49 protein-coding genes (1 of these 49 only partly in view) are annotated in these 56,667 nt (G+C 68.9%); 31 read left to right on the top strand and 18 right to left on the bottom strand.

The features are described 5' to 3' along the window. Window positions 1–193 (bottom strand): TetR family transcriptional regulator (locus tag LWW96_RS01180; protein ID WP_291483890.1); only part of this gene is annotated, 193 nt, incomplete at its 3' end. A gap of 116 nt (window positions 194–309) precedes the next feature. On the opposite strand from LWW96_RS01180, the gene LWW96_RS01185 reads away from it, so the two are divergent. The 5 genes from LWW96_RS01185 to LWW96_RS01205 all read left to right on the top strand — a co-directional run bounded on the left by LWW96_RS01185 (window position 310) and on the right by LWW96_RS01205 (window position 4,794). Then, complete coding sequence (locus tag LWW96_RS01185; RefSeq protein ID WP_291483836.1) at window positions 310–738, top strand: VOC family protein; 429 nt, start codon at window positions 310–312, stop codon at window positions 736–738. A gap of 8 nt (window positions 739–746) precedes the next feature. Next, window positions 747–1,436 carry a glutathione S-transferase family protein gene (locus LWW96_RS01190; RefSeq protein WP_291483837.1) on the top strand — a complete coding sequence of 230 codons (690 nt, stop codon included), beginning with the start codon at window positions 747–749 and terminating at the stop codon, window positions 1,434–1,436. A gap of 47 nt (window positions 1,437–1,483) precedes the next feature. After that, the gene (locus LWW96_RS01195) at window positions 1,484–1,966 is read left to right on the top strand and encodes a DUF1579 domain-containing protein (protein WP_291483838.1); all 483 of its coding nucleotides are present in this window, start codon (window positions 1,484–1,486) and stop codon (window positions 1,964–1,966) included. A 78-nt stretch (window positions 1,967–2,044) separates the two neighbouring features. Beyond that, window positions 2,045–3,493 (top strand): MFS transporter, encoded by a 1,449-nt coding sequence (locus LWW96_RS01200; RefSeq protein ID WP_291483839.1) that lies wholly within the window; start codon window positions 2,045–2,047, stop codon window positions 3,491–3,493. Window positions 3,494–3,705: 212 nt separating this feature from the next. Continuing rightward, window positions 3,706–4,794: a pirin family protein gene (locus LWW96_RS01205; RefSeq protein ID WP_291483840.1), complete on the top strand. Its 1,089-nt coding sequence runs from the start codon at window positions 3,706–3,708 to the stop codon at window positions 4,792–4,794. Between the two features lie 19 nt (window positions 4,795–4,813). On the opposite strand, the gene LWW96_RS01210 is transcribed toward LWW96_RS01205, so the two are convergent. Beyond that, on the bottom strand, window positions 4,814–5,371 hold the full coding sequence (locus LWW96_RS01210; RefSeq protein ID WP_291483841.1) for a response regulator: 558 nt from the start codon (window positions 5,369–5,371) through the stop codon (window positions 4,814–4,816). 321 nt (window positions 5,372–5,692) lie between these two features. On the opposite strand from LWW96_RS01210, the gene LWW96_RS01215 reads away from it, so the two are divergent. Then, window positions 5,693–6,166: a peptidylprolyl isomerase gene (locus LWW96_RS01215; protein ID WP_291483842.1), complete on the top strand. Its 474-nt coding sequence runs from the start codon at window positions 5,693–5,695 to the stop codon at window positions 6,164–6,166. A 79-nt stretch (window positions 6,167–6,245) separates the two neighbouring features. On the opposite strand, the gene LWW96_RS01220 is transcribed toward LWW96_RS01215, so the two are convergent. After that, the gene (locus tag LWW96_RS01220; protein WP_291483843.1) at window positions 6,246–7,379 is read right to left on the bottom strand and encodes a thiolase family protein; all 1,134 of its coding nucleotides are present in this window, start codon (window positions 7,377–7,379) and stop codon (window positions 6,246–6,248) included. Between the two features lie 46 nt (window positions 7,380–7,425). After that, a complete protein-coding gene (locus tag LWW96_RS01225; protein ID WP_291483844.1) occupies window positions 7,426–8,262 on the bottom strand; it encodes an SDR family oxidoreductase in 837 nt (278 codons plus the stop codon). Window positions 8,263–8,380: 118 nt separating this feature from the next. On the opposite strand from LWW96_RS01225, the gene LWW96_RS01230 reads away from it, so the two are divergent. Continuing rightward, window positions 8,381–8,977, top strand: a complete 597-nt coding sequence (locus LWW96_RS01230; RefSeq protein ID WP_291483845.1) for a TetR/AcrR family transcriptional regulator — start codon at window positions 8,381–8,383, stop codon at window positions 8,975–8,977. A gap of 102 nt (window positions 8,978–9,079) precedes the next feature. Here LWW96_RS01230 and LWW96_RS01235 read toward each other — a convergent pair whose 3' ends face one another. Beyond that, a complete protein-coding gene (locus LWW96_RS01235; protein WP_291483846.1) occupies window positions 9,080–9,391 on the bottom strand; it encodes a hypothetical protein in 312 nt (103 codons plus the stop codon). A gap of 115 nt (window positions 9,392–9,506) precedes the next feature. Beyond that, on the bottom strand, window positions 9,507–10,430 hold the full coding sequence (locus LWW96_RS01240) for a LysR substrate-binding domain-containing protein (RefSeq protein ID WP_291483847.1): 924 nt from the start codon (window positions 10,428–10,430) through the stop codon (window positions 9,507–9,509). A 121-nt stretch (window positions 10,431–10,551) separates the two neighbouring features. On the opposite strand from LWW96_RS01240, the gene LWW96_RS01245 reads away from it, so the two are divergent. After that, on the top strand, window positions 10,552–11,208 hold the full coding sequence (locus LWW96_RS01245) for a glutathione S-transferase family protein (protein WP_291483848.1): 657 nt from the start codon (window positions 10,552–10,554) through the stop codon (window positions 11,206–11,208). Further along, on the top strand, window positions 11,205–12,233 hold the full coding sequence (locus LWW96_RS01250) for a pyridoxamine 5'-phosphate oxidase family protein (RefSeq protein WP_291483849.1): 1,029 nt from the start codon (window positions 11,205–11,207) through the stop codon (window positions 12,231–12,233). The genes LWW96_RS01245 and LWW96_RS01250 overlap by 4 nt, the downstream gene beginning before the upstream one ends. Here LWW96_RS01250 and LWW96_RS01255 read toward each other — a convergent pair. Together LWW96_RS01255 and LWW96_RS01260 are read right to left on the bottom strand one after the other, a co-directional pair. Further along, window positions 12,181–13,074 (bottom strand): TIGR03915 family putative DNA repair protein, encoded by an 894-nt coding sequence (locus LWW96_RS01255; RefSeq protein WP_291483850.1) that lies wholly within the window; start codon window positions 13,072–13,074, stop codon window positions 12,181–12,183. The two genes, LWW96_RS01250 and LWW96_RS01255, sit on opposite strands and share 53 nt — an antisense overlap. A gap of 4 nt (window positions 13,075–13,078) precedes the next feature. After that, on the bottom strand, window positions 13,079–14,356 hold the full coding sequence (locus tag LWW96_RS01260) for a putative DNA modification/repair radical SAM protein (protein WP_291483851.1): 1,278 nt from the start codon (window positions 14,354–14,356) through the stop codon (window positions 13,079–13,081). A gap of 181 nt (window positions 14,357–14,537) precedes the next feature. On the opposite strand from LWW96_RS01260, the gene dinG reads away from it, so the two are divergent. The 5 genes from dinG (at window position 14,538) to LWW96_RS01285 (ending at window position 18,826) form a co-directional block, all read left to right on the top strand. Continuing rightward, window positions 14,538–16,697 (top strand): ATP-dependent DNA helicase DinG, encoded by a 2,160-nt coding sequence (dinG, locus tag LWW96_RS01265; protein ID WP_291483852.1) that lies wholly within the window; start codon window positions 14,538–14,540, stop codon window positions 16,695–16,697. 63 nt (window positions 16,698–16,760) lie between these two features. Further along, a complete protein-coding gene (locus LWW96_RS01270) occupies window positions 16,761–17,120 on the top strand; it encodes a zinc ribbon domain-containing protein YjdM (RefSeq protein ID WP_291483853.1) in 360 nt (119 codons plus the stop codon). A 170-nt stretch (window positions 17,121–17,290) separates the two neighbouring features. Beyond that, a complete protein-coding gene (locus tag LWW96_RS01275) occupies window positions 17,291–17,791 on the top strand; it encodes a pyridoxamine 5'-phosphate oxidase family protein (RefSeq protein ID WP_291483854.1) in 501 nt (166 codons plus the stop codon). A gap of 48 nt (window positions 17,792–17,839) precedes the next feature. Next, window positions 17,840–18,094: a hypothetical protein gene (locus LWW96_RS01280; protein ID WP_291483855.1), complete on the top strand. Its 255-nt coding sequence runs from the start codon at window positions 17,840–17,842 to the stop codon at window positions 18,092–18,094. Between the two features lie 120 nt (window positions 18,095–18,214). Then, window positions 18,215–18,826, top strand: a complete 612-nt coding sequence (locus LWW96_RS01285) for a 3'-5' exonuclease (protein ID WP_291483856.1) — start codon at window positions 18,215–18,217, stop codon at window positions 18,824–18,826. Window positions 18,827–18,901: 75 nt separating this feature from the next. Here LWW96_RS01285 and LWW96_RS01290 read toward each other — a convergent pair whose 3' ends face one another. Next, the gene (locus LWW96_RS01290; RefSeq protein ID WP_291483857.1) at window positions 18,902–19,204 is read right to left on the bottom strand and encodes a TfoX/Sxy family protein; all 303 of its coding nucleotides are present in this window, start codon (window positions 19,202–19,204) and stop codon (window positions 18,902–18,904) included. Window positions 19,205–19,372: 168 nt separating this feature from the next. On the opposite strand from LWW96_RS01290, the gene LWW96_RS01295 reads away from it, so the two are divergent. Together LWW96_RS01295 and LWW96_RS01300 are read left to right on the top strand one after the other, a co-directional pair. Further along, on the top strand, window positions 19,373–19,624 hold the full coding sequence (locus LWW96_RS01295; RefSeq protein WP_291483858.1) for a DUF3297 family protein: 252 nt from the start codon (window positions 19,373–19,375) through the stop codon (window positions 19,622–19,624). Between the two features lie 34 nt (window positions 19,625–19,658). Continuing rightward, on the top strand, window positions 19,659–20,150 hold the full coding sequence (locus tag LWW96_RS01300; protein WP_291483859.1) for a ribonuclease HI family protein: 492 nt from the start codon (window positions 19,659–19,661) through the stop codon (window positions 20,148–20,150). A gap of 6 nt (window positions 20,151–20,156) precedes the next feature. Here the strand turns inward: LWW96_RS01300 and LWW96_RS01305 are convergent, their stop codons facing one another. The 3 genes from LWW96_RS01305 to LWW96_RS01315 all read right to left on the bottom strand — a co-directional run bounded on the left by LWW96_RS01305 (window position 20,157) and on the right by LWW96_RS01315 (window position 22,425). Then, entirely contained in the window at window positions 20,157–21,452 is a 1,296-nt protein-coding gene (locus tag LWW96_RS01305; protein WP_291483860.1) for an RNA polymerase sigma factor, read from the bottom strand. Between the two features lie 5 nt (window positions 21,453–21,457). Then, window positions 21,458–21,868 carry a glyoxalase/bleomycin resistance/extradiol dioxygenase family protein gene (locus tag LWW96_RS01310; protein ID WP_291483861.1) on the bottom strand — a complete coding sequence of 137 codons (411 nt, stop codon included), beginning with the start codon at window positions 21,866–21,868 and terminating at the stop codon, window positions 21,458–21,460. Between the two features lie 143 nt (window positions 21,869–22,011). Beyond that, complete coding sequence (locus tag LWW96_RS01315) at window positions 22,012–22,425, bottom strand: YciI family protein (RefSeq protein ID WP_291483862.1); 414 nt, start codon at window positions 22,423–22,425, stop codon at window positions 22,012–22,014. Between the two features lie 253 nt (window positions 22,426–22,678). Here LWW96_RS01315 and LWW96_RS01320 point away from each other — a divergent pair, with 253 nt between their 5' ends. From LWW96_RS01320 to LWW96_RS01335, 4 genes are all read left to right on the top strand, one after another. Then, on the top strand, window positions 22,679–24,649 hold the full coding sequence (locus LWW96_RS01320) for a WG repeat-containing protein (RefSeq protein ID WP_291483863.1): 1,971 nt from the start codon (window positions 22,679–22,681) through the stop codon (window positions 24,647–24,649). A gap of 183 nt (window positions 24,650–24,832) precedes the next feature. Then, window positions 24,833–26,902, top strand: coding sequence for a TonB-dependent receptor (locus LWW96_RS01325; protein ID WP_291483864.1), 2,070 nt, complete (start codon window positions 24,833–24,835; stop codon window positions 26,900–26,902). A gap of 8 nt (window positions 26,903–26,910) precedes the next feature. Then, the gene (locus tag LWW96_RS01330; RefSeq protein ID WP_291483865.1) at window positions 26,911–27,456 is read left to right on the top strand and encodes a YfiR family protein; all 546 of its coding nucleotides are present in this window, start codon (window positions 26,911–26,913) and stop codon (window positions 27,454–27,456) included. After that, window positions 27,453–29,414 (top strand): EAL domain-containing protein, encoded by a 1,962-nt coding sequence (locus tag LWW96_RS01335; protein WP_291483866.1) that lies wholly within the window; start codon window positions 27,453–27,455, stop codon window positions 29,412–29,414. Before LWW96_RS01330 ends, LWW96_RS01335 begins: the two co-directional genes overlap by 4 nt. On the opposite strand, the gene LWW96_RS01340 is transcribed toward LWW96_RS01335, so the two are convergent. After that, window positions 29,402–29,761, bottom strand: a complete 360-nt coding sequence (locus LWW96_RS01340) for a YciI family protein (protein ID WP_291483867.1) — start codon at window positions 29,759–29,761, stop codon at window positions 29,402–29,404. The genes LWW96_RS01335 and LWW96_RS01340 overlap by 13 nt on opposite strands. Before the next feature lie 473 nt (window positions 29,762–30,234). On the opposite strand from LWW96_RS01340, the gene leuA reads away from it, so the two are divergent. From leuA to LWW96_RS01380, 8 genes are all read left to right on the top strand, one after another. Then, window positions 30,235–31,926, top strand: a complete 1,692-nt coding sequence (gene leuA, locus LWW96_RS01345) for a 2-isopropylmalate synthase (RefSeq protein ID WP_291483868.1) — start codon at window positions 30,235–30,237, stop codon at window positions 31,924–31,926. Window positions 31,927–32,029: 103 nt separating this feature from the next. Further along, window positions 32,030–33,592, top strand: coding sequence for a class I SAM-dependent DNA methyltransferase (locus LWW96_RS01350; RefSeq protein WP_291483869.1), 1,563 nt, complete (start codon window positions 32,030–32,032; stop codon window positions 33,590–33,592). A 2-nt stretch (window positions 33,593–33,594) separates the two neighbouring features. Beyond that, complete coding sequence (locus LWW96_RS01355; RefSeq protein WP_291483891.1) at window positions 33,595–35,325, top strand: restriction endonuclease subunit S; 1,731 nt, start codon at window positions 33,595–33,597, stop codon at window positions 35,323–35,325. A 22-nt stretch (window positions 35,326–35,347) separates the two neighbouring features. Then, on the top strand, window positions 35,348–37,003 hold the full coding sequence (locus LWW96_RS01360; protein WP_291483870.1) for an ATP-binding protein: 1,656 nt from the start codon (window positions 35,348–35,350) through the stop codon (window positions 37,001–37,003). Between the two features lie 170 nt (window positions 37,004–37,173). Beyond that, window positions 37,174–40,638 (top strand): DEAD/DEAH box helicase family protein, encoded by a 3,465-nt coding sequence (locus tag LWW96_RS01365; RefSeq protein ID WP_291483871.1) that lies wholly within the window; start codon window positions 37,174–37,176, stop codon window positions 40,636–40,638. Window positions 40,639–40,720: 82 nt separating this feature from the next. Beyond that, window positions 40,721–41,227: a C40 family peptidase gene (locus LWW96_RS01370; RefSeq protein WP_291483872.1), complete on the top strand. Its 507-nt coding sequence runs from the start codon at window positions 40,721–40,723 to the stop codon at window positions 41,225–41,227. Window positions 41,228–41,402: 175 nt separating this feature from the next. Then, window positions 41,403–42,503, top strand: coding sequence for a 3-deoxy-7-phosphoheptulonate synthase (locus LWW96_RS01375; RefSeq protein WP_291483873.1), 1,101 nt, complete (start codon window positions 41,403–41,405; stop codon window positions 42,501–42,503). A gap of 562 nt (window positions 42,504–43,065) precedes the next feature. Continuing rightward, on the top strand, window positions 43,066–47,943 hold the full coding sequence (locus LWW96_RS01380; RefSeq protein WP_291483892.1) for an EAL domain-containing protein: 4,878 nt from the start codon (window positions 43,066–43,068) through the stop codon (window positions 47,941–47,943). Window positions 47,944–48,947: 1,004 nt separating this feature from the next. On the opposite strand, the gene LWW96_RS01385 is transcribed toward LWW96_RS01380, so the two are convergent. Further along, window positions 48,948–49,547, bottom strand: coding sequence for a Spy/CpxP family protein refolding chaperone (locus LWW96_RS01385; RefSeq protein ID WP_291483874.1), 600 nt, complete (start codon window positions 49,545–49,547; stop codon window positions 48,948–48,950). Between the two features lie 305 nt (window positions 49,548–49,852). On the opposite strand from LWW96_RS01385, the gene LWW96_RS01390 reads away from it, so the two are divergent. Next, window positions 49,853–50,893, top strand: coding sequence for a recombination-associated protein RdgC (locus LWW96_RS01390; protein WP_291483875.1), 1,041 nt, complete (start codon window positions 49,853–49,855; stop codon window positions 50,891–50,893). Between the two features lie 83 nt (window positions 50,894–50,976). Then, window positions 50,977–51,996 carry an acyltransferase gene (locus LWW96_RS01395; RefSeq protein WP_291483876.1) on the top strand — a complete coding sequence of 340 codons (1,020 nt, stop codon included), beginning with the start codon at window positions 50,977–50,979 and terminating at the stop codon, window positions 51,994–51,996. A gap of 54 nt (window positions 51,997–52,050) precedes the next feature. On the opposite strand, the gene LWW96_RS01400 is transcribed toward LWW96_RS01395, so the two are convergent. Both LWW96_RS01400 and LWW96_RS01405 read right to left on the bottom strand, forming a co-directional pair. Then, a complete protein-coding gene (locus LWW96_RS01400) occupies window positions 52,051–53,934 on the bottom strand; it encodes a beta-galactosidase (RefSeq protein WP_291483877.1) in 1,884 nt (627 codons plus the stop codon). A gap of 165 nt (window positions 53,935–54,099) precedes the next feature. After that, window positions 54,100–54,837, bottom strand: a complete 738-nt coding sequence (locus LWW96_RS01405; RefSeq protein WP_291483878.1) for a gamma-glutamylcyclotransferase — start codon at window positions 54,835–54,837, stop codon at window positions 54,100–54,102. A gap of 223 nt (window positions 54,838–55,060) precedes the next feature. On the opposite strand from LWW96_RS01405, the gene LWW96_RS01410 reads away from it, so the two are divergent. Then, a complete protein-coding gene (locus LWW96_RS01410; RefSeq protein ID WP_291483879.1) occupies window positions 55,061–55,876 on the top strand; it encodes a TetR/AcrR family transcriptional regulator in 816 nt (271 codons plus the stop codon). Window positions 55,877–55,957: 81 nt separating this feature from the next. On the opposite strand, the gene cueR is transcribed toward LWW96_RS01410, so the two are convergent. Next, window positions 55,958–56,437 (bottom strand): Cu(I)-responsive transcriptional regulator, encoded by a 480-nt coding sequence (cueR, locus tag LWW96_RS01415; RefSeq protein WP_291483880.1) that lies wholly within the window; start codon window positions 56,435–56,437, stop codon window positions 55,958–55,960. Window positions 56,438–56,468: 31 nt separating this feature from the next. Then, window positions 56,469–56,667 carry the 3' portion of a cation transporter gene (locus LWW96_RS01420; protein WP_291483881.1) on the bottom strand. The gene runs 14 nt beyond the window's last position, so the window shows 199 of its 213 coding nt (coding positions 15–213); its start codon lies beyond the right edge, outside the window — the gene reads right to left on this strand; it ends in the stop codon at window positions 56,469–56,471.

A 56,667-nucleotide genomic window follows, 5' to 3' on the forward strand; every position in this document is an offset into this window, starting at 1 on the left:
AGTGGCGGTAGGCCGCGTTGGGCGCCACGCCGGCGCGGCGGGTGGCCTCGCGCAGCACCACGGCATCGGGGCCCCCCTGGCGCGCCAGCTCGATGCCCGCGTCCAGCAGGGCGCGGCGCAGGTCGCCGTGGCGGTAGGTGCTGCGCGGGGCGCGGCGGGGCTGTGCGGGGGTGTTGCCGGTGGTTACGCTCATTTTCTTGTTCTGGATGTGGACACTGTCCATTATCTTTGCTATGGTTTGTGGACGGTGTACACAATTGTGCGCCGCTTTCTTTTTTCGAGCCCCGCCAACCCTTTCCAGGAGACACCATGAAAGTCCAGCCGTACCTGATGTTTGAAGGCCGCTGCGATGAAGCGCTGGAGTTCTACCGCCGCGCCCTGGGCGCCGAAGTGACCCTGCGCATGCGCTACCAGGACAACCCCGAGCCGGCCGGCGCGCCGGGCTGCGCCGACGGCAGCGGCCCGGGGCCGCGGCCGGACATGGTCATGCACGCCGAGTTCACGGTAGGTGCGACGACGCTGATGGCATCGGACGGCATGGGCTCGGGCCGGTGCAACTTCCAGGGCATCTCGCTGGCGCTGAGCCCGGCCAGCGCAGACGAGGCGCGGCGCTATTTCGATGCGCTGGCCGAGGGCGGCACGGTGCAGATGCCGCTTTCCAAGACCTTCTTTTCCCAAGCCTTTGGCATGGTGGCCGACCGCTTTGGCGTGCCGTGGATGGTGGTGGCGCCCGAATGAATGCCCCGATGAACCCCTCAACGAAACCCGGCGCGGCCACGCTCGCGCTCTACGGCCACCCCTTCTCGTCCTACACCCAGAAGGTGCTGACCGCGCTGTACGAGAACGGGACGTCGTTTGAGTTGCTCAATCTCGACCCCGCGGAACCCGTCAGCCATTCCGCCGACTGGTTGCGCCGCTGGCCCCTGGCCAAGTTTCCGGTGCTCGTCGATGGCGACCGCACCGTGGTGGAAAGCAGCATCGTGATCGAGCACCTGCAACTCGCCCACCCGGGGCCGGTGGCGTTGATTCCGCACGACCCTGCCGCGGCGCTGGAGGTGCGGTTCATGGACCGCTTCTTCGACCTGCATGTGATGGCGCCCGTGCAGCACGCGGTGAACGCCGCGCTGACCGGCGATGCCGACCGCCGCGCCGAAGGCGTGGCCTGGGCCACCGACAAGCTGGAAAAGGCCTATGCCTGGCTGGAGCGCGCCTGGGGCGGCCGCACCTGGGCCACGGGTGAGCCGTTCACCATGGCCGATTGCGCCGCGGCGCCCGCGCTGTTCTATGCCGACTGGACGCACCCCATCGCCGCCACGTACCCGCAGCTGCGCGCCTACCGCGCGCGGCTGCTGGCCCGCCCGTCGTTTGCGCAGGCGGTGGAGGGCGGGCGCCCTTACCGCCACTACTTCCCGCTCGGGGCGCCCGACCGCGACTGAGCGGCCGGGCGGCCCATCCGCCCACCCCCCCACCCAAGGAGACTGCCATGATGAACCCCGAACCCCATGCCATGCACCGCTGGCTGCAGCAGCTGCTGGGCGACTGGACCAGCACCTCCGGCTGCGACCCGCAGCCCGGACAGCCGGCCGAACAATCCGTGGGCGCCGAGCACGGCCGCGCCTTGGGCGACCTGTGGGTGGTTCTGGAAGGCACGGGCACCCTGCCCGACGGCGGAGAGGCCCGCATGCAGATGACCCTGGGCTACGACCCGGAGCAGGAGGTGTTCCTGGGCACCTGGGTGGGTTCGATGATGACCCACCTGTGGGTGTACCGCGGCACGCTGGATGCCGACCAGAAGGTGCTCACGCTGGAAACCGAAGGCCCGAGCTTCCAGGGCGACGGCAAGACCGCGCGCTACCGCGACGTGATCACCCTCGTGGGGCCGGACGAGCGCACCCTGACGTCCTTCAGCCAGCAGCCGGACGGCCGCTGGAACCAGATCATGCAGGCCACGTACCGCAGGGCCTGAGCGCCGCCGCCCGCCCCGCACCGCCCATCCACCCACCGTCGGCCGCTTGCCGCCTTTGCCTTGTTCTTCGCCACGCCCATGACCCGTCCCATTGAAGGCCGCGCCCGCTGGCCCGCGCTCATCCTGCTGTGCCTGGGGGAGCTGATGATCGTGCTCGACACCACCATCGTGAACGTGGCCCTGCCCAGCATCCGCGCCGACCTGGGGTTCACCGAGACCTCGCTGGTCTGGGTGGTCAACGCCTACATGCTCACCTTTGGCGGGTGCCTGCTGCTGGGCGGGCGGCTGGGCGACCTGTACGGCCACCGGCGGCTGTTCCTGGCGGGCATCACGCTGTTCACCCTGGCGTCGCTGGCCTGCGGTCTGGCCCACACGCAAGGCCTGCTGGTGGCCGCGCGCGCCGTGCAGGGCGTGGGCGGGGCGGTGGTGTCGGCCGTGGCGCTGTCGCTGATCATGAACCTGTTCACCGAGCCCGGCGAGCGCGCGCGGGCCATGGGCGTGTACGGCTTTGTCTGCGCCGGCGGCGGCAGCATCGGCGTGCTGCTGGGCGGGCTGCTGACCAGCCTGCTGACCTGGCACTGGATCTTCCTGGTCAACATCCCCGTGGGGGCGGCCATCTACGCCGCGTGCCTGGTGCTGCTGCCGGGCGGCAGCGGGCAGCGCCCGGCCCGGGGCGGCGCGCGGCTGGACGTGGCGGGCGCCGTCACCGTCACCGCGGCGCTGATGCTGGCGGTGTACGCCATCGTGGGGGGCAACGCGGCGGGCTGGACGTCGCCGCAGTCGCTCTCGCTGCTGGGCGCCTCGGCGGCGCTGCTGGCGGCGTTCGGGGTCATCGAGTCGCGCGTGGCGGCGCCGCTGGTGCCGCTGGCCCTGCTGCGGCTGCGCAACCTCGCCATCTCCAACGTGGTGGGCGTGCTGTGGGCCGCCGGCATGTTCGCGTGGTTCTTCCTGTCGGCCCTGTACCTGCAGCGGGTGCTGGGCTTTGACGCCCTGCAGGTGGGCCTGGCCTTCTTGCCGTCCAACCTGATCATGGCGGGCTGCTCGCTGGGGCTGTCGGCCTGGGTGGTGCTGCGCTTCGGCATCCGCAGCACGCTGGGCTGGGGCCTGGTGCTGGCCACCGTGGGGCTGGCGCTGTTTGCGCTGGCGCCGGTCGAAGGCCGCTTTGCGCCGCATGTGCTGCCCGGCATGGTGCTGCTGGGCGTGGGCGCGGGCATTGCGCTGAACCCGCTGCTGCTGGCCGCCATGGGCGACGTCAAGCCCGAGGACTCGGGCCTGGCCTCGGGCGTGGTCAACACCGCGTTCATGATGGGCGGCGCCCTGGGCCTGGCCATACTCGCCAGCCTGGCCGACGCGCGCACGCAAGCGCTGCACGCCGCAGGCATGCCTGCACCGGCAGCCCTGCACGGCGGCTACCAGCTGGCCTTCTGGGTGGCGGCGGCGGGGTCGCAGGCGGCAGCGGTGCTGGGCGGGCTGGTGCTGCGGCCCGCAGCGCCCCCGGCCGCGGGCGTGCAGGGCGCGCACGCCTGAGGCACGCCGGATTAACTATCTTTTTGATAGCTGCTAGCGCTTGCTGCCAAAGCGCTGCAGGCTGATTTGGCTTGAAATTTCGGTGCACCGCGCGACTGTCCTGCCGGCTGCACCGCACTGTTCCACCCAGCGCACTTCCGTTCCTGCCCGGTTGGCCCCATATTGGCAGGGTTGCCGCCCGTCCGGGGCGGCGCGCAACCCAGGAGCCTTTCATGCCCTCGTCCCCTTCCACCGCTGCCCCCCTGCTGCCCATCCTGCGCGCGCAGCTGCTGGGCCCGCAGTGGCCCACGATGGACCCGTTTCTCTTTTGTGCCCACCACGACGATGCCTACCCCGCCGGCAACGGCGCCTTTGCGCCCGCCGTGCCGGTGGAGGACCGCCAGATCGGCAGCGACTTCAGCGGCAAGGACGGCTGGAGCATGTACCACGGCGACCCCGTGCCCGGCTTTCCGGGCCACCCGCACCGCGGCTTTGAAACCGTGACGCTGGTGCGCAAGGGGCTGATCGACCACTCGGACTCGCTGGGCGCGGCCGCGCGCTTTGGCGGCGGCGACGTGCAGTGGGTCACGGCGGGCAAGGGCATCGTGCACTCCGAGATGTTCCCGCTGCTCAACGCCGACGCGCCCAACCCGCTGGAGCTCTTCCAGATCTGGCTGAACCTGCCCGCCAAGAGCAAGATGGTGGAGCCCCACTTCACCATGCTGTGGAACGAGCGCATCCCGCGCCGGGTGCACACCGACGCGGCCGGCCGCAAGACCACGGTGACGGTGGTGGCCGGCGCGCTGCCGGGCGCGGCCGATCCGCTGCCGCCGCCGCCCGAGTCCTGGGCCTCGCAGCCCGAGGGCGACGTGGCCATCTGGACGCTGCACCTGGAGCCCGGCGCGGAGTGGACGCTGCCCGCCGCAAAGGGTGCGAAGAATGCGAAGGGTGACGAAGGCACGCAGCGCATGCTGTACTTCTTCGTGGGCGACCGCCTGCGCGTGGGCCCGCAGGAGGTGGACCGCCACGCCGCGCTGCACGTGCGCGCCGGGCAGGACTGGCTGCTCACGAACACCGGCAACACCGCCGTGGAATGCCTGGTGCTGCAAGGCCGCCCCATCGCCGAGCCCGTGGCGCAGTACGGCCCCTTCGTGATGAACACGCAGGCCGAGATCATGCAGGCCATGAACGACTACCGCCGCACCCAGTTCGGCGGCTGGCCCTGGCCGGTGCAGGACCCGGTGCACGGCGCCACGCCGCGCCGCTTTGCGCGCTACCCCGGCCAGGACGCGGAAGAGCGCCCGGAGGCGGCCGCGGCCTGACGGCGCGGGGCCCGGGGCGCTACGGCACCGCCGGCGTCAGCGCCGGTGCCGCGGCATCGCCCCGGCGCCGCGGGATCAGCTCCCCGTCGAGCATCGTCTCGATGCGCGCAAAGATCTCGTGGCGCGAGAACGGCTTCTTCATGAAGTCGTCGGCGCCGATGCGGTTGGCATAGAACTGCTCGGTGGCGTGCTCGTTGCCGCTGACCATGATCACGGGAATGTGCTGCCAGGCGGGTGTCTTGCGGATCACCCGCAGGGCGTTGAAGCCGTTCATGCCCGGCAGGACGATGTCCAGGAAGATCAGCTCCGGCGGCGGCTCCTGCGCCAGCTGGGCCAGGCCCTGTTCGGCGTCCAGGGCCTCGCGGGTTTCGTAGCCCGCCGAGCGCAGCGTCTTGCGCAGCACGGCCACCACGGTCGGCGAGTCGTCAATGATGAGCACGCGGGTGCCCCGGCGTGCGTTGACCCGCTTGCGCCGCCGCCGCTCCACGGGCGCGGCGGGCGGCACAAGCGCAGTGGCGGCCTGGGGTGCGCCCGTCGGCTTGCGCACGCTGCTCAAAAGCCGGTCAAAAATGCTCATGGTGCTGGTTCGTTTCTTGGGGGTTGAGCGCCGGGGCAGGGGCCCGGCCTGCGCGAAAGCATCCCAAAATCGCCCTGCCAAGTCGCGCGGTCAGCTCAACAAAGTGCAAAGTATTCCAGATTCGGCCGCCAGCCCTGCCGCCGGGCGGCCAGGCGCATGGGCGCGGGGACCATGAAACCCTCTTCGCCGACGGCGGGACCTGCGGCCTGCGGAGCAGGGATGCTCTGCGGCTCGTGGACAATGCGCGCTGACCGCCCGCCCGCCGGCATGGCCGCGCGGCCGGCGCCACTTCTCTCCGTGTCTGAAAGCCCAAGGACCTCCATGGCCACCATCACCAAAGATTCTGCCGTCACCCTCACCTACAAGGTCACCACGCCCCAGGGCAAGCCGCTGGACGCGGGCTCCCTGGCCTACCTGCACGGCGGGTATAACAACATTTTTCCCAAGGTCGAAGCCGCCCTGGAAGGCCAGTCCCTGGGCTACAGCACCACGCTGCAGCTGGCGGTGGAAGACGCCTTCGGCGCGCGCGACGAAAGCCTGGTGCGCACCATCCCCAAGAGCGAGTTCCCGCCCGGCGTGAAGGTCGGCGGCCAGCTGCAGGGCGTGGGCAACGACGGCCAGCCGGCCGTGTTCAACGTGGTCAAGATCAAGGGCCCTGAGGTGCACCTGGACGGCAACCACCCACTGGCCGGGCAGGCCCTGGTCTTCAGCTGCAAGGTGACGGACGTGCGGCCGGCCAGCGCCGAAGAGATCGCGCACCGGCACGTGCACGGCGCGCACGGCCACCACCACTGAGGCGGCAGCCTCGGGCGCCACGCGCGCCCCGCGCAGCCCCCGCGCGCCGGGCGCTGCGGCGTGCCGCCCCCGGATGCGGCTACAGCGCCTCCAGCACCGTCGCAATCCCCTGCCCGCCGCCAATGCACTGCGTGGCCAGCGCGTAGCGGCCCTTCTCGCGCTGCAGCAGCGTGGCCGCCTTGCCCGTGATGCGGGCCCCCGTGGCGCCCAGCGGGTGGCCGATGGCCAGGCCGCCGCCGTCCAGGTTGATCGTCTCCCCGGAGAGGCCCAGCTCGCGGATGCAGGCGAGTGCCTGGGAGCTGAACGCCTCGTTGATCTCCACCACATCCAGGTCCGCCGCCGACAGGCCCGCGCGCGCCAGCGCCTTGCGCGTGGCGGGCACCGGCCCCATGCCCATGTACGCAGGGTCCACGCCGGCCGTGGCCATGGCGCGAATGCGCGCGTGGGGCGCCAGGCCGTGGCGGGCCGCATAGGCCTCGGTGCTCACCAGCACCGCGACCGCGCCATCGGTGAGCGGCGACGAGGTGCCCGCGGTTACCACGCCATCCTCGCGGAAGGCTGGGCGCAGCGCGGCCAGGGCCTCGGCGTGGGTACCGGGCCGGATGCAGCCGTCCTGCGCCACCTGCTCGCCGCTTTCCAGGGGCACGGGCACGATCTCGGCCTGCAGCCGGCCCGCCTCGCGCGCCGCGGCGGCCTTGCGGTGCGATGCCACGGCCAGCGCCTCCTGCTCCCCGCGGGACACCTGGTAGCGCCGCGCCACGTTCTCGGCCGTCTCGCCCATGCTGATGTAGGCGTCGCTGTGCTCGTACAGGGTGGGGTGGGCCGAAAAGTTGAAGCCGCCCTGCGGCACCATCGTCATGGACTCCACGCCGATGCACAGGTACGCCTCGCCCAGCCCGGCCTCGATCTGTGCGGCAGCGATGTGGATGGCCGACATGGAGGAGCCGCAAAAGCGGTTCACCGTCATGCCGCCCACTTCGTGCGGCAGACCGGCCAGCAGCGCGACGATGCGCGCGATGTTGTTGCCCTGCGCGGCCTCCGGGTAGGCGCAGCCGGCGATCACGTCCTCCAGCGTGGCCGGGTCGATGCCCGTGCGCTGCAGCAGCCCGGTGACGGCATGCGCCGCCAGGGTGTCGGGGCGCACGCCGGCCAGCGCGCCCTTGCGGGCAAAGTGGAAGGGCGTGCGGGCGTAGGCAGTGATCAGGGCTTGCATGGAACGGGTCTCCTGGAACGTGGTGGATAGGGGGATCAGGCGGTGCTCAAGCCGCTGCGGCAGCGGGCGCCTGCGTGTAGCGCGTGGCGGGCTGCTGCAGCGACAGGAAGGGGCCGAGCGCGCGGCGCGCGTCCTCCAGCGCATTCCATTCGTGCACCGCTTCCAGCGAAGGAATGGTCACGGCCTCGCCCTGGTCCAGCCCGGCCAGGGCGGCATCCACCAGCGCGTCCACGTCCATCAGCATCGCTTGCGGCAGGTGGTGCAAGGGGGTGCCGGAGCGGTCCCAGATCTCGGTGCGCGTGGCACCCGGCATCACGGCCTGCACGCGCACGCCCTGCGGGCCCAGCTCCTGCTGCAGCGACCGCGTGAGGTTCAGAACATATGCCTTGGTGCCGCTGTAGGTGCCGCTGAACATCTCGGGCACCAGCGCCAGCACCGAGGCGATGTTGACCAGCGTGCCCGCCTTGCGCGCCGCAAAGGCCTGGGCCGCAGCGGCGGCCAGCCGTGTGGGCGCCAGCACGTTCAGGGCAATCATGCGCTCCACGGCGTCGATGTCGGCCGCTGCCAGCGTGCCGCTCACGGCCATGCCAGCGTTGTTCACCAGCAGGGTGATGCGTGTGTCGGCCCGCAGGCGCTGCTCCACCCGGGCCAGATCGGCGCGAACGGTCAGATCGGCCTGCAGCACCTCGGCCTGTACGCCGGCCTCGCGCTGCAGCCGCTCGGCCAGGGCCGACAGGCGGGCTGCGTCGCGGGCCACCAGCACCAGGTCGTAGCCGCGGCGCGCGAGCCGGTCGGCATACACGGCGCCGATGCCCGACGAAGCGCCGGTGATGAGGGCAGTGCCCAGCGAGGGGCGGGCGGAAGGGCGGGCGGCGGCATTCATGGGACAGGCTCCTGCGGAAGTTTTAGATGATGGTCGTCACGTTTAAATTATATGACGACCATCATTTAAAATGTCAAGCCAGCGTGTTCTGGGCACGGCGCCCGCAGGGAGATCGGCAATGAAAGTCAGCAAGGAGCAAATGGCGGAAAACCGCGAGCGCATCCTCGATGCGGCCGCGCAGTTGTTCCGCGAGAAAGGGTTTGACGGCATCGGCGTGGCCGACCTCATGAAGAGCGCCGGGCTCACGCACGGCGGCTTCTATGGGCACTTTGCGTCCAAGGACGAACTGATGGCCCAGGCCAGCGCGCGGGCGCTGCAGCGGTTGCAGTCCGCGTGGGCGGCCCTTGCGCGCGAGGCCGCGGCCCAGGGGCAGGAGCCGCTGGCAGCCATTGAAGCGGCCTACCTCTCCCCGCGCCACCGCGACGCGCCGGGCCAGGGCTGCCTGCTGGCCGCGCTGGGCAGCGATACGGCCCGCCAGGGGCCGGCCGTGCGCCGCGCCGTCACGGAAGGGGTGCGCGCCCAGCTGGACGGCCTGGCCGGGCTGGTGCCCGGCCGCACCAAGGCCGCCAAGCGCCAACGCGCACTGGCCGACTACGCCAGCCTAGTGGGTGCGATGGTGCTGGCCCGTGCGGTGGACGACCCAGCGCTGTCGGACGAGATCCTCCACGCCGCAGCGGCGGCGCTGCGCCTGCCCGCTGTGCCGTCCGCGCGTTGAGGCGGCAGGCCACTGCCATGCGGCCGCACGGGCCGTGCTTCGGCCTGCCGCCAAAAGCAAAAAAGCCCGCGATGCGGGCTTTTTTGGAGGCTGCTGAAGCGCTTACTTGGCGGCTTCAGGAGCAGGGGCCGGGGCAGCCTTTTCTGCCTTCTTCTCGGCGGTGGCGTGGGCCTTCTTGGCCTTGTGCTTCTTCACGACCTTCTTCTCAGCGGGCGCGGATGCTGCGGCAGCCGGAGTGGCCGGCGTAGCGGGCGTTGCCTTCACTGCGGACTTGGCGTCTTCCTTGACGGGCGGTGCCGCGGGGGTCGCAGCCGCTGCCGGCGTGGCGGGCGTTGCAGGTGCAGCAGCCGGTGCCTGGGCAAACGAGGCCACGGCGAAGAAACCAGCAAAAAGGGCAGCGATGAGCTTGTTCATGAGAGGCATCCTTTCCATTCGGATCAACCGCCCGGCAACGCGCCGGACTTGAACCTACAACGGCCCGCGCGGCAGGGCCGATGACACGCTCGTTGAACGCGTTGGCAACCAGGTGTTACAGGCGCCGCGCTGCGCTGAGCCCCCGCCCCTGCAGCACCGGCTCCTGGGCCAGCCGCTCGCGCGCAAACGCCACGAAGGCCCGCACTTTGGCCGGTGCGCGCCGGCCGGCGGGGTACACGACGTGCACCGGCACGGGCGGCGGCTCGTGGTCGGCCAGCACGATGCGCAGCCGGCCTGCGCGCAGGCCCGCGGCCGCCTGGTAGGCCAGGCAGCGCGTGAGGCCCAGGCCGGCCTCGGCGGCGGCGATGTCCACCTCGTTGCTGTTGCTGATCCAGGCGATCTGCGGCTGGCCCACCGTCCCGTCGCGGAACTTCCAGGGCGCCGGGGCCTGCGCGTCAAAGGCAAAGCCGATGGCCCGGTGGGCGGCCAGGTCCGCCGGGTGCCGGGGCCGGCCGTGCTGCGCCAGGTAGGCGGGCGACGCCACCACCAGCCGGCGCAACGCCCCCACCTGCACGGCCGTGAGCCCCGAGTCCGGCAGGTGCGCGATGCGGACGGCGACATCCATGCCCTCTTCCAGCAGGTGCACCAGGCGGTTGACGAACAGCGTGCGGACCTGCACGCGCGGCTGTGCCTGCACGAAGTCGCGCACGATGGGCGCCACGTGCTGGATGCCGAACATCTGCGGTGCCGTGAGGGACAGCTGGCCTTGTGCCTCGGCCTGCGCTCCCCGGGCGGCCTGCTCCGCTTCGTGCAGGTCGTTCAGCAGCGGACGGCAGTCGGCCAGGAAGCGCTCGCCGGCCTCGGTCAGGCGCACCACGCGCGTGCTGCGCTGGAACAAAAGCACGCCAAGGCGAGCCTCCAGCGCCGCGATGCCACGCGTGGCCGCCGCGGCGGAGCAGCCCAGGCGCCGCGCGGCCGCGGCAAAGCCGCCCGCGTCGGCCACCGCCACAAAGCAGCGCAGGGTATCGAGGTGGTCCATTGTTGCAACTAGCGAAATTGTGAAAGACACACTATCGCCATTCCCACCACGCGGCGCAATAGCTAACGTTCGGGCTTCTGCTTCTTGTCTTGCTTGCGCACCGCTTAAAAAGGATTCGCCCATGACCTACCGCCCGGCTCCCACCACCCCGCTCACGCTGCACCGCACGGCCATTTCGGGCCACTGCCACCGCGTGGAACTGCTGCTGTCCCTGCTGGGCCTGCCGTACCGGCGGGTGGACGTGAACCTGCTGCGGGGCGAGCACCACTTGCCCGCGCACCGCGCGCTGAACCCGCTGGGGCAGGTGCCCGTGCTGGTGGACGGCGATGTGGTGCTGAGCGACAGCAACGCCATCCTGGTCTACCTGGTGCAGCGCTACGCGCCCGGCAGTGCCTGGATGCCGCAAGACCCGCTCGGCCAGGCGCAGCTGCAGCGCTGGTTCAGCCTGGCCGCCGGGCTGCTGGCCACGGGCATTGCCGGCCCCCGCTTTGCCACGCTGACGGGCAAGCCCATCAACGAGGCGGCACAGGCCCAGGGGCGGCGGCTGCTGGACTGCATGGAAACCGCGCTGCAGGGGCGCGACTGGCTGCTGGGCGGCGCCGCGCCCAGCCTGGCCGATGTGGCCCTGGTCAGCTACACCTCGCAGGCCCACTTGGCAGGCCTGCCGCTGGCCCCCCCCTACCCCGGCATCGCCGCCTGGGTGGCACGCTTGCAGGCGCTGCCCGGCTACGTGCCGCTGCAGGACCACCTGGATCCCCAGCCTGCGGAGGCCGCATGACCGCCCGGCCCGCGGAGGGCAGCGAGGCGGCTTCGCCCAGTGCCTGGCACCCCGGCGAGCAGGCACTGCAGGCCCGTGCCGGCGTGCGCGAGCGCATGGCCGCCGTGGGCGAGGTGGTGGTGCGCGACCACACGCCCGACCCGCACCGCGAGCTGTTTGAAAAGCTGCCCACGCTGCTGCTGGGCGCGCTGGATGCGAGCGGCCAGCCGTGGGCCACCCTGCTGGCGGGCCCGCCCGGCTTTGTGCACACGCCCCACGCGCGGCAGATGGACATCGCGGCCGCCATGGACCCGGCCGACCCCGCGCTGGCAGCCCTGGCTGCGCACGGCCCCGGCGCCCCCGTGGGCGTGCTGGGGCTGGAGCCGCACACGCGCCGCCGCAACCGCATGAACGGCCGGGTGGTGCGGTGGGACGCGCAGCCGGGCCTGTCGATTGCCGTGGCGCAGAGCTTTGGCAACTGCCCCAAGTACATCCAGGCGCGTGTGCCCGGCTTGCGGGCTGCCGTCACGCCGCCGCAGCCCGCGCAGCCGCTGGGCCCGTCGCTGGATGCGGACGCGCTGGCATTGATCGCGCGCAGCGACACCCTGTTCATCGCCAGTGCCTCGGCCGCGCGGCCCGGGTTGCGGCGGGGGGAGGGCGTGGACATCTCGCACCGGGGCGGAGAGCCCGGCTTTGTGCAGGCGAGACACACCGCCGAGGGCCTGGAGCTGTGGCTGCCCGACTACCCTGGCAACCTGTTCTTCAACACCCTGGGCAATCTGGCCCAGCACCCGCTGGCCGGGCTCTTGTGGGTGGACTACGACGACGGCGGCTTGCTGCACGTGGCCGCGCGCGCCGAGCTGCGGTGGGGCGAGGCCGAGCGTGCGCCCTGGCCCGGCGCACAGCGCGTGCTGCGGCTGCAGGTGCTCTGCGGCGTGTGGCGTGCGCAGGCGCTGCCCTGGCGATGGACGGCGGCGCAGCCCGCGCCGCAGTTCAGCGCGATGCGCGGGGCCGCTGCGGCTGACCCTGCGGCACCGGGCGCTTGAGGGGCGCAATCGCCTTGCGCGGCGTGGTGGGCTCGGCCGCCACCATCTGCGCGCTGCGCTCGTGCGCCGTCTGCGCCAGTTCGGTAATGAGCGCGGCCTCGGGCAGGTTGTGCCAGTAGCGCGTGGGCATCTCCTTTTTCATCATCGAGAGCTTGAGCCGTGCGGGGTTGAAGATGTGGCGGTAGTAGGTGAGCCACAGCGCCTCGCCCGCATCGGGCGGGGGCGCATCGCTGCGCTGCGCGCCCGGGCCGGTGTGCAGCTGCTGGCCGTCCCAGCGCACGCTGGCGTCGGGCGTGAGGAGGGCCCAGCGCATCTGCGTGAAGCGGCGGACGAAGAAGCCTGCGTTGGCCACGGCGATGTAGTGGTCGGGCTCGAACCAGGCCATGTGCAGGGTCTCGCCATCAGGCTCCACCACGGGCCGAAAGCGCACAAAGGCGTGCATCTTGTGCATGTCGCGCCGCACGGCGCGCACCATGTGGTGGGCCTGCAGGCTGTCGGCGTCCAGCGGGTCGCGCCGCGCGGCGTCGGCCTCGCGGCCGCCTTGGGCCATGCGCCACAGCAGGCGGTACATCAGCGCAAAGCGGGCCGGGTCGCGGTGCAGGATGAGCTGCTCGCACAGGCGCACAAAGTCGGGCGGCACGCGCAGTGGCGGCGCATCGGCAGCCGGGCAGGGAAGGGTTTCGCCAGCGGGCTCGGGCGCAAACAGATCGTTGGCCGCATCGGCGCGGCAGCGCCAGTCCACGGCCTGCGGGGGCACGTCGGCTTGCACCAGGGCGCGCGCGGCGGTGCGAAAGCCGGGCCAATCGGTGGGGTGGTCCAGCGTGATGGTGTGGCGCTGCATGGCGTCAGAACAAACTGCGCTGCACCGGCGGCGGCGGCGCGAGTTGCGCGGCCAGGTCCGCCGCGTCCAGCGCACGGCCAGGGCGGTAGTCGGCTGCTTCCACAAACGGCAGCACTTTCTTGAGCGGCACATGCAGCCGCGTCAAGTCCGCGTGCCGCAGGCGGCGCACGCGGCGGGCGGCCAGCAGGCGGTCTACCGTCTGCACGCCAAAGCCGGGCACGCGCAGCAGCAGCTCGCGCGGGGCGGTGTTCAGGTTGACGGGAAAGCGCTCGCGGTGCGCCAGCGCCCAGGCCAGCTTGGGGTCCACGTCCAGCGCCAGCATGCCGACTTGAGAGGGCAGCACGATCTCGTCGTGGGTGAAGCCGTAAAAGCGCATCAGCCAGTCGGCCTGGTACAGCCGGTGCTCGCGCACGATGGGCGGCGCGGCCAGCGGCAGGGCGCGCGCCGCGTCGGGGATGGGGCTGAAGGCCGAGTAGTACACGCGCCGCAGCCGGTGCACGCCATACAGCCGCGCGCTGGTGGCGAGGATGGTGCGGTCGTCCGTGGCATCGGCCCCCACGATCATCTGCGTGCTTTGCCCGCCGGGCGCGAACAGCGGCGCGCTGGCCCGGCGCGTGGTGCGCGATTGCGGCAGCGAGACGACGGCCTGCGCGGCCTGCTCCTTGCGGGCGGCGCGCGATTCGCCGATGTGCACCGCCATGCGGGCCATGGAGCGGTCGATGGCGGCACTGTTTTTCTCCGGCGCCAGGGCCGTCAGGCTCTCGGCCGTGGGCAGCTCGATGTTGATGGACAGGCGGTCCGCATAGCGGCCGGCGCGCTGCAGCAGCTCGGGCGACGCGTCGGGAATGGTCTTGAGGTGGATGTAGCCGCGAAAGTCGTGCGCCTCGCGCAGCACGCGGGCCACCTCCACCACCTGCTCCATGGTGTAGTCGGGGCTCTGGATGATGCCGCTGGACAGGAACAGCCCCTCGATGCAGTTGCGGCGGTAGAAGTCCAGCGTGAGCTGCACCACCTCATCGACCGTGAAGCGCGCGCGGGGCACGTTGCTGGTCACGCGGTTCACGCAGTACAGGCAGTCGTACTGGCAGAAATTGGTGAGCAGAATCTTGAGCAGCGAAATGCAGCGCCCGTCCGGCGCATAGCTGTGGCAGATGCCCATGCCCTCGGTCGAGCCCATGCCGCGCCCGCCCACCGAATCGCGCGAGACGCTGCCCGAGGACGCACACGAGGCGTCGTACTTGGCCGCGTCGGCCAGAATGGCCAGTTTGGACTGCAGCAACACGGCGTACCTTCTTCAGCGAGCGCCCGACCGCGGCGGCTGGGGTTGAAAAAACTGTGTTTTCATACAGTCATTATCCGGCAAAGACCGGCCTTGCGGGACCCCGGCCTGCAGGCCCGCGTTAACATCTGGGTTTTCATCCAGCCCCGGTGCGCCGCCGCCGAAGCCCCCCACCGATTCCCGTATGTCTCCCCAGGAATGGGCCGCGCAGGCCCTGCAAGCATTTGATGCGGTCGTGCAAGCCACCGACGGGTTTCGCAGCCGCGCCGGGCAGCGGCGGATGGCCGAACAGGTGGCGCACACCTTCAGCAACGCCACCCTGGGCAAGGTGGACGAAGACGACGGCGGCGATGCACCCACGCGCTCGATTGCCGTCATCCAGGCGGGCACGGGCGTGGGCAAGTCGCTGGCGTACTGTGCGCCGGCCATCGCCCTGGCGCTGGCGCGCGGCACGCGGGTGCTGATCTCCACCGCCACGGTGGCGCTGCAAGAGCAGCTGGTGCACAAGGACCTGCCGGCGCTCGCCGCGCGCATGCCGCAACCTTTCAAATTCGCGCTGGCCAAGGGGCGCGGACGCTATGTGTGCAAGCTCAAGCTCGACCGCCTGGCGGGCACGGGCGAGGCCGATGCAGCCGACGACGACCTGTTTGCCGAGGAAGAGGCCGCCGAGCGCGCCAAGCGCCCGCGGCAAGAGACCGAGGCGCGCATCCAGTTCTACGGCGCCATGGCGCAGACGCTGGCCCACGGCGCCTGGGACGGCGACCGCGACAGCCTGGAAACGCCGCCCGAGCCCGAGGTGTGGGGCCCCGTGGCGGCCGAAGGCGCGTCGTGCACCGGCAAACACTGCCCCGCCTTCAGCCAGTGCACCTACTACGACAAGCGCAAGGAGCTGGTGGGCGCGCAGGTGATCGTGGCCAACCACGATTTGCTGCTGTCGTCGCTGGGTGCGCGCGTGCTGCCCGAGCTGGACAACTGCCTGCTGGTGCTGGACGAGGCCCACCACCTGCCGGCCACCGCGCTGCAGCAGTTCGCCTGCAGCATGGACCTGTCGCGCATCACCTGGATCGAGCGCCTGTCCAGCCGCGGCCTGCGCATCGGTGCGCTGCTGGAGGTGGAGGAGATTGCCGACATCCCCCGCCACGCGGCCCAGCTGCGCCAGACGCTGCAGGACCTGGCCCGCATCGTGATGGATGTGTATGGCGCGCAGCTCAAGAGCCAGCCCAGCGCCTGGGGCCCTGCGCGCGTGCGCGTGCCGCGCGGCGAGCTGCCGGAGCCGCTCATCGCGCCGCTGGGCCTGCTGGCCGCCAGCGCCGAGGGCTTTCTGGACGCCCTGCGCGCCATCAGCAAGGCGCTGCGCGCCGAGATGCGCGACAAGCCCGACGAGGCCAAGCGCCTGTCCACGCTGTACGCCCAGATCGGCATGCTGGCGCCGCGCCTGGAAGAGCTGCACGCCACCGCGCAACTGCTGCTGCAGGATGCGCCCGAGGGCGCCGTGCCCGCGTCCAAATGGTTCACGCTGGAGACGGACGGCGACTTCATCGTGGTGAAGGCGCACGCCAGCCCCATCCTGCCGGGCACGACGCTGCGCAACCACCTGTGGAGCGCGGTGCGCGGGGCAGTGCTGACCTCGGCCACGCTCACCAGCTGCGGCAGCTTCGATTTCTTCCTGCGCGAAACGGGCCTGCACGGCGACGATGCCGCCACCACGCTGGAGGTGGCCAGCCCGTTCGACTACGCCGCGCAGGGCACGCTGGTGGCCGCCGAGACGCGCGCCGACCCCAAGAACGCCGCGCAGTTCACCGCCGAGATGGTCGATGCGCTGCTGCACGACATCGCCCGCGTGGAATACGGCGCGCTGGTGCTGTTCACCTCGCGCGAACAGATGCGCCAGGCCGTGGACGCGCTGCCCACCGCCATGCGCAGCGTGGTGCTGGTGCAAAACGCGCTGCCCCGCACGCAGCTGCTCAAGCGGCACCGCGAGCGGGTGGACAACGGCGAGCCCTCGGTCATCTTCGGCATGCAGTCCTTCGGCGAGGGGCTGGACCTGCCCGGGCGCCTGTGCGAGTCGGTCTTCATCACCAAGCTGCCCTTTGCCCCGCCCGACGACCCCGTGGGCGAGGCCCGCGCCGAGTGGCTGCGCGCCGTGGGCCGCGACCCGTTCAGCGAGCTGGTGGTGCCCGCCACCGCCATCCGCCTGGCGCAATGGGTGGGCCGCGCCATCCGCACCGAGGAGGACCAGGCCCATGTGTACTGCTACGACAAGCGGCTCACGCGCACCAGCTACGGGCAGCGGCTGCTCAAAGGGCTGCCGCCGTTCGCGCTGCAGCAGCGGGCGGCCTTGTGACGCTTTTTTCCGTGTTTCCCCAAAACCATTCCAACAACGATCGATAGAAAGAAAGAGAACACCATGACCACCTCCACCCCTCCGGCATGTCCCCAGTGCGGCCTGGAAAACACCTACCCCGATGGGAGCAACTACGTCTGCCCCGACTGCGCGTTTGAATGGCCGCAGGTGGCCGAGGCAGAGCAGGCGGATGCCGATGCGGGCGACGGCATCGTGCGCGACGCGAATGGCAACCCGCTGGCCGACGGCGATGCGGTGATCCTGGTGAAGGACCTCAAGGTGAAGGGCTCTTCGTCCACCCTCAAGAAAGGCACCAAGATCAAGAGCATCCGCCTGGTGGACGGCGCGGACGGCCACAACGTGGACTGCAAGACCGACCTGGGCAGCATGCTGCTGAAGTCCGAGTTCCTGAAGAAGGCCTGAGCCAGGCGCCCCGGGGCCAGCCGCCGCGCGGCGCGGCCCTGTCAGACAAATGCCCACATCCAGCCGGGCAAGCTGCCGATGGTCCGCCCCTCGCGCAGCTTGCACAGTGGACCGATACGCCCGTGGCCGATCACGGGCCGGTTCCGATCCACCCACCTGCTGGAGACTCCATGGCACACGACACCCACGCCCACGAAACCTTGTGGAAACTCATCAAGGACATTCGCTTCGGGATGCTGACCCACCGCACGGCCACGGGCATGCTGCATGCCCATCCGCTCACCACGCAGAACCGCAGCATGGACGAGCAGGCCGAGCTGTATTTCTTCATTCCCAAGTCGGGCGAGCTGTACGAGCGCCTGCTGACCGACGGCGAGGTGAACGTGTCGTATGCCGACCCCGGCCAGGACAGCTACGTGTCGCTGTCGGGCCAGGTGCGCTTCGTGGACGACCCGGTGGAAAAGCAAGCCCTGTGGTCCACCGGGGCACAGGCGTGGTTCCCCGGCGGGCCCACCGACCCGGACGTGGTGCTGCTGGCGGTGCGCATCCGCCACGCGGAATTCTGGGACGTGAAGGCCAACAAGATGGTGCAGCTGTTCCAGATGGCCAAGGCCGCCGTCACGGGCGAGCCCCCGCGCCTGGGCGAGCACCAGAAAGTGACGCTGCCGTAACCACGCCCCCCACGGCCACAGGTCCCTGAAACCGCACAGGAGATTGCCATGAGCAAGACCCGTCACGACACCTCCCCCGAGGAGGCAACCCCCGGCGCCGCCGGTTCCGGCAAGGTCGCCAACGACCACAACAGCCCCGGCGACCAGCCGCCCACCCAGTTGCACCAGGGCCGCCGCACCCCGGAGAGCCGCCACGACCGCGATGCCCATATCGGCAGCGGCAACCAGGTGCAATCGCGCCGGGGCGCCCCCGGCAGCGGCACCGGGGGCACGCCCGGCGGCGGAGCGCGCGGCGCGGGCTGAGGCCCGCTGCAGCCGCCCGCTGCAGCCGCCCGCGCAGGAGCGCCGGGCAGGCCCCCGCACGGCGGGGCACAATGCGGGCAGCGCACCCGGCGCTGCCTTTGCTCTGTGCTCCCGCCTGCCATGCCCCCCATTGCCGTCATCGACTTTGAAACCACCGGCGTCTCGCCCGGCCAGGGCGCCCGCGCCACCGAAGTCGCAGTCGTGCTGCTGGAAAAAGGCCAGGTGGTGGACCGCTTCCAGAGCCTGATGAAAACCGGCGCGTGGATTCCCCCGTTCATCACCCAGCTCACCGGCATCACCAATGCCATGGTGGCGGCCGCGCCCGATGCGGCCGGCGTGATGGCCGAGGCGGCGCGGTTTGTGGGCGATGCGCCCATGGTGGCGCACAACGCCGCGTTCGACAGCAAGTTCTGGCAGGCCGAGCTGGCCCATGCCGGCCTGGCCGCGCCCCAGCCGTTTGCCTGCACGGTGCTGCTGTCGCGCCGCCTGTACCCGCAGGCGCCCAGCCACAAGCTGGGCACGCTGGTGGACTACCACGGCCTGCCGCGCACCGGCCAGGCCCACCGCGCGCTGGCGGACGCCGAAATGGCCGCCGCCCTGCTGGCGCGCATCCAGCACGACCTGCGCACCCACTGGCGCGTGGCCGAGCCCAGCCACGCACTGCTGCAAGCCGTGCAGCGCTGCGCCCGGCCGGCCGTGCCAGCGCTGCTGGCCCGGCACGCGGCAGCGTAAGGCACCAGCACCTGAATTGCTATAAATTTAATAGCTGCTTGCGCTTTATTCACAAGCGCTAGAGGCATTTTTCTTTCAAATTTCGGGCCGCATGCCACCGGCAGCGCTGTCGTCCAGCTGCATGAGCAGCGCCGTGCGCTCGTGCTGCGCCACCGCCTTCCAGTCGCGCCCGCTGAGGGCGCCCTCCAGCGCCCAGAGCAGGTTGAGGCTGGGCTTGCGCCCCGCCCGGCGCACGGCCAGGAAGGCCGGAACGGCGCCGAGCGCGCGCAGGTCGCCCGGCGTGCGAATCCCGGCGGCATGGAGCATGCGTTCGGACGCCGGCCCCAGATTGGGCAGGCTGCGCAAGGGGCTTTCGTCAAGGCGCGGGCTGGCGGACATGGACCGCATGGTGCCCCTGGCGCCGCCGGCCTGGCAAGCCCTGCACGAAGCGCGCGGGTGGGGCTGCGGCCGGCAACGCATGCGCCGGAGTGGAAAACCAGGCCGCAAAAGCCGGAGAATCGGCGCTTTCCTTTTTTTCAGCAGCGGCCCCGGGGCCGCGCATCTGCCATGAACGACGCCGCTACCACGCCTCCTCCCTTGCCCGACCGCCTGTCGGTGGACCCCCGCAGCCCGCACCACGTGGCGGCCGTGTTCCAGCACGACATCGGCATCCGCTTGAACGGCAAGGACCGCACCGATGTGGAGGAATACTGCCTGAGCGAAGGCTGGGTGAAGGTGCCCGCCGGCAAGACGGTGGACCGCAAGGGCCAGCCGCTGATGATCAAGCTCAAGGGCAAGGTCGAGGCTTTCTACAAGTGACATCCCGCCGAGCGGCTGCGCATCAGCGCCTGCCATGAACGAAAACAGCCCTGCGCCGGCCTGGGTCATCCATTGCGACGGCAGTGCCTGGCCCAACCCGGGGCGCATGGGACTGGGGGCGGTGGTAACGGGGCCTGATGGAGCGGTGCGGCACCAGGTTTCCGAAGCTACGACCTTCACCGGCTGCAACAACGAAGCCGAGTTGCGCGCACTGATGCACGCGCTGCAGTGGCTGGCGCAGCAAGGGCTGGCGGCATCGACGCCGGTGCAGGTGTTCAGCGACAGCAGCGTGCTGGTGGAGCAGCTGGGTGGCCGCCCGGCGGCGCCGCTGGCGCGGCTGGCCCCGTTGTTTGACGAGGCGCGCAGCTTGCTGCACGCATTCGACGACGTTCGCTTGCAGTGGATTCCGCGCCACCGCAACGGCGCCGCCGACACCCTGGCGCGCACCGCGCTGGGGCTGGCCCCCAAGGCGGCCACGCCGCCCAGCCAGCGCGACCGGAAGAAGCCAAAGAAAAAGCGGCGCTGACGGCTCTTAGCCGCACGCGCGGGCCATCAGCAGCGCTTTCTCCTGCGCGTTGCGGGTGAGGCTGGCTGCGCGCTTGAACTCCGCACGCGCCTCGTCCCCGCGGCCCAGCTTGGCCAGCAGGTCGCCGCGCACGCTGGGCAGCCAGTGGTAGTGGCGCAGGGACGGGTGCGAGGCCAGCGCGTCCACCAGGGCCAGCGCGGCCTGCGGACCTTCGGCCATGCCCACGGCCACCGCGCGGTTGAGCGCGACCACGGGCGAAGGCGCCACCTGCAGCAGCGCGTCGTACAGCGCCACGATGTGGTCCCAATCGGTGTCTTCGGCTTGCCGGGCACGGGCATGGCAGGCCGCGATGGCGCCCTGCAGCGCATACGGCCCCCAGGGCTTGCCCGCGCGCGCCAGCTGCTCGGCCTTGTCCAGCGCGGCCAGGCCGCGGCGCACCAGCAGGTGGTCCCAGCGTGCGCGGTCCTGGTCCATGAGCAGCACGGGCCGGCCCTGCGCATCGGTGCGCGCGGGCAGGCGCGAGGCCTGCAGCTCCAGCAGCGCCACCAGGCCCTGCACCTCGGGCTCGTCGGGCACCAGCGCGGCCAGCACGCGCTCCAGGCGCTGGGCCTCGCCGCACAGCGCGGGGCGCATCCAGTCGTCGCCGGCCGTGGCGGCATAGCCTTCGTTGAAGACGAGGTAGATCACCTCCAGCACCGACGCCAGGCGCGGCGCGCGCTCGGCGGCGCCGGGCACCTCGAAGGGCACATGCGCCGCGGCCAGGCTGCGCTTGGCGCGCACGATGCGCTGGGCCACGGTGGGCTCGGGCACCAGGAAGGCGCGCGCGATCTCGCCGGTGGTGAGGCCCCCCAGCAACCGCAGCGTGAGCGCCACGCGCGCCTCAGTGGGCAGCACGGGATGGCACGCGGTGAAGACCAGGCGCAGCAGATCGTCGCCGATGTCGTCCTGCTCGGCGTGCAGCAGGGTGTCCAGCACGTCGGGCGCGTACTGGGCTTCCAGCGCCTGCAGGTCCTGGCCCAGCGCTTCGTTCTGGCGCGCGTGCAGCGCCTGCTGGCGCAGGTGGTCGATGGCGCGGCGCTTGGCCGTGGTCATCAGCCAAGCGGCGGGGTTGGCGGGCAGGCCCGTGGCGGGCCAGTGCTCCAGCGCGGCGACCAGCGCGTCCTGTGCCAGCTCTTCGGCACGGCCCACGTCGCGCGTCATGCGCGCCACGCTGGCGATGATGCGCGCGGCCTCGATGCGCCACACCGACGCAATGGTGCGGTGCAGGGCGTCGCGGTCAGTCGCCGGAGGGGCCGGGTCCATGCGGCTCAACCGAGGGCCTTGCTGGCGTCCAGCATGTGCACGAACTCCCAGGTGTGGCCGTCCAGGTCGTCAAAGCTGCGCGAGTACATGAAGCCCAGGTCCTGCGCCGGGCGCGGCGTGGCAGCGCCCGCGGCCACGGCCCGGTCCACCAGCGTGTCCACCTCGTCACGGCTCTGGCAAGACAGGCACACCAGCACCTCGGACGTGGTGTGCGCATCGGCGATCGCCTTGCTGGTGAAGGTCTGGTAGAAGTCCCGCACCAGCAGCATCACGAACAGGTTCTCGCCCACCACCAGGCAGGCGCCCTGGTCGTTGGTGAACTGGGGGTTGAAGTGGTAGCCCAGGGCTTTGAAAAACGCCTGCGCGCGCGCCATGTCGGCAATGGGCAGGTTGACGAAGATCTGTGCGTGGTGCATGGGGAAACTCCTTGGAAGCGTGACGGTAAGGGGAACAGAGCCGCTTGGCAAAGCGGGCGGGCAGAGCACCGCGCACCGGTGCGGGCTTTGGGCGCTGCCACGGCCTGCGGCATGGCGGGGCGTCCGGTGGTACCGGGCAGGACTCAGCCGCGCAGGGCTTCCAGGTCGCGGAACGCCTCCACGCCTTCCACCCCGGCAAAGTCTTCCATCTCGAACAGCTGGCGCACCTCGATCTCGGCCTCCAGCCCCCCGCCCCGCGGGTTGGGAAAGCGGCGCGTCCACTCCAGCGCCTCTTCGCGGGTGCGCACCTGGATCAGGGTGTAGCCGGCGATCAGCTCCTTGGTTTCGGTGAACGGGCCATCGATGACGCTGCGCCCGCCTGCGCCATAGCGCACCCGCCACCCCAGGGCCGTGCGCTGGAGACCGCTGGCGTCCAGCAGCACACCGGCCTGGGCCAGCTCCTCGTGGTAGCGCGCCATGGCGGCCATCAAGGGGGCGGTGGGCATGTCGCCGCGTTCGGATTCGGGGGTGGCTTTCACAATGATCATGAATCGCATGGGGTTCTCCTGGGGTCGAACAAACAAGGGGGGTGAAGGAACGAGCACGAAAATTTCCTCGGCCTTCCTCTCCACGACGAACCGCCCCCGGCCCAATCGACAAGCCGGCAAAAAAATCAGGGTAAATCCCCAGAAAAATGCGCCGCGCCCTGTCCGAAGGGCCGGATGTGGGCGATTTGGCAACGCCGTGCAAATCGTTACCGGCGCGGGCGGGCACCGTGGCTAGCATGCCGCCGGGAGTTTCCCCACGACCATGCACCGCGACCGTTCCACTGCCTCCGCCCCCTGGCTGGCCAGCTTGCCCCTGGACCCGGCGTGCCGGGACGTCGCGCTGCTCATCGTCCACCGGGGCCGGGCCGCGGCGCCCGCCGAAGGCCTGTGCGAGGTTCACGGCTTTGAAGCCGACGGTGCGGGCGGCTGGATCGCCCCCGCCCGCGCGGCCTATGGCGGGTGGGGCTACATCGGCGGCGACGGCCGGTGGCGGGTGCCGCCCGTGCTGCAGCAGGCCCGCGGGTTTGGCACCGACGGCGAAGGTCTGGCCGCGTTTTGCGACGGCGGGCGCTGGGGTTTCATGGACCGGGCCGGGCAGGTGGTGCTGGCGCCCCGGTTTGAGGACGTGCACCCGTTCCGCCAGGGCGTGGCGCCGGTGCAGTTGCCTGGGGAGGGCTGGCGCCTGGTGGACCGCCGGGGCCAGCCCCTCGGCAGCGGCGCCACGTTTGCGGCGCTGGGCCCGCTGGGCCCGCACGGACTGGCGCGCGCCACGGTCGCAGCGAGGGAGGGCGGGCCACCCACCCACGGGTTTGTGGACCAGCAGGGGCGGTGGGCCATCGCCCCCGGCTTGCGCAGCGCGCAGCCGTTCGGGGCGGTGGCCGCCACGGCCGCGTCGCGGGACGGCGTGCTCCACGGCCTGATCGATCTGGCGGGCCGCTGGGTGCTGGCGCCGCGCTACGCCCGCCTGGACGCGTTCAACGCCGACGGGCTGGCCTTCTTCGCCGAGCCGGACGCGGGGGAGGACCAGGGCTGCGGCTATGTGGATGCCGAAGGCCGGGTGGTGGTGCGCGGCGGTCGCAGCCTCTCGCACCATATGGCCTGCGGGGTGGTGGCAGACAGGGCGGCCCCCGGCACACGGTTTTGGACGGCGCGCGGCCAGCCGCTGGCGGGGGCCGCGTGGAGCTTTGGCACGGACTTCTCTGCCGACCGCGGCTTTGCCGTGGTGCGGGCGGCCGCAGCGCCGACCTGGGGCCTGCTGCACCCGGACGGCCGGTTCGTGCCAGCGCCCGCGCAGTTGCTGGAGCCGCTGACCGACGGCGCGGGCCACCTGCCGCCGCCGCTGGCGGGCACGCCGCTGGTGCCGTTCATCACACGCGACGGGCAGTTGGCCTGGGTCGACGGCGAAGGGGACGAGGTCTGGCGCGCCCACTACGACGGCCAGCAAGCCGCACTGCTGGATGCCGCGGGGGCCGTGCTGTGGCGCAGCGGCGTGCGGGACCTGTGCTGGCCGCCCCGGCCGTTTTTTCGTCCGCCGCTGGCGGACCATCTGGAAGGGCTGCAGTCGCTGGATGGCATCGTGCCGCTGGCCCAGCGGCTGCTGGCGCAGGCCGCCGCGCCCGGCCCGGAGCCCCACGCGCGCTGCCGCGTGCTGCACGCCGGCCTGAGCGCATCGCACCGCGGTCCGTATGCGTTCCTGGCCGCCGACCTGCAGGCCGCAGCGCACCAGGCCCAGGCGGCCCTGGCGCAGCGGCTGGCCGCGCGTTACGGCGCGCCGGTGGCGCCCGGTGCCACCGGCGCCGGCGAAGGGGCCGGCACGCTGGCCTGGGCCGTACCCGCCGCGGGCGCCTTATCTGCCTCCGCTGCCGCGCCTGCCCCGGCAGCGGCCCCGCGCGTCCAGTGGCTCACGCTGGAGCAACGGGCCGATCCGTGCGAGGGCGACGGCTCCGCCGGGTGGGCGCTGTGGCTGGCGGCCACGGCGGCCGGCGAAGCGCCGCCCCCCAGCCCCGAGGGCGCCACCCCGGTGCGGCCCCGCGCCCTGCGGCGGCTGGGCGCCCTGGCGGCGCTGGCAGGCCACGGGGCGGTCTCGGCCGCCGCGTGGCACACCGAGGGCGCATGGGCCGGGGCGGCCACGCTGCTGCTGGCGGGCCTCTCCGAGCTGTACTGGGCGTGGCAGTTCCTGGTTTCCGATCCGTGGAGCCCCGGGGTGGCGCTCACGGCGCTGCTGGCCCGCTGAACACTGGGCGCGGCGCTTCGCCAGCAGGCCGAGGCTGGGCCGGACGAGCGGCCCGGGCAGGGTTGGCCCTGTTGGCCCTGTTGGCCCTGTGGGCCGGATTGATACACTTTGTAAAGATTGCGGTGCGGCACCGGCCGCGCGCAACGCTTTACGACAGAACTTTCCCCGACGCCAGGGCCGCCCGTGCGAACGCTCCCCTTCCCCCTCCGTACCGCCGGCGCACGCGCCCCCGCCCTGCCAGTTTGCCGGGCCCTGCCGCGGGGGCACTGGCGGCGGCAGGCCGCCCTGGCGTGGCTGTGCGCCGCCGCCACGCACGCCAGCGCCCAGGCGGACATGGCCCAGCTGCCGCTGGAGCAGCTCATGCAGATGGAGGTCACCACCGCCAGCCGCTACGCGCAAACGGCCCTGGAGGCGCCAGCCGTGGTCAGCGTGGTCACTGCCGAAGACATCCGCCTCTTCGGCTACCGCACGCTGGCCGAGGTGCTGGGCAGCATGCGCGGGCTGTATGTCTCCTACGACCGCTCCTACCACTACCTGGGCAACCGCGGATTTGCCACGCCGGGGGACTACAACACGCGCGTGCTGCTACTGGTCAACGGCGTGCGCTTCAATGACAACCTCTACGACCAGGCGACCATCGGCACGGATTTCCCGCTGGACCTGGACCTGGTGGAGCGGGTGGAGTTCGTGCCCGGCCCCGGCTCGGCCGTGTACGGCGCCAATGCGTTCTTCGGCGTGATCAACGTCATCACCCGCGACGGCCGGCAGCTGCCCGGGCCGCAGGTGAGCGTGGAAGCCGGCAGCCATGGCAGGGCCAAAGGCCGGTTCTCGCTGGGCACGGTGGACGCCGCGGGCGGCGACTGGCTGCTGGCCCTCACGCGGTCCAGCAGCCGGGGCGCCGACCAGTACTACGCTGCGTACGACACGCCAGAGAGCAACCAAGGCATCGCGCAGCGCCTGGATTTCGACCGCAGCACCCAGCTGTTTGCCCGCATGCGGCGCGACGGCCTGAGCGTGACCCTGGCCCACGGGGAACGCACCAAGGGCACGCCCACCGCTGCGTTCTCCCAGGCGTTCAACGACCCCCGCTCGCGGTACATCGACACCACCACGCGGCTGGCCGCCGAGATCACGCGCGAGCTGCAGCCGTCGCTGTCCTTCACCGGGCGCCTGCACGCGGGGCGGTACCGGTTTGACGGCGACTACGTGTACGACTACCCGCCGCTGACGCTCAACCGCGACGTCGGCGCGGGCCAGTGGTGGGGCACGGAGCTGCAGTGGATCAGCACGGCGCTGGCGCGCCACAAGCTCGCCTGGGGCGTGGATTACCGGCGCGACACCGGCATTCGCCAGCTCAACTTCGACGTGGAGCCCGCGGCGCAGTACCTCGACAGCCGCCGCACCGGCAGCGCCGTGGGCCTGTACGTGCAGGATGAGTTTGCGCTGGCTCCCACCCTCACGCTGCACACCGGCCTGCGCTGGGGCAAGCAGTCGGGCAGCGCGGGCAGCGTGCACCCCCGGCTGGGGCTGGTGTACTGGTGGAACCCGTCCACCGTCCTCAAGCTGCTGCACGGCACCGCCTACCGCCCGCCCAACGCCTACGAACGGGATTACGCCGTGGACCTGCCGGGCGGCATTCTCACCACCCCCGGCCTGCGCCCGGAGAAGGTGCGCACCACCGAGATCGCGCTGGAACATTCGCCCACGGGCACCACGCGCATGCTGGTGACGGCGTTCCGCTCGCAGGTGACGGACCTGCTGTCGCTGGGCGATGCGGCGGCGCCGGACCGGCTGGTGTTCAGCAATGCGCGCGGGGTTCAGGTGCATGGGGTGGAAGCCGAGGTGGAGCAGCGCTGGCAGCACGGCGCCCGGCTGCGCCTGGCCTGGGGCTGGCAGCACGCGCGGGACGCGAACGCCAGCGCGCCACCCCTGACCAATGCCCCCCGGCAGCTGCTGAAGCTGCAGTGGTCCGACACCTTGCGCCTGGGCACAGCCGGCCCGCAAGCGCCCGCGCAGTACGCGGTGGAAGCCATTGGCGTGGCCGCGCGCGAGACGCTGTCCTACGCGCGCCTGCCGGGGTACATCGTCACCAACCTCGTCTACAGCCGGCGCATCGCGGACGTGGACCTGTCGCTGGGTGTGTACAACCTGTTCAACCGCCGGTATGCGGACCCGGCGTCCTACGAGATCCGCGAGGACGCGATCCGCCAGGACGGGCGCACCTACCGGCTCAAGCTCACTTACGCCTTCTGAGAATCCTGATGGCCCGCGCCCTGCGTTTGCCCAACCTGCTGTGGAGCAGCCTGTGGCTGCTGTGCTGCAGCGGCGGTGCGGCGCAGGCGGCCGGGCCGGTGGAGGAACCTGATCTCAAGGCGGCGTACGTCTTCAACTTCATCCAGTTCGTGGAGTGGCCCGACAGCGCGGCGGCGCCCGAGGGCGAGTGGCCCGTGTGCGTGTCGCCGTTCAGCCCGCTCAAGCGCGCGCTGGCCGCGCTGGAAGGCCGCCCCGTGCGCAAGGGCCGCGTCCTGCGGGTGCGCCTGCTGGAGCCCGGCGATCTGCGGCAGTGCCGCGTGCTCGTCCTGAACGGCCCGGAGACGGAGCCGGCGCTGCGCGCCCTGCGGGCGCTGCCCGCCGGGCACGGCATTCTGACCGTGGCCGACGAGGGCGTGGCGGACCACCCCGACATCGTGATTGCCCTGGGCCGCCAGGCCCAGCGCATCGTGTTCGCAGTGAACACCGACGCAGCCGGCCGGGCGGGGCTGACCGTCAGCTCGCGCCTGTTGCGCCTGGCCAAGGCGGCGCCATGAACCCGCAGCGCTCCGCCACCGCCACCCCCACGGTCCCCGAGGACGGGCCGGAGCCCCGGCAGGCGCCGCCACTGCTGCTGTCGTCGCGGCTGGTGGTCACCGGCATCCTCGCGGCGGGCCTGGCGTTGCTGACGGTGGTGCTGGCGCTCACCGGGCTGGACTACTGGAGCACCCGCCAGTCGATGCTGGAGGACAGCCGGGTGGAGGCCGCCATCGTGGCCGACAACCTCTCGGCCGCGGTGGTGTTCCGCGATGCGCGGGCGGCTGGCGAAATGCTGGCCGCGCTCAAGGCCGCCCCGCTGGTGCTGGGTGCGGGCGTGTACGACGCCGACGGCCTCCTGCTGGCCCACTACACCCGCGAGACGGGCCAGCGCTTTGCCCCCACGCTGGCGGACACCGGCCTGCAGCCGGCCAGCGAGCGCGCCGGCCTGCGCGTGCTGGAGATCGCCCGGCCGGTGGAGATGGCGGGCGTGGCGTCGGGCACGCTGTACTTCCGCAAGTCGATGCGCGCGGTGTACTCGCGCCTGCTGGTGCGCTTTGTCGGCGCATTGCTGATCGCCGGCTGCACCATGGCCATGGCAGTGGCCCTGGTGCTGCGCAGCCGCGCGGCCGTGCGCCATGCGGAAAACCGCCTGCACGCGCTGGCGCACACCGACGCGGTGACGGGCACGGGCAACCGGCATGCCTTCAACGAGCGCCTGGCCGCCGAGATTGCGCGCGCCCAGGCCCTGGGCACGCACCTGGCGCTGGTGTACATCGACCTGGACAATTTCAAGACCCTCAACGACACCTTCGGCCACGCCGCCGGCGACGGGCTGCTGCGCCAGGTGGCGCGGCGGCTGCAGTCGGCGCTGCGCACCAGCGATGCCCTCTCGCGCGTGGGCGGCGACGAGTTCGCCGTGGTGCTGCGGCTGGACATGGACGACGCCGGGCTGCACCGCTACGGGCAACGGATCGTGGGCACTTTTCGCGAACCCTTCCTGGAACTGGGCCAGCAGCTGACGATGACCTGCAGCGCGGGCATCGCCACCTTTCCCGCCGACGCCGCAGACATGGACAGCCTGGTCAGCAATGCAGACACCGCCATGTACCGCGCCAAGGAGATGGGCAAGAACCGCTGTGTGCGTTTTGAAGCGTCCATGAACCAGGCCGTGGTGCGGCGCCAGGCCATCGAGCAGGCGCTGCGCGGGGCCCTGCAGGAGGGCGAAGGGCTGTCGATGCACTACCAGCCGCTGTTTGCCGCGGCCGACCGCGCCCTGGTGGGGGCCGAGGCACTGCTGCGCTGGACGCACCCGGAGCTGGGCCAGGTCTCGCCGCTGGAGGCCGTGATGGCGGCCGAGGACTGCGGGCTGATCGTGCCGCTGGGCTACTGGGTGCTGCGCACCGCCTGCCGCGACGCCGTGCGGTTCCAGGCGCACGGCCCGCTGCGGGTGTCGGTCAACATCTCGGCCCGGCAGCTGGGCGACCCGCAGTTCCTGGAGCGGGTGATGGACATCCTGCGCGAAGAGCAGCTGCCCGCGCAGCAGCTGGAGATCGAACTCACCGAAACCGTGCTGATGGAGAACGTGGAGGCCGGCGCGCATGTCTTGCACCGCCTGAGCCAGCTGGGCATCCACCTGGCCATCGACGATTTCGGCACCGGCTATTCGTCCATGGGCTATCTGCGCCAGCTGCCCGTGCGGCGGCTGAAGATCGACCGCAGCTTCGTCAAGGACCTGCCCGCGCACGAGCACAGCCGCACCATCGTCACGGCCGTGGTGGCGCTGGCCCACGGGCTGGGGCTGCAGATCACGGCCGAAGGCGTGGAAACGCCAGAGCAGGCGGACTACCTGGTGCGCCAGGGGTGCGATGTGCTGCAAGGCTACCTGCTGGCGCGGCCCATGCCGGCCGCGCAGCTGCAAGCCCTGCTGGCGGGTGGCACCCCCGGCGCTGCGGCGGGCGCCCTTCAGGCGCCTTGATAGCAGGGCGCCACTTCGCGCACCTCCACCGTGGCCCACTCGGCGGCCGGGCATTCGCGGGCCAGGGCCACGGCCTCGTCGCGGGTGGCGCAGTCCACCAGGAAGAAGCCGCCCACCATCTCCTTGGTTTCGGCAAAGGGCCCGTCCACCATGCGGGCCGCGCCGTCGCGCACCTGCAAGCGCACGGCCTGCTCGGTGGACGCCAGCGACTCGGTGGCCAGCAGCAGGCCGCGCGCCTTGAGGCCGTCGCCAAACCGCAGCATGCGCGCATACGCCTCCTGCCCGCCGGCCAGGCCCCGCTCGGCCCGCTGGCCGGGGGGTTCCATGATGAGCAGCATGTAGGGCATCGGAGTCTCCTGAACGAAGCGAGGGCAGGGCGCGCTGGCCGGCTGAAGCGGCGCGAAAGCGGCCATGCTACCAGCGGCCATGCCCCTGCACCGCCACGTCATCGGGGCTTTTCATCGCTATATATTTCATAGCTGCTTGCGCTCATCCAGAAAGCGCTGGAGCCACTTTTCATTGAAATTCTTGCGCGCTGCAGCAAGCCTGTGCTATCTTTGCTCCCCTATGCAACGCAGCATGCTCCTATCCACCCTATCGCTAGGCCTAGTGCCTGGCCGGGGTCTGCCTGCGTTCGCCACCCTGGTTGCCTGACCCGTTCAGCGCAACCCCTGATCTCCCCCTGACCCCGGCCCGCGAACCAGCCTTTGCACACGCAAAGGGCTGCAGGGGATGTCACACGTCTTGTTTTTCATTTCGTTGTTGACCCGCGGTGCGCACCCCTGTTGCGCGCGCACTGCACCGTTCGTGGAGCCTTCTCATGATTGCCAAGCCCGCCACCAAGTACCAACCCATCGCCCCGGTCGCCTTGCCCGACCGCCAATGGCCCACCCGCAGCATCACCCGCGCGCCCGTGTGGCTCTCCACCGATTTGCGCGACGGCAACCAGGCGCTGTTCGAGCCGATGAACGGCGAGCGCAAGATGAAGCTCTTTGCCGAGCTGGTGCGCATCGGCTTCAAGGAGATCGAGGTCGGCTTCCCGGCCGCGTCGCAGACCGACTTTGACTTTGTGCGCCGCCTCATCGACGAGCACCTGATCCCCGACGACGTGACCATCATGGTCATGACCCAGTCGCGTGAAGACCTGATCGCGCGCACCGTGGAAGCCGTGAAGGGCGCGCCGCGCGCCATCGTGCACCTGTACAACGCCACCGCGCCCGCGTGGCGGCGCATCGTGTTCGGCATGAACGTGACGCAGGTGATGCAGCTCATCAGCCACCACGTGGGGTACCTCAAGCAGCTCACCGACGCACAGCCCGCCACGCAGTGGACCTTGCAGTACTCGCCCGAGACCTTCAGCGCCACCGAACTCAGCGTCTCACTCAAGGCCTGCCAGACGGCGATTGCCGCGTGGAGCGCCGGCCCCGGCCGCCCCATCATCATCAACCTGCCCACCACGGTGGAGAACGCCACGCCCAACGTGTTTGCCGACCAGATCGAGTGGATGGACCGGCACCTCAGCCCGCGCGAGCACATCGTGCTCTCGGTGCACCCGCACAATGACCGCGGCACCGGCGTAGCGGCGGCAGAACTGGCCATGATGGCCGGTGCCGACCGCGTGGAAGGCTGCCTTTTCGGCAACGGCGAGCGCTGCGGCAACGTGGACATCGTGACCCTGGCGCTCAACATGTACACGCAGGGCGTGCACCCGAACCTCGACTTCTCGGACATCACCTCGGTCGCGCGCATTGCTGAGGAATGCACCGCGCTGCCCGTGCACCCGCGCCACCCGTATGCGGGCGACCTGGTGTTCACCGCGTTCTCGGGCTCGCACCAGGACGCGATCAAGAAGGGCTTTGCCGCGCAGGACCCGAACGCACTGTGGGAAGTGCCTTATTTGCCCATCGACCCGGCGGACCTGGGCCGCACCTACGACAGCGTGATCCGCGTGAACAGCCAGTCGGGCAAAGGCGGCATCGCCTTCTTGCTGGAGCGCGAACACGGCGTGGTGATGCCGCGCCGCATGCAGGTCGAATTCAGCGCCGTGGTGCAGCGCCAGACCGACACGAGCGAGGGCGAGATGACGGGCGACGCGCTGTGGGCACTGTTCCAGACCACCTACCTGCGCGCCCCCGCGCACGCCGCCATCACCTGCCACAGCCACCGCATCGACGACGACGGCCAGGGCATCGAGCTGGACGTGACCATCGACGGCACGCGCCAGACCTTGCGCGGCCAGGGCAACGGCCCCATCGCCGCCACGGTGGACGCGCTGGGCCTGCCGCTGCGCGTGGACCACTATGAAGAGCGCGCCACCGGCACCGGCGCCCACGCCCAGGCACTGGCCATCGTGGAAGCCGCGATGGACGGCGTGGCCGGCGCCACCTTCGGCGCAGGAAGCAGCCACAACATCGTGACGGCCTCGGTGCAAGCCATCGTGAGCGTGGCAAACCGGCTGATGGCACGGCGAGGCAGAGCGCAGACATCAAAAACCATAGCTGCCAGCGCTTGATGGCTAATCGCTAGAGGCCGATTTGGCTATGAATCCAAGGTGACGCACTCTGGCGTGGCAGACTCGCTGTTTTCCCCTCAAGAACGCAGCGAACTGCCACCCCATGCTCACTGGTGAACTCCGCAACAAGGTCGATCAAGTCTGGAACGCCTTCTGGTCCGGCGGCATCGCCAACCCCATTGAAGTCATAGAGCAGATCACCTACCTGCTTTTTCTGCGCGCGCTCGACAGCGACCAGACCCGCGAAGACAACAAGGCCCTGCGCCTCAAGACCCAGCCCGTGCACCTGATCCCCGCGGGCACCGATGCGCAAGGCCGCGCGCACGACGCCATGCGCTGGTCCCGCTTCAAGAACATGGCCCCGGCCGAGATGTTCGACGTGCTCAGCAACCAGGTCTTCCCCTTTCTGCGCGGCCTGCAAGCCTCGGGCGGCCCGGCGGCGGAGTCGGCCTTTGCGCACCACATGCGCGATGCCCGCTTCACCATCCCCACGCCCGGCCTGCTAGCCAAGGTGGTGGACTTGCTCGACACCATTCCGCTCGACGACCGCGATACCAAGGGCGACCTGTACGAATACATGCTCGGCAAGATCGCCTCTGCCGGGCACAACGGCCAGTTCCGCACCCCGCGCCACATCATCGACTTGATGGTGGCCCTGACGGCCCCCACACCGCAAGACACCATTTGCGACCCGGCCAGCGGCACCTGCGGTTTCTTGGTCGCCGCGGGCGAATACCTGCGCCGCACCTACCCCGACATGCTGCGCGTGCCCGCGCAAAACAAGCACTTCCACAGCGGCATGTTCCACGGCTACGACTTCGACAACACCATGCTGCGCATCGGCAGCATGAACATGGTGCTGCACGGCGTGGAACACCCCGCCATCGAATACCGCGACTCCCTCGCCGAAGGCGCGGCGGGCGACGCCGAGGCCTACAGCCTCATCCTGGCCAACCCGCCCTTTGCCGGCAGCCTGGACTACGAAAACACCGCCAAGGATTTGCAGCAAACCGTCAAAACCAAAAAGACCGAGCTGCTCTTTCTGGCCCTGTTTCTGCGCCTGCTCAAAACCGGCGGGCGGGCGGCGGTGATCGTGCCCGACGGCGTGCTCTTTGGCAGCAGCAAGGCCCACAAGGAACTGCGCCGCAAGCTGGTGGAAGAGCAAAAGCTCGACGCCGTCATCAGCCTGCCCGGCGGCGTGTTCAAACCCTACGCGGGCGTCAGCACCGCCATCCTGCTCTTCACCAAAACCATGAGCGGCGGCACCGACCACGTGTGGTTCTACGACATGCAGGCCGACGGCTGGAGCCTGGACGACAAACGCCAGCCCCTGCTGGACGCAAGCCGTTTGGGCCTGCGGCCCAGCGCAGACAAGCACGAGCCGCTATCAGAAGCAGAGCACGCCAAAAACAACCTGCCCGATGTGCTCACCCGCTGGGCGCAGCGCAACGGCACCGAACGCGAGCGCCCCCGCACCGCGCAAAGCTTTTGCGTGCCCAAGGCCGACATTGAGGCCAATGGGTACGACCTGAGCATCAACCGCTATAAGGAAGTGGTGCATGAGCAGGTGCAGCACCGGGCGCCAGGGGAGATCTTGGCGGAGCTCCGGGCGCTGGAGGATGAGATTGCGCGGAGGATGGAGGTGTTGGAGGGGATGTTGAAGTGAGTGTGCCCCTTGTAAAAGTCAGCGACGTTTGCGAACAAATCCGTGGCGTCAGCTATTCAGGTGACGACGCCATGGCTGTTCCTGAGTCTGGCTATTTGGCCGTTCTACGTGCAAACAACATCACAGACGAGGGCTTGTCATTCGACGACCTGACGTACGTTCCAGAAGCACGCATTTCAGCGAAGCAACTCGTAATTGCAGGCGACGTAGTTATCGCCGCGTCAAGTGGGAGCCTGAGTGTTGTCGGAAAAGCTGCGCCTGCAATGCAAAACCTCAATATGGGTTTCGGTGCTTTTTGTAAGGTCCTACGCCCGAACAGCAAGGTCGATCACGCTTACTTCGCTCACTTTTTCAAAACGAGAAGCTACCGGCAAAAGGTTTCGTCTTTGGCCGCTGGTGCGAATATCAACAATTTGAGAAATGAGCATTTGGACGATCTGCCGTTTCCCCTGCCCCCGCTGGAAGACCAACGCCGCATCGCCGCCATCCTCGACCAAGCCGAAACCATCCGAACCCAACGCCGCACCGCCCTGTCCCTGCTCGACAGCCTCACCCAGTCCCTCTTTCTCGATATGTTTGGGGACCCGGTGGCGAATCCGAAGGGCTGGCCGACGGAATCGCTGACCGATCTTTGCCACTGCTACAGCGGAGGCACACCATCAAAAGCAAAGAGAGAGTATTGGGAAGGTGAGCTACCTTGGTTCAGTGCCAAGGATATGAAGGCCGAAGATTTGTTTGACTCGGAAGATCACATCTCAGGGCAGGTGCCCGAAACGACAACTTTGAAGCTGTTGCCCAAAGACACTGTTGCGATAGTGGTGCGGGGAATGATCCTCGCTCATACGTTTCCGGTTTGCGTTTTACGGATACCAGCGACGATCAATCAAGACCTGAAAGCGCTCTTGCCCAAACAACCCGTCAACAGTCAGTTCTTGGCAGCATGCTTGCGCAGTCAGTCAGGATTCGTTCTTGAGAAGGTTTCCGAAGCGGGTCATGGGACAAAGCGATTGGATACCCAAGGCCTACAGAGCATCCGAATCCCAAGACCTGGTGATGCGTTAGAACAAACCTTTGCCACCCGCATCGCCTCCATCGAAGCCCTTAAAGCCACCCACCGACGCGCCCTGGCCGCGCTGGATGCTCTGTTCGCCTCGCTGCAGCAGCGGGCCTTCAGTGGTGAGTTGACTCTGGCTGCCCCACGCTCTCCAGCCCAAAGCCTTGAGCATTTGCAGCAATTGGAAGCGTCCATCGGCCTAGAAGCATTGATCTTTATTGCCAAGCGCATGCCCGATGGCGATCTCTACAACTCCCTCAAGGCCATCTACTTTGCGGACAGGCACCATCTGGAGCACCACGGGCGCCAGATTTACAACGAGACCTATTGCGCACTACCCCATGGCCCGGTCCCTCAGTCGGCTTACGACGCCACGCGGGTGCTCATTGGCGAACGGATGTTCAGCGACTTTGACGACGACGCCATGCGTGCCGCCCTGCGCCGCAATGACAAGAAACTCACGGTCCTGCGTGATGCCGATTTCAGCAAGCTCAGCCGGTCGGTGGTGGAGAGCCTGGAATGGGCCATCCGTTACTGCAGCGACATGAAGTTCGGGCAGACCAAGACGGCATCCCACGACAGCGCCTACGAGCGCGCGCCTAAGAACGAGGCGATCCCGCTGCAGTACATCATCGACACGTTGCCGCCCGAGGCCCGTCAGCGCCACTGGGATCTCTAAGCTCCAAAGCCCCGCCCACACCATGCCCACCTCCGTCGCCCAGCTTCAACAATGGCTGCTTGAACCCGAAGGCCAGCGCCTGGAGTTCAAGGAGGCCAAGCAGCGCTACGACTTTGAAAAGCTGCTCAAGTACTGCGTGGCCCTGGCCAACGAGGGCGGCGGCACCATGGTGTTGGGGGTGACGGACAAGCGACCCCGGCGCATTGTGGGCACCCAGGCGTTTGAAGACCCGGGCCGCACCGAGGCGGGCTTGCACACGCGGCTGGGGCACCGCATTCCGGTGGAAGAGATGCGCTTGCCTGAGGGGCGCGTGCTGGTGGTGCATGTGCCGTCGCGCCTGCCGGGTACAGCGTGGAATGTGGATGGCAGCTACTTCAAGCGCGCAGGCGACGACTTGGCCCCGCTGGCCGACCACGAACTGCGCGCCATGTTTGCCGAAGGGGGACCTGACTTTTCAGCCCAGCCTTGCCCCGGTGCCACGCTGGCCGATCTGGAGCCGGAGTCCATCGCCCTGTTCCGCGAACGCTGGGCACGCAAGAGCGGTGACCCACGCAGGCGTGAGTTGAGCGATCTGCAAACGCTGCGCGATGCAGAGCTGCTGGTAGAGGGCGATCAGGTGAGCTATGCGGCACTCATTCTGTTTGGCACGCATGCGGGCCTGACGCGCTGGCTGGCGCAGGCCGAACTGGTGTTTGAGTACCGCTCGTCCGAGGCCGCAGGTCCGGCGGCCGACCGGGAGGAATACCGCGCAGGCTTCTTTGCCTGGCAAGACGCGCTGTGGAAAAAGATCAACCTGCGCAACGACCGGCAGAGCTACCAGGACGACTTTTTCCGCATGGATTTGCCCACGTTTGACGAGGTGCCGGTGCGCGAGGCCATCCTGAACGCGGTAGCCCACCGCGACTACCGACTGGGCGGCTCCATCTTTGTGCGGCAGTTTGCCAAGCGGCTGGAGGTGGTGAGCCCCGGCGGCCTGCCGCCCGGCATCACGCCCGAGAACATCATTGACCAGCAATACCCACGCAACCGCCGCCTGGCCGAAGCCCTGGGGCGCTGCGGGCTGATCGAGCGATCCGGCCAGGGCTTGAACTTGATGATGGAAAGCGCCGTGCGCCAGGGCAAGCCGCTGCCCAGCTTTGCGGGCACTGCCGCGCACGAGGTACGGCTGACACTGGAGGGCGGGGTACGCAACCCGGCGTTTGTGCGGTTTATGGAGCGGCTGGGGGACGAGACGCTGCGCAGCTTTTCGACCCTCGACTACCTCGCGTTGGAATGCCTGCAACAAGATCGCCCTTTGGCGCCCGCGTTGCAGGAACGCCTTCCGGCACTGGCAGAGGTGGGCGCCGTAGAGGTCATTGGAAAAGGCAAGACCGCCAAATACATGCTGGCCGCCGCCTTGTATGCGACGCTGGGCAGCAAAGGCACCTACACCCGTAAACGGGGGCTGGACCACGGCACCAACAAGGCTTTATTGCTGCAACATCTCAAAGACCAGGGGGAAGCGGGTGCGCCGCTGAGCGAGTTCCGCCAAGTGCTGCCGTCCCTGCCTATGAAGGCGGTGCAAAAGCTGCTGGACGAGTTGCGCAATGAAGGGTTGATCAACGTTTTGGGCCAGCGCCGCTGGGCCCGCTGGTATCTTGCCGATGCAGCCGTCTTTGACCCAAAGGGCAATACCTAGAGGTAAAGCAATGCTTTACACCGCAGAATGTTCCATATAAATCAACAACTTATAAAACCCAAAACATTCCAAAAAGGCACGATAGCGGTTAAACAGTTTGTTTAAACCAAACCGTCACAGTAAACGACCTATCCCAAACGCCACCTTCCTCGCGCAGCAAAGGCAACGCTTTGACGACCTCCAATTTCAGCTTTTTGCAGTCTGATTGGCCCGACCTGCTGGCCGAAGCCCGCCGTGCCGAGGCAGCAGCCCATGCCGACCCGCGCACCGCCTGCTTCTACGCGCGCCGCACGCTGGAGTTGGCCGTGGCTTGGCTCTACCAAGCGGAAGGCGGCCGGGGCGGGAGTCTGCGCATGCCGTACAAGGCCGATTTGTCGGCCTTTTTGTTCGAGCCCAGCTTTCAGCAACTGGTGGGGCCGACGGTGCACACCAAGATGGATGTGATCCGCCGCCTGGGCAACAAGGCGGTGCACGATGTGCGCCCCGTGGCTGCGCAGGATGCGCTCAATGCGCTGCGCGAACTGTTCCATGTGGCGTTCTGGCTGGCGCAGCACTATGCGCGCCGTGTGGGCGATCGGCCTGGGGCAGGGCTGCAGTTTCGCGTGGACCTATTGCCACCGCCTGCCAGCACGGCAGTGGCGCAAGAGCAGGCCGCCAGCCGCGCCGCCCAAGCGGCAGCGCAAGAGGCATTGGCCCGACAAGCCCAAGCCCTGGCCGAGCGCGACGCCGCACTGCGGGAAGCGGCTGCCCGCAATGCCGCGCTGGATGCGGAGCTGGCCCGCTACCGCGCCGAAATTGCCGCGGCCAAAGCTGCCAACGCCGCGCAGCCCGCCACAGCGCACGACTACAACGAGGCCGCCACGCGCGACCTGTTCATTGACCTGCTGCTCAAAGAAGCCGGCTGGGCGCTGGACCAGCCCCGTGACCGCGAGTTTGAAGTGCAGGGCATGCCCAATGGTGAAGGCAAAGGGTTTGTGGACTACGTGCTGTGGAGTGGCGAAATCCCCCTGGCTATTGTGGAAGCCAAGCGCACCCGTCGCAGCGCCCAGGAGGGCCAGCAGCAGGCGCGCCTGTATGCCGACTGCCTGGAGCGCAGCACCGGCCACCGCCCCGTGATCTACGGCACCAATGGCTACGAACACTGGATGTGGGACGACACCACCAGCCCGCCGCGCGCGGTGCAAGGCTTTCACACCAAGGACGAGCTGGAGCTGATGGCCCAGCGCCGCGCCACGCGCAAGCCACTGGCAGGGTTGCCCATTGCAGCGGGCATTGTGGAGCGCCACTACCAGCAGCGCGCCATCCGGCGCATTGCCGAAACCTTTGAGCGCGACCAGCACCGCAAGGCGCTGGTGGTGATGGCCACGGGTGCAGGCAAGACGCGCACGGTGATTGCGTTGGTGGACTTGCTCATGCGCGCCAACTGGGCCAAGCGCGTGCTGTTTCTGGCCGACCGCGTGGCGCTGGTGAACCAGGCGGTGAATGCCTTCAAGGCCTTTTTGCCAGACGCTGCACCCGTGAATCTGGTGACCGACCGGGCCACTGAGGGCCGGGTTTATGTGTCCACCTACCCCACGATGATGGGCCTCATCAACGAAAGCGCAGGCGGTGGCAAACGCCGTTTCGGCGTAGGGCACTTTGACCTGATCGTGGTGGATGAGGCGCACCGCTCCATCTACCAAAAGTACCGCGCAATCTTTCATTACTTCGATGCGCTGCTGGTCGGCCTGACGGCGACACCGAAGGACGAGATCGACCGTAACACCTACAGCCTGTTTGGCCTGGAAAGCGGTGTGCCCACTGATGCCTATGGGCTGGATGACGCGATTGCCGAGGGCTACCTGGCGCCGCCTCGGGCCATTTCGGTGCCGCTGAAGTTCCAGCGCGAAGGCATTCGCTACAACGAGCTGAGCGAGGACGAAAAAGACCAGTGGGACGCGCTGGAATGGGATGAAGAGGGCGGCGAGGCCCCCGACGAGGTGAGCGCCGAGGCGGTGAATCAGTGGCTCTTCAACACCGACACCGTGGACAAGATGCTGGCCCTGCTGATGGAGCGCGGGCACAAGGTGGCGGGTGGCGACCGGCTGGGCAAGACCATCATCTTTGCCAAGAACCAGCGGCACGCCGAGTTCATCCAGGCGCGCTTTGATGCCAACTACCCCGAATACCGCGGCGAGTTTGCGCGCACCATCACCTTCAGGACCGAGTACGCCCAATCGCTTATCGACGCCTTCGGGCAAAAGGACCGCGCACCACACATCGCCATTTCGGTGGACATGCTGGACACCGGCATCGACGTGCCGGAGGTGGTGAATCTGGTGTTCTTCAAGATCGTGCGCTCCAAGGCGAAGTTCTGGCAGATGGTGGGACGCGGCACGCGACTGTGCAAGGAACTGTACGGACCGGGGCAGGACAAGCAGGACTTCTTCATCTTCGACTTCTGTCAGAACCTGGAGTTTTTCAGCCAGGAGCTGGAGGGTAGCGAAGGCGCGCTGGCCCAGCCGCTCTCGCAGCGGCTGTTCAACGCGCGGCTGGAGCTGATCGAAGTGCTCGACAAACGTTTGGCCAGCGACGGCGTGGCTGAAGCGCCCGACCAATCGCCCGTGCTCACGGAGGCCACCATTCGCCGCGACACCGCTGCGCTGCTGCACAGCATGGTGGCAGGCATGTCGCTCGACAACTTTGTGGTGCGCCCGCAGCGCCGCTGGGTGGAGGCCTGGGCGCAAGCCGACGCTTGGACGCGCCCCACGGCCGAACAACTGGCCGAGGTATCCGCGCACCTGTCGGGCCTGCCCACCGCAGTGCGCGATGACGACGAAGACGCCAAGCGTTTTGACGCCCTGCTGCTCGGCACCCAGCTGGCCCTGCTGCGCAACGAACCGGCCCTTGCCCGCCTGCAAACCAAGGTACAGCAACTGGCGAGCAGCCTGCTGGAACTGGCCAACGTGCCCAGCGTGCGCGAACACCTGCTGCTGATCGAGGCGATTGCGGGCGACGAGTGGTGGCAAGACGTGACGCTGCCCATGCTGGAGCAGGCGCGACGCAAGCTGCGCAGCCTCATCAAGCTCATCGAAAAGAGCGGCCGCAAGGTGGTCTATACCGACTTTGAAGACGCCATCGGCGAGACCGCCGAAGTGGATTTGCCCCTGGTGTCCAGCGCAGTGGACTTTGAGCGCTTTCGCGCCAAAGCCAAGGTGTTCCTGCGCGCCCACGAAGACCGTCTGGCGCTGCACCGGCTGCGGCGCAACCTGCCCTTGACCGAGGCCGATTTGACGGAACTGGAATCGATGCTGCGCGAGGCGGGTGGTACCGATGCTTTCGTGGCCCGCGCCCGCGAACTGCATGCCAGCCTGCCGGCATTCATCCGTTCACTGGTCGGGCTGGACCGCGAAGCGGCCGCACAGGCGTTTGCCCATCTCATCGCAGGCGGTACGGCAACTGCGAGCCAGATGCAGTTCATCGAAGAGATCATTCACCATCTCACCGAACATGGCGCCATGCCGGCAGAGCGGCTCTACGCCTCGCCGTTCACGGACATCCATGCCCAGGGGCCGGACGGCGTTTTTGACGCGCACAACGTGGAACGGCTTTTTTCCGCCTTGCAGCAGTTCGAGGCTCCTCGCGCGGTTGCCTGAACATTGGGTTCACTGCGAAATTCATAGCTGCCAGCGCTTGTGGGATAAGCGCTGGAGGCCGATTTGGCCTAAACTTCCGCCCATGCGTGTTCTTCACCGCCTGGGCCTTGCCGCCGCCTGCACCGCCATCCTGCTGGTGCTGGGCGGTTGTGGCACCTCCCGGCCTCCGTCCCGTTCCGTGCCCGTCGCCCCCGTGCGCACCACGCCGCCGCTGTCGGCCGAGCAGGCGCATGACATCGCCATCCATGCCCTGGGCCTGGTGGGCACGCCGTACCGCTACGGCGGCAACACGCCGGAGTCGGGCTTCGACTGCAGCGGGCTGATCGGCTACGTGTACCGCAACCAGGTGGGCACGCCGCCGCCGCGCACGGTGGCGCAGCTGGACACCTGGGGCTACCCCATTGACGGCGGGGAGCTGCGGGCGGGCGATCTGGTGGTGTTCGGCACGGGCTCCCGGCCCAACCATGCGGGCATCTACGTGGGGGAAGGGCGCTTTGTGCATGCGCCCTCCACCGGCGGCACGGTGCGCATGGACCACCTGCAGTCGCGCCATTGGTCGCGGCAGAACGCGGTTTTCAGGCGACCTTGAATTCGGACATCCCTTGAGCGGCTTCCCCGCTGCGCGACGCGGGCAGGGGGACGACGCACCCGCTGCGGGGCGGCCCTTGCTCTGCGCCCACGGGTCGGGGGCGCGCCAGTTTCGATGCGTGTGACCACGGGCTTGGCCAGTCGGCCATGCGCGCCGCGCGACAATCGGGGCCACCATGACCCACGCACACCGCTCCGCCACCCCCGTTTCCACCCACGACACCACCCGCATCGACGACACGCGCATCAAGGCCGTGCGGCCGCTCATCACGCCGGCGCTGCTGCAGGAATGGCTGCCCACGCCCGAGGCCGCGCTCACGCTGGTGGAGGCCAGCCGCGCCGCCATTTCGCGCGTGCTGCACGGCCAGGACGACCGACTGATCGTGGTGGTGGGGCCCTGCTCCATCCACGACCATGGCCAGGCCATGGAGTACGCGCGCGCCCTCAAGGCGCAGGCCGATGCGCTGCAGGACGACCTGCTGGTCGTGATGCGCGTGTACTTTGAAAAGCCCCGCACCACCGTGGGCTGGAAGGGCTACATCAACGACCCGCGGCTGGACGGCAGCTTTGCCATCAACGAGGGGCTGGAGCTGGCGCGCCAGCTGCTGCTGGACGTGCTGGCGCTGGGCCTGCCGGTGGGCACCGAGTTTCTGGACCTGCTGAGCCCGCAGTTCATCAGCGACCTGGTGAGCTGGGGCGCCATCGGCGCGCGCACCACCGAGAGCCAGAGCCACCGCCAACTGGCCAGCGGCCTGTCGTGCCCCGTGGGCTTCAAGAACGGCACCGACGGCGGCATCAAGGTGGCCAGCGACGCCATCCAGGCCGCGCAGGCACCGCACGCCTTCATGGGCATGACCAAGATGGGCCAGGCCGCGATCTTCGAGACGCGCGGCAACCAGGATTGCCACGTGATCCTGCGCGGCGGCAAGCAGCCCAACTACAGCGCCGCGGATGTGGACGCCGCCTGCACCTTGCTCAAGGCGGCCGGCCTGCGCGAGCAGGTGATGATCGACGTCAGCCACGCCAACAGCAGCAAGCAGCACCAGCGCCAGATCACGGTGGCCGGCGAAGTGGCCGCGCAGATCGCGGCGGGGGACGCGCGCATCACCGGCATCATGATCGAAAGCCACCTGGAAGAAGGCCGCCAGGACATCGTGCCCGGCCAGGCCCTGCGCCATGGCGTGTCGGTGACGGATGCGTGCATCAGCATGGCGCAGACCGTGCCCGTGCTGCAGCAACTGGCCGCGGCCGTGCGCGCGCGGCGGGCGCTCCGCTGACGCTGCCGGCGGGGGCAGGGCCTGCCCCCGCCCTTTCCGTCGGTCAGACCGAGGCCGCGCCCGGAGGGGCCACCGCCACCGACGCTGCGCGCCGGGGCTGTGAACGCGGCAAGGGCCGCAAGGGCCGGGATGCCGAACGTGATCGCGCCCACGGTCAGGGCACGGTCAGGGCATGGTCAGGGCGTTTGTGCATGCCGATGGCATACCGGTAGCCGAAGGCCAGGGGTCCCGACAGCGGCGCGCCCACGATGATGGGCGGCCGGCGCGGTCGACGGCGGGGACGGCCGCGCGCATGGGGCAAACCCTCATTCCCCGTGCGCCGGAAGGCTGCGCGGCGCGGTGTAGCATTGATAGTTAACAATTGTGGAACCGGGGGTTTTGGCCTAAAAACGGCAATGTGCCCCCTGCAGGGCCAAGACCGCGATCCCGATCGCCTTGCCACCCGTCCCAGCCACCCGATTGCCCTGATGACGCCGACATCCACGCCCCGCCATGCGCCCCGGTCCCAGGCGGCCCGGGGGGGCGTGCGTGCGCCAGCAGGGCCGGCCTGCGCCCGATGACCATGCCGCCAGCGCACGCTCCCGACGAGGCCGCGCGGCTCCAGGCACTGCACTCCTACGCGATCCTCGACACGCCCGCCGAGGCTGCCTTTGACCAGCTGGCCCTGCTGGCCGCCCAGGTGTGCGGCTGCCCGATGGCGGTGGTGAATTTCGTGGACAGCGAACGCCAGTGGTTCAAGGCCGCGGTGGGCGTTCCGCTGGCGCAGACGGACCGCGCCATTGCGTTCTGCGCCCACGCGCTGGACGGGCGGCGCGATGCCATGGTGGTGCCCGACACCCTGCAGCACCCCATCTTTGCGACCAACCCGCTGGTGCTGGACGTGCCGGGCATCCGCTTTTACGCCTGCGTTCCGCTGGTGACGCCGGAAGGGTTTGCGCTGGGCACCCTCGCGGTGATGGACACGGTGGCGCGCACGCTGGAGGCCCCGCAGCTGCAGGGCCTGAAGATCCTGGCCGACCAGACCCTGGTGCAGCTGGAGCTGCGGCGCCAGCGGCGCGAGCTGGCGCATCTGGTGCAAGAGCGCGACCGGATGCACGCCGAGCTGCTGGCCCAGGGCGAGGCGCTGCGCGTGGCCGGCTCCATCGCCCGCATTGGCGCCTGGACGCTGGACCTGCCGGGCGAGCAGGTGGCGTGGTCGCAGGAAATTGCCGCGGCCTACGGCCTGTCCCACCGCGCCAGCACGCTGGCCCAGGTGGTGCAGCTGTTCAACCCGCCCTACCGCAGCCAGGTGCATCAGGCGCTGGACGATTGCATCGCGCACGGCACGCCGTTCGATCTGGAGGCCGAAGTCACCTTGCCCGGCGGCGTGCGGGTCTGGGCGCGCGCGGCGGGGCAGGCGGTGCGCGACAGCCAGGGCCGGGTCGTGCGCGTGCAGGGGGCGTTCCAGGACATCTCGGCCCAGCACCAGGCGCGGCAGGCGCGCCGCGAAAGCGAGGAGCGTTTCCACCTGGTGTCCCGGGCCACGGCCGATGCGGTGTGGGACTGGAACCTGCACACCGACCTGATGTGGTGGAACGAGGGCATGCAGACGCTCTTCGGCGTGCCCATGGACCAGCTGCCACCCGACAGCACGTCCTGGACGCTGCGCCTGCATCCCGAGGACAGCGAAGCGGTGATCCAGGGCATCCAGGCTTCCATCGCGGGCACGGACCACCACTGGTCGGCCGAGTACCGCTTTCGCCGCCAGGACGGCAGCTATGCCTGGGTGCTGGACCGGGGCTTCCTGATCCGCGACTCCACCGGCAAGGCAGTGCGCATGGTGGGGGGCATGACGGACATCAGCGCGCAAAAGTCGAGCGAGCTGGAGGCCCAGCGGGACGCGCAAGCCCATGCGGAACTGCTGCAGGTGCAGCAGCGCATTTCGTCGCTGGACATGCCGTTGCCCGCGGTGCTGCAGCTGGTGGCCGACACCGTGCTGCGCCAGACACTGGCCCGGGGGGCGGTGGTGGAGCTGCTGCAGGGCCGCCAACTGGTGGCGCAGGCATCGTCGGGCGACCTGGTGCGCCCCCCCGGCCACTTGATGGCGGTGGAGCAGAGCCTGCTGTGGCCCGCGCTGCGCGAGGGGCGCACCGTGGTGTGCAACGACACCGAGGCCGAAGGCTGGGACATGGCGTCGCTGCCGCACCGCCAGGGCGTGCGCTCCGTGATGGCGGTGCCGCTGCGCACGCCGCAGGGCGTGGTGGGCTCGCTCAAGGTCCTGTCGGACCGGGCGAACGCCTTCTCCCGCCGTGACGTGGCGCACCTGGAGATCCTCACCGAATCGCTGGGGGCCATGGTGCAGCTGCGCCACGTCGCGGGGCAGCTGCGGGCGTCGGAGCACCAGTACCGCATGCTGTTCAACGAGCACCCGCATCCGATGTGGGTGTACGACCGGGAAACCCTGCGCCTGCAGGCCGTCAACCAGTCGATGGAAACCCACTACGGCTACACCGAGGCCGAACTGCTGGCCCTGCGCATGCCGGACCTGTGGCCGGCCGCGCAGCGCGCGCACATTGAGGAAGTGCTTCGCTCCCTTTCGATGGACGAGCGCAGCAAGCCCGTGATCAGCCGGCACGTCAAGAAAGACGGCAGCTTCATGGACGTGGAGATCACGGCGGGCAGCATCAGCTTCAACGGTCGGCCGGCCCGCCAGGTGCTGGCCACCGACGTGACCGAGCGCCTGCGCACCGAGCGCGAGCTGGCGCGCATGGGCCGTGCCCAGCGGCTGCTGAGCGCGTGCAACGAAACCCTGGTGCGCGCCACCTCGGAGACCGCGCTGCTCCAGGCCATCTGCCGGATCGCGGTGGACATTGGCGGCTACCGCATGGGGTGGGTGGGTTTCGCCCTGGACGACGACCGCAAGTCCATCCAGCCGGTGGCCCACGCGGGCTACAACAACAACTATCTGGAAAACCTGCGCCTGTCGTGGGACGCTGCGGACCCCTACGGCCGGGGCCCGGCGGGCATGGCCGTGCGCTCGGGCAGGCCGGTGATCGTCAAGGACATCCGGCAGGAGGGCGACTTCGCCGACTGGACGGATCGCATGCTGGACCACGGCTTCCACGGCGTGATCTGCCTGCCGCTGAAGGAGCGCGTGCGCGACCAGGACCGCACCTTCGGCCTGCTGTACCTGTACGCGCCCGACGTGCTGCAGATCAGCCCCGAAGAGGCGGCGCTGCTGCAGGAGCTGGCAGGCGACCTGGCCTTCGGCATCACCAGCCTGCGCGCGCAAAAGGCGCAGCAGCGCCTGCAGGCGTCGGTGCTCAAGGTGGCGGCAGCGGTCTCGGCCAGCACGGGCACCGAGTTCTTCGTGCAGCTGGTACGCAACATGGCCGATGCGCTGGGCGCGCAGGGGGGCTGCGTGGTGCGGCTTCTGCCCCCTGCGGCCGGGCAGCCGCCGCGCGTGGTGACGCTGGCCGCGGTGCTGGACGGGCAGATGCTGCCCAATGACGAGTACAGCCTGGCCGGAACGCCCAGCCTGCAGCTGCTGTCGCAGCGGGAGTATGTGGTGGCGGACAAGGTACAGCAGCGCTACCCCGAAGCGCCCATCCTGCGTTACGTCGGCGCCCAGGGCTATGCGGGCCAGCAGCTGTGCAATGCCGATGGCGAGGTGGTGGGCATCGTGTTCGTGCTGTTCCGCCAGCCGATCGCGGAGACGGGCTTCATCACGTCCACGCTGCAGATCTTTGCGGCGCGCGCGTCGTCCGAGATCGACCGGCAGTTGGCCGACGCGCGCATCCGCCACCAGGCGTCGCTGCTGGACAAGGCGCAGGACGCGATCCTGGTGCGCGACCTGGAGCACCGCGTCATCTACTGGAACAAGAGCGCCGAGCGGCTGTACGGCTGGTCGCAGCTGCAGGCGCTGGGCCAGTCGGTGGAAACGCTGCTCTACGCCGACCCCACGCACTTCCGCCACGCCACCCAGACCGTGCTGGAGCAGGGCGAGTGGACGGGCGAGATCGTGCAGCGCCACCGCAACGGCAGCACCATCGAGGTCGAGGGCCGCTGGACCCTGGTGCGCGGCGAGGACGGGCAGCCGCAGTCCATCCTGGCCATCAACACCGACATCCGCCAGCGCAAGGCCAACGAACGCGAGATCCAGCGCCTGGCGTTCTACGACGCGCTCACGGGCCTGCCCAACCGCATGCTGCTCATGGACCGCGTGGCCCTCGCGCTGGCCAACGCCCAGCGGCGCCAGCAGGGCGGGGCACTGCTGTTCATCGACCTGGACAACTTCAAGACCCTGAACGACACCCTGGGCCACGACCAGGGCGACCTGCTGCTGCAGCAGGTGGCGCAGCGCCTGAACACCTGCGTGCGGAGCATGGACACGGTGGCCCGCCTGGGCGGTGACGAATTCGTGGTCATGCTCGAAGAGCTCAGCGCCAAGCCGCACGAGCTGGCCCTGCACGCGCGCAGCGTGGGCGAGAAGATCCTGACCATGCTGGCCGTGCCGTATGCGCTGGCGGGGTACCAGTACCGCAGCACCCCCAGCATCGGGGTGGCGCCGTTCACGGGCGAGCAGACCAGCGTGGGCGAGCTGCTCAAGCAGGCGGACCTGGCCATGTACCAGGCCAAGACGGCCGGGCGCAACACGCTGCGCTTCTTTGACCCGGGCATGCAGGCGGTGGTGACCGCCCGGGCCGGCCTGGAGACGGACCTGCGCTCGGCGCTGGCCCAGGAAGAGTTTTTGCTGCACTTCCAGCCCCAGGTGCACCTGTCCGGGCAGTGCGTGGGCGTGGAGGCGCTGGTGCGCTGGGCCCACCCGCGGCGGGGCATGGTGTCGCCGGCGCAGTTCATTCCGCTGGCGGAAGAAACCGGGCTCATCCTGCCGCTGGGCCGCTGGGTGCTGCACACGGCCTGCAAGCTGCTGGCCACCTGGCAGGACGACCCGCAGCGGGCCCACCTCACCATGGCCGTGAACGTGAGTTCGCGCCAGTTCCGCCATGCCAGCTTCGTGGACGACGTGGCGCGGGTGCTGGCCATCACCGGCGCACCGGCCCACCTGCTCAAGCTGGAGCTGACCGAAAGCGTGCTCGTCGAGGACATGGAAGCCACCATCGCCACCATGGCCGCGCTGCGCTCGCACGGCGTGGGCTTCTCGCTGGACGACTTCGGCACGGGCTACTCGTCGCTGAGCTACCTCAAGCGCATGCCGCTGGACCAGCTCAAGATCGACCAGAGCTTCGTGCGCGACCTGCTGACCGACCCCAACGACGCTGCCATCGTGGACACCATCATCGGCCTGTCGCGCAGCCTGGGCCTGCAGGTCATCGCCGAGGGCGTGGAAACGCCCGAGCAGCGCGAGCTGCTGGCCCGCGCCGGCTGCCAGCACTACCAGGGCTACCTGTTCAGCCGCCCCCTCTCGGCGGACGTTCTGGACACCTTCCTGCGCACCTGAGGCGGCGGGGGAGGCCTCCGCGGCCTCCTGCACCGCCCTTTCGCCTCGCCTTTTCTCCCCCGCACTCCACTGCTGGCTCTGCTTGACGGCCTTGTCCGGCCGCCCTGGGCCCCTTTTTGCCCCACCCTGTGGACAACCCTGGGCACATTGCTGGCACAACCGGGCAGTTGTCCACAGCAGGACCGGGTTGCGGAAAGTTGTTGTCGGTGGACCCTGCGGTTTCCGGGGGCGTCCCCCACAGCGTTTGGCGCGGCGCAAGTGCGCGCCACCATTGGGAAAACCGGTGTTGTCCACAGAAAACGGCCGCCTCTACTACTACTGCTATTGATTTATAGAGACTTTAAGGAATAACAGGGAACCCCAAAAACCGCCGGCGCGGGCGCAGCCGGGTTGCAGCGCACATCCGAGGGTGGGACGGTCCGGCGGATGGACCGCGGCAAAGACGCCGGCCGGGGCCAGGTACGGCGGGACGGCCGGATGCGGCGGTGCACATCCCGGCCTCTGGACGGCGGCCTGGGCGGACAGGCCGTCGATTTTGCTATTAAAAATATAGCTGCTTGCGCTTATCCATCAAGCGCTAGAGGCACTTTCTGTGCTATTTCTACAGCCACGCACCTGCGGTGCGCAACCTTGGGGATAGTTGTGGCACAACGCAGGGCTTGTCCACAGAAAGGCGGGGGCGGAGCGTTTTGTCCCCGTTCCGGCGACACCCGCAGCCGGGGTTCATGCACAAGGTTGGCCGCGCTGCAAGTGCGCGCCACGGCTGGAGAAAAAGCGGTTGTCCACACCCCGGCCCGGTCCTTACTACTACCACTATGTATTTATAAAAACCTAAGAAGAAAAACCAGGGGGAAAACTGCCGGGGAGGGCGCCGCCCCGTGGAAGCTCAGGGCGTGGGCCGGGACACGGCGCAAAAAAGCCCGGGGTCCGAAGGACGCCGGGCTGGGGCGGCAGGCGCACCGTCCTTTTCCCCAGGACGGCGGCTGCACAGGCGCGGGAGGCCGTTACTGGGCCGGGGCGGCTGGAGCCGGGGCACCTGCCGCTGCAGGGCCGCGCGGCCCCTGGGGGCCGGCGCCAGGGCGTCCATGGTGGCCGTGGGGCCCGGGGCCTTCGCCCCGCATGCCGCCCATGTGCGGATGGTCGCGCCGGGTCTGGGTGTCGAACACCTTTTGCTGCTCGGGCGTGAGGGCCGCGTAGAACGTCTTGGTGGCTTCGCCGCGACGGTCGGCTTCGGCCGCGTGCTGCGCGCGCAGGGCGCGCATGCGGTCGATGCGTTCGGGGGTGGAGAGTTTTTCCATCTCCGAGTGGTCCAGGCGGGCCGGACGAGCTCCGGGCTGCAGGGCGGCGGTGTAGGCCGTCCAGGCGGACTCCTGGGCGGGCGTCAGCTTGAGCTGGTCCTTCAGGGCTGCCAGGCGCTGCGCCCTGTGCGCCTGGTGGCGAGCCATGCGCTGCTCGGGGTCGCCGCCCTTGAAGCGGCCCGGCGCGCCCGAGGCGCCTGCGGCGGGCGATGGAGCTGCCGGCGGCTGGGGTTGGGCCAGCACGGGCAGGGCCAGGGCGGCCAGAACGGCTGTGGCTGCCAGACGGCGTTGGAAGGTGGAAACCATGGTGTGGGTCCTTTCAGGTGGAAGCTCGCCAGGACGACCGTCTCGGCGATTGGCATCCAGTGTCTGCCCCGCATGTAACGCCGCGGTGCCGCTTGGGTGAGTCTGTGTAAAGTTGTGCCAAGAAGCTCCTTGCGCTGCGCGTCCTTCATCGCGCGTCTTGCGGCAGCGCCCGGGCGGAAGCCCGCAGGCCGCCACCGTGCCCTGCGCGCGCGTCAGGGCGGCGAACCCCCGACAATGCAGCGTTCGGCCCTGGCTGCCGATGGATGGGCTTTTTTTTCAACGGTTCAAATAACAAAGGCTAATTCGTGTTCAAGAACATGATCGTGTACCGCATTGCCCCGCAATGGCAGGTTGAGTTGACGCAGGTGGAAGAGGCCCTGGCCAAGACCCCCTTCATGGAATGCGGCGCCACGCAGGAAAAATCCCTGGGCTGGGTGCCGCCGCGCGGCGAGCAGCACGGCGCCCTGGCGGAATCCGTGGGCGGGCAGTGGATCCTGCGCTTCATGGTCGAGTCCAAGGTGCTGCCCGGCAGCGTGCTGGCGCGCAAGGTCAAGGAGAAGGCCGAGCGCATCGAGCAGGAGACCGGCCGCAAGCCCGGCAAGAAGGAAACCAAGGAACTCAAGGAAGACGCCAAGCTGGACCTGCTGCCCATGGCGTTCACCAAGCAGGGCTCGATGTGGGTGTGGATCGACCCCGCCTCGCGCCTGCTGGTGCTGGACACCTCCAGCCAGGGCCGCGCAGACGAGGTGGTGAGCCTGCTGGTGGATTCGCTGCCCGGCCTGTCCGTGGCCCTGCTGCACACCCAGACCAGCCCGCAGGCGGCCATGGCGCACTGGCTCAAGGAACAGGAGCCGCCCGTGGGCTTCAGCATCGACCGCGAGTGCGAGCTCAAGAGCGCCACCGAAGACAAGGCCGTGGTGCGCTACGCCCGCCACCCCCTGGACATCGAGGAGGTGCAGGCCCACATCGACGCCGGCAAGCTCCCCACCAAGCTGGCCCTGACCTGGGACGACCGCGTGTCGTTCATGCTGACCGAGGGGCTGCAGCTCAAGAAGGTGGCCTTTCTGGACACCGTGTTCGAGGGCACCAAGGCGGACGACGGCGGGTTCGACACGGACGTGGCCATCGCCACCGGGGAGCTGGTGAAGTTGATCCCGGATCTGGTGGAGGCGCTGGGTGGGGAGGTGGAGGGTGGGCCCGCGGCTGCAGGGGCGGCCCTTACTCAGCCGGACGGCAAGGCCGCAACTGCCGTTGCCCCGCGCAAAAGCAAAGGCGCTGCCGCGGGGGTGGTCACGGGTCCCGAACAGGAGCCGGTGGACACCGATCCCGGATCGGTGCCGTTTTGACAAGGCGCTTCGCAGCCGCCATAACGCCATGACGGATGGGGAAGGGCTTCACGCTCGTCTCCCCCGTGCCTGAGACAAAAAACATGAATCCAGCAATTCCAGCTTCAAAAAATCACTCCATCGAAACCCTGCGTGCCGCCGCAGTGGTCCTCGTTTTCGTGAATCACCTGCATTCACTGAATATTCTCACGATTCCCTATTTTGGTATCTCGGGAGGATGGATTGGGGTTCAGATATTTTTTGTCATCAGCGGATATCTCATCATCCAGAGTGCTTTGCGGTACTCTGCCGCAGATTACGTCAAGCATCGCGCGCTACGGATCTACCCGGCCTACCTTTTTTGGTTCTTCCTGTTCTCATTGGTTTTCCAGCAGCTTCAATGGAACACGATTGACGTAAAGAGCCTGTTGATCCACTTGGTTTTTCTTCAGCACTTTTTCCCGGCTGCCTACGAGAAGTACAACGCGCTGAGCGTCAGCTGGACGCTGACCATCGAGATGGTCTGGTACGTGGTGGCATTCTTCATTGCCGCCAGGTTTGCCAAAAGCCCCACCAAAATCACAGCGGCCTTTGTGATCGTGGCCTGCTTCTGGGTGTATGGCGGAATGAGATGGCATCCCCTGATCAACCGCCTGGAAGGGATTTACATCTATTTCTTCATTCAGAACAGCGCGTTTGCACAGTTGCCGTTCTTCCTGTTTGGTGCATGGATTGCGGTGAAGCAGCCAAAATATGACAAGGCAGCTTTGTTGTCCCTGTTTGTGTCCACCATCGTGCTCTACAAGGCGTGGGAGCCGGTGTTCATGACACCAATATTCATCACCGGCCTGGGTATTTCAGCCCTCTTTCTGCTGTTGAAGGATACGGAATATAAAAATCCGAAATTCGTGAAAACGCTTTCCGATATTTCTTATTCTTTTTATCTCATTCACTACCCGATCTTGGTGCTGTCAGCCCATGTGGTTCAGAACAAGTACCAGCGAACGCTGCTGGCGTTCGTCGCGACGGTCGCCGTCTCGTATATCAGCTACAAGCTGATTGAACAGCCGTTCATGAACATGGCAAAAAAGCGGTCCAAGGACGCCAGCCCTAGCGCAGCCTGAGGCCAACAAGCCGCCGGGCCCTGTGGCGGGAACCCGGCGGAGAGCGTGGGGCTCCTAGGGGGCTGTCAGCGACGCGGCCTGGGCGCGGGGCAGCCGCTGCGCTGCCGCCTTGGTGATTTCGCGCACAAACAGTTTCTTCCAGGCGTCCTGGGTTGCGTCCTCGACCAGCTGGGGCATGAAGCCAAAGGCCAGCGTGCGGGGGCCGGTCAGCAAGATGCCCTGGTCCTTTTGCAGCAGTTCGGTCGCTTGTACGTGGTATCCGGGCCGGGGGACGAGGGATGCGTAACCGGTGTACAGGTGCTTGGAAGGCTTGAGCCGGTAGATCTTGCCGTCGAGAAGGAAAATGCCGCCGGTCTTTTTCCATTCGATATGGGCGATGCCGAACACTTCGTGCATCCAGTCGGACGTCGGTTTACCGTTTTCGTCAAATTCGCCCAGGCGCATGTCCTGGATGAGGACACCGCCCTTTTTCCAGAAGGCCGTGAGCTGGGTCTTGATGCTGGCAGGCAAGGCTGCCTGGTGGGGGACCAGGATCGCGTCCATTTGCTCCACCAGGGCGTCGCCCTGCAGCAGGTTCTTTTCTCCCAGGACATGGACCTCCAGGCCCGGCTCGCTGCTCAGGATCTTGTAGGCGGCAAACAAGGCGTCGCGGTGCGTGTTGCGGCCGGCGCTGCGTTCACCGTGCCAGACGTAGAAATTGGAGGCGGAGCCGAGGATGCCGATCCTGGTGCGCCGGCTTGTCGCGGCGGCCGCGCTGTTGTCCTGCTGGGCCTTGGCCGCGCTGGCGTGGAGCTTCGCCATTTCAGGGCTGGCCAGCGGGCCGCCCGGCCGGTGCTCGAAGCCGCCCACTTCGTAGCCCATCACGCGGGCCTGCGACAGCGACTGTGTGATGGAGCGTTGGATCACCGGAATCAGCTCGGGCGTTTTCTTCGCCGCCTCCCAGCGCTCTCCGTAGGCACCGACCATGATCTGCTTGTAGCCCAGCGAGCCCAGGTAATTGGCCAGGGTGGGCAGCACGTCGGCATCCGGCACCAGGTTGTAGCCGTCGTAAAAATTGAAGTCGATGATGGCGATGTCGATGCAGGGCGCCAGCTTTTCGACGATTCCGGTGGCGTAGATGGCGTCGTGCGAGGTGAAGGTCTCTGCGAAATAGCCCATCGCTTGCGCACCCTGCGTGCGGATCACGTCTGCATAGGCACAGGTGGCTTCGCGCAGGCGTTCTTCGCGAAACTCCTTGTGGGCGTGCAACAAGGGTTCGGGCTTGGGAACACCGCCGGCAATGTTGTTGTTGTAGTTGATGACGGGCTGTTTGGCGTTGTACAGGCGGGCAAAGGCGTTCTGGGTGGACTCCTTGTAGTCCCGCCATTGGTAGCCCATCTGGCCGTATTTGATTTCGTGCTCTTCCTGCAGCCCGATCGCGAAGCCCAGCACCTTGGCGGGATACCGTTGGGAGAAGTGCGCGACGGTCTGCGCGATGAACGGGGTCGCGTACTTGCGCACGGCGGGGTCGGCAAAGTCCGGCTGCCAGCTGGGGTCGCCGGAGAAGTTCCGCAGCGCCATGTCCGGATGTGCGGTGGCCAGCCATTGCGGCACGGTGGATTTGCCGGGCACGACCTGGCCGTTGTCGTCCTTGTACGGCCGCCCGCCCATGTCGATCACCGGCAGCAGCGACAGGCCGGCGTTGACCAGGGCATCCATCAGCGCGTGGTAGTGCGCGAACGCATACTCGCCCCTGCGGCTTTCGATGTCGGACCAGTTCAGGTAGACGGTGGCGTGGGTGAAGCCCTGGGCCTTGAGTTCTGCGGGCAAGTTCTTGTTGCGCTGGTAGTCCCAGGGCATCACGATGATGCTGGAGACAGGTGCGGTGGGCGCGGCCTGCACGCCCAGGGGCAACAGTGAGAACAGGACCAGGGCTGCGGTGCAAAGGTGTTTTTTCATGGAGTGGATCGGCGCAGTGGCCGGGTGAGACTGCCGGTGTCCCCACCGCGAGCGGCGTCCCATCGACAGGCCGCCCCGACAGATGGAGCCCGGCGATTGTTCCATGAACGCTGTTGCAACTTGCCTTGAAAAGGCGCAGCGCGGCGCGGCGCGGACGGGGGCCTGCTACCCCAGCGCGCGGACCCGCTCCGCCAGCTCCTGCACGTAGTGGTCGGTGATGCCCAGCACTTCGCACTGCGCCACCAACTGGTCGAGGTAGTCGCGGTTGCTGCCCATGCGGCCGCAGGCGCGCGCGATGGTGGCGGCTGTGGCCTGCAGCGACAGGTGGGCCCGGTACTGGGGGTGGGCGGTGTTGGCGGCCAGCACCAGTGCCCGGGCGAGGGGGCTTTGGGGGGTGCGCAGGGGCATCAGCGCGGGGCAGTAGGCGCCGGTGATCATCTCGCGCCGCCACAGGAGGCGGGATTCGCCGTCCACGCAGGGCGCGGGAATGCGGAACGCCAGTCCTTCGCAGACCTGGTCGTCGGCCGGCTGCAGGGTGAGCACCAGGCCCGGGCAGTCGGGCGTGCCGCGGCCGATGCTGGTGCTCAGCGCGAAGCGGCGGGCAAAGCGCGGCAGCACGGCCCGGCGCACCTCGTCGAATTCGACGCCGGGGTTCCACATCAGGGAGCCGTAGGCGAACACCCACAGCGCCTCCTGCCGCGCGCAAACGCCCGCCAGCACGGCGCGGCGGGAGCGCTCTACGTCCTGGTCGGGCAGGCGCCAGTCGGCCGGCAGGCCCTCGCTGCGGGCCTGGGCGTCCCATTCGGCGAGGACTTCGTCGGTCAGGCGCAGCCCGCAGGCGTGGGGCGGGGTCACACGGCCTTGCAGCTCGGGCAGGTGCACAAATGCGGTGGGCGTGGTCATGCAGGCGTGGGCCATCCGTCGTTGAATCACCCCGACTGTAGTGGGCCGAGAATGGGAGATAAATAGACCGGCGGCCAACTCTGTGTTCCAGTGCTGACACCAGTGTCGGCACCTGTGGGCGCGCCGCTGCAGCCGCCGGGGCCGCGGCGGCGGCTGGCGCGTGCGCGCGGCGGTGCGTCCGTTGTTGTCTTTGTCGTTGTTGTTTCCCGAGGAATTGGTTTTCATGGCTTCTGCCCGCGCGGCCTCGTCCCGCAGCCCCCGTGCCCGTGGTCCGGCGCTACCGCCGGACGCCGCCGCGACTCCCTCCACCCCGCCCAGCGCCGTGCCCGCCGTGGCGCTGTCGCAGCGCGAGCGCCAGCGGGAGGCCAAGCGCCACGCGGTGCTGCAGGCGGCGGCGCAGCTGTTCAACGAGCGGGGCTTCCATGCCACCTCGCTCGACGACATTGCCGCGCGGCTGAATGTCACCAAGCCCACGCTGTACTACTACGTGAAGAACAAGGACGAGATCCTGCTGCAGTGCGTGGGCCGGGGGCTGGCGCTGATGCTGGAGGGCATCGAGGCGTCCCGGGCGGCCGGAGGCCGCGCGGTCGACCAGCTGGTGGCGTGCATGCGGGTCTACGCCCGCATCGTCACCCAGGATTTCGGCATGTGCCTCATTCGCGTGGGCGACGAGCAGCTGCCGCCCGACAGCCGCAAGGCGCTGCGCCGCCTGAAGGCGGCCGTGGACCAGGAACTGCGCCGGCTGGTAGCCGCGGGCGTGGCGGAGGGTTCCCTGCAGCCCTGCGATCCCAAGATGACGGCGTTCGTGATTGCCGGCGCGCTCAGCTGGATCGGCCGCTGGTACCAGCCGGGCGGGCCGTACACGCCGGACGAGGTGGCGCAGCAGTGCATTGACACGCTGATGGGCGGGGTGCTGCGGCGGCCGGAAGCGCCGGTACCGGCGGCACCGGCGCGTGCGCCCGCCGTATCGCCCGGCCCACCGCCCCGTGCAAGGCGCGGGGCCACGCCCGCCCGTGGCAAGCCCGCGGGGCCGGCATGATGCAGGTCTGCAGAGAATGAGGTACTTTTTTGCCTCCAGTGCCCGTCCTGTAAGCGCTGGAAGCTATAAAAAGTGTAGCGACTATGCGGCCGGCTTGGCCAGGTCGTCCAGGATCGGGCATTCGGGCCGGTCGTTGCCCTGGCAGCATGAGACCAGGGTTTGCAGCGTGCGCTGCATGGCCTGCATGGCGGCGATGCGGGTGTTCAGGTCGTCGATGTGGGCCTGGGCGATGCGCTTGACCTGGCTGCTGGCGCGGCTGCGGTCGTGCCACAGGCCCAGCAGCTCGGCGATCTCTTCCATCGAAAAGCCCAGGTCGCGCGCGCGGCGGATGAAGTGCAGCGCGTGCACGTCGGCCTCGGTGTACTGGCGGTAGCCGCTGTCCGTGCGGGCCACGCCGGTGATGAGGCCCAGCGATTCGTAGTGCCGCACCATGCGCGCCGAGATGCCTGCGCGCCGGGCGGCGGTGCCGATGGCCACGGGCCAGGCAGTGGCGCGCTCTGCGCGGCGGGGGGCGCTCGTGCGGGGCGCGTTGTGAACCGGGGGCAAGGTGTGCTGCGGCATGGCGGGCAGAAAAAGGGGGGTGAAGGCCGGGTCAGGCCGCGACGGTGTAGCCCTCTTCGGCAATGGCGGCGGCAATCGCCTCGCGGGGTGCGGTGCTGTCCACGTCCACCTTGCCGCTGGCGCGGTCGATGCGCACCTGGGCCTGGGGGTCCACCTGCTGGACGGCCTGGGTGACGGCGCGTTCGCAGTGGCCGCAGGTCATGCCCTGGACTTGGAAGGTGGTCGTGGTG

The sequence above is a fragment of the Acidovorax sp. genome (assembly GCF_021287135.1).
In the GTDB taxonomy this organism is placed as follows: Bacteria; Pseudomonadota; Gammaproteobacteria; order Burkholderiales; family Burkholderiaceae_C; genus Acidovorax.

Coding starts and splice junctions, on each gene's coding strand:
- LWW96_RS01185 (WP_291483836.1), top strand. CDS start 310: ATGAAAGTCCAGCCGTACCTGATGTTTGAAGGCCGCTGCGATGAAGCG.
- LWW96_RS01190 (WP_291483837.1), top strand. CDS start 747: ATGAACCCCTCAACGAAACCCGGCGCGGCCACGCTCGCGCTCTACGGC.
- LWW96_RS01195 (WP_291483838.1), top strand. CDS start 1,484: ATGATGAACCCCGAACCCCATGCCATGCACCGCTGGCTGCAGCAGCTG.
- LWW96_RS01200 (WP_291483839.1), top strand. CDS start 2,045: ATGACCCGTCCCATTGAAGGCCGCGCCCGCTGGCCCGCGCTCATCCTG.
- LWW96_RS01205 (WP_291483840.1), top strand. CDS start 3,706: ATGCCCTCGTCCCCTTCCACCGCTGCCCCCCTGCTGCCCATCCTGCGC.
- LWW96_RS01210 (WP_291483841.1), bottom strand. CDS start 5,371: ATGAGCATTTTTGACCGGCTTTTGAGCAGCGTGCGCAAGCCGACGGGC.
- LWW96_RS01215 (WP_291483842.1), top strand. CDS start 5,693: ATGGCCACCATCACCAAAGATTCTGCCGTCACCCTCACCTACAAGGTC.
- LWW96_RS01220 (WP_291483843.1), bottom strand. CDS start 7,379: ATGCAAGCCCTGATCACTGCCTACGCCCGCACGCCCTTCCACTTTGCC.
- LWW96_RS01225 (WP_291483844.1), bottom strand. CDS start 8,262: ATGAATGCCGCCGCCCGCCCTTCCGCCCGCCCCTCGCTGGGCACTGCC.
- LWW96_RS01230 (WP_291483845.1), top strand. CDS start 8,381: ATGAAAGTCAGCAAGGAGCAAATGGCGGAAAACCGCGAGCGCATCCTC.
- LWW96_RS01235 (WP_291483846.1), bottom strand. CDS start 9,391: ATGAACAAGCTCATCGCTGCCCTTTTTGCTGGTTTCTTCGCCGTGGCC.
- LWW96_RS01240 (WP_291483847.1), bottom strand. CDS start 10,430: ATGGACCACCTCGATACCCTGCGCTGCTTTGTGGCGGTGGCCGACGCG.
- LWW96_RS01245 (WP_291483848.1), top strand. CDS start 10,552: ATGACCTACCGCCCGGCTCCCACCACCCCGCTCACGCTGCACCGCACG.
- LWW96_RS01250 (WP_291483849.1), top strand. CDS start 11,205: ATGACCGCCCGGCCCGCGGAGGGCAGCGAGGCGGCTTCGCCCAGTGCC.
- LWW96_RS01255 (WP_291483850.1), bottom strand. CDS start 13,074: ATGCAGCGCCACACCATCACGCTGGACCACCCCACCGATTGGCCCGGC.
- dinG (WP_291483852.1), top strand. CDS start 14,538: ATGTCTCCCCAGGAATGGGCCGCGCAGGCCCTGCAAGCATTTGATGCG.
- LWW96_RS01270 (WP_291483853.1), top strand. CDS start 16,761: ATGACCACCTCCACCCCTCCGGCATGTCCCCAGTGCGGCCTGGAAAAC.
- LWW96_RS01275 (WP_291483854.1), top strand. CDS start 17,291: ATGGCACACGACACCCACGCCCACGAAACCTTGTGGAAACTCATCAAG.
- LWW96_RS01280 (WP_291483855.1), top strand. CDS start 17,840: ATGAGCAAGACCCGTCACGACACCTCCCCCGAGGAGGCAACCCCCGGC.
- LWW96_RS01285 (WP_291483856.1), top strand. CDS start 18,215: ATGCCCCCCATTGCCGTCATCGACTTTGAAACCACCGGCGTCTCGCCC.
- LWW96_RS01290 (WP_291483857.1), bottom strand. CDS start 19,204: ATGTCCGCCAGCCCGCGCCTTGACGAAAGCCCCTTGCGCAGCCTGCCC.
- LWW96_RS01295 (WP_291483858.1), top strand. CDS start 19,373: ATGAACGACGCCGCTACCACGCCTCCTCCCTTGCCCGACCGCCTGTCG.
- LWW96_RS01300 (WP_291483859.1), top strand. CDS start 19,659: ATGAACGAAAACAGCCCTGCGCCGGCCTGGGTCATCCATTGCGACGGC.
- LWW96_RS01305 (WP_291483860.1), bottom strand. CDS start 21,452: ATGGACCCGGCCCCTCCGGCGACTGACCGCGACGCCCTGCACCGCACC.
- LWW96_RS01310 (WP_291483861.1), bottom strand. CDS start 21,868: ATGCACCACGCACAGATCTTCGTCAACCTGCCCATTGCCGACATGGCG.
- LWW96_RS01315 (WP_291483862.1), bottom strand. CDS start 22,425: ATGCGATTCATGATCATTGTGAAAGCCACCCCCGAATCCGAACGCGGC.
- LWW96_RS01320 (WP_291483863.1), top strand. CDS start 22,679: ATGCACCGCGACCGTTCCACTGCCTCCGCCCCCTGGCTGGCCAGCTTG.
- LWW96_RS01330 (WP_291483865.1), top strand. CDS start 26,911: ATGGCCCGCGCCCTGCGTTTGCCCAACCTGCTGTGGAGCAGCCTGTGG.
- LWW96_RS01335 (WP_291483866.1), top strand. CDS start 27,453: ATGAACCCGCAGCGCTCCGCCACCGCCACCCCCACGGTCCCCGAGGAC.
- LWW96_RS01340 (WP_291483867.1), bottom strand. CDS start 29,761: ATGCCCTACATGCTGCTCATCATGGAACCCCCCGGCCAGCGGGCCGAG.
- leuA (WP_291483868.1), top strand. CDS start 30,235: ATGATTGCCAAGCCCGCCACCAAGTACCAACCCATCGCCCCGGTCGCC.
- LWW96_RS01350 (WP_291483869.1), top strand. CDS start 32,030: ATGCTCACTGGTGAACTCCGCAACAAGGTCGATCAAGTCTGGAACGCC.
- LWW96_RS01360 (WP_291483870.1), top strand. CDS start 35,348: ATGCCCACCTCCGTCGCCCAGCTTCAACAATGGCTGCTTGAACCCGAA.
- LWW96_RS01370 (WP_291483872.1), top strand. CDS start 40,721: ATGCGTGTTCTTCACCGCCTGGGCCTTGCCGCCGCCTGCACCGCCATC.
- LWW96_RS01375 (WP_291483873.1), top strand. CDS start 41,403: ATGACCCACGCACACCGCTCCGCCACCCCCGTTTCCACCCACGACACC.
- LWW96_RS01380 (WP_291483892.1), top strand. CDS start 43,066: ATGCCGCCAGCGCACGCTCCCGACGAGGCCGCGCGGCTCCAGGCACTG.
- LWW96_RS01385 (WP_291483874.1), bottom strand. CDS start 49,547: ATGGTTTCCACCTTCCAACGCCGTCTGGCAGCCACAGCCGTTCTGGCC.
- LWW96_RS01395 (WP_291483876.1), top strand. CDS start 50,977: ATGAATCCAGCAATTCCAGCTTCAAAAAATCACTCCATCGAAACCCTG.
- LWW96_RS01400 (WP_291483877.1), bottom strand. CDS start 53,934: ATGAAAAAACACCTTTGCACCGCAGCCCTGGTCCTGTTCTCACTGTTG.
- LWW96_RS01405 (WP_291483878.1), bottom strand. CDS start 54,837: ATGACCACGCCCACCGCATTTGTGCACCTGCCCGAGCTGCAAGGCCGT.
- LWW96_RS01410 (WP_291483879.1), top strand. CDS start 55,061: ATGGCTTCTGCCCGCGCGGCCTCGTCCCGCAGCCCCCGTGCCCGTGGT.
- cueR (WP_291483880.1), bottom strand. CDS start 56,437: ATGCCGCAGCACACCTTGCCCCCGGTTCACAACGCGCCCCGCACGAGC.